This is a genomic window from Sphingomonas sp. PvP018, assembly GCF_017876865.1.
In the GTDB taxonomy this organism is placed as follows: Bacteria; Pseudomonadota; Alphaproteobacteria; order Sphingomonadales; family Sphingomonadaceae; genus Sphingomonas; species Sphingomonas aerolata.
Genome location: NZ_JAGIOU010000001.1, coordinates 3636556 through 3692414 on the forward strand (window position 1 = coordinate 3636556; position 55859 = coordinate 3692414).

Consider the following 55859-nt stretch of genomic DNA (forward strand, 5'->3'; position numbering starts at 1 on the left):
CCTTCGGCGAGTTCGTTCAGGTTCGCTGCACGTGGCTTCAGGACCGGCATGGCGCGAGTCAGAAGGTCGAGTCCGCCATCGGGCAGGGCATGGCCGAGCCGATCGGCGGCGAGCTGGGCCAGACGCGCATCATCGGCCTCGCGAATATAGTGGCCGTTCAGATTCTCGAGCTTCTTCAGGTCGAAGCGCGAGGGCGACTTGCCGACGCCCGACAGGTCGAACCACTCGACCGCCTGTTCGCGGCTGATGATCTCGTCGTCACCGTGCCCCCAGCCGAGCCGCAGCAGGTAATTGTCGAACGCCTCGGGCAGGATGCCCATCTCGTCGCGATAGGCCTCGATGCCGACCGCGCCGTGCCGCTTGGACAGCTTGGCACCATCGGGGCCGTGGATCAGCGGGATGTGCGCATAGATCGGATCGGGCCAGCCGCCCTCGATCGCGTCCATCGCGCGGTAGATCGGCAGCTGGCGGAACGCGTTGTTGAGGTGATCGTCACCGCGGATGACGTGGGTAACACCCATGTCGTGATCGTCGACGACGACCGCGAGCATATAGGTCGGCGTGCCATCGGAGCGGAGGAGGACGAGATCGTCGATTTCCTCGTTGCGGACCGTCACCGATCCCTGGACGCGATCCTCGATCGTGACCGCACCCTCCTGCGGCGCGCGCAGGCGGACGACATGGGGAAGATCGGGGGCCTCGCTCGCTGGACGATCGCGCCACGGGCTGCGAATGCGAAGCGGCTTCTTGGCCGCCTGCGCCTCGGCGCGCATCGCCGCGATCTCGTCATTGGTCATGTAGCAGCGATAGGCGTGACCGGCCTCGACCATCTGGTGCGCGACGCGGGCGTGGCGATCGGCGCCGGCGAACTGCATGACGACGTCGCCGTCCCAGTCGATCCCCAGCCAGCGCATGCCGTCGATGATCGCGTCGATCGCCGGCTGGGTCGACCGCACGCGGTCGGTATCCTCGATACGCAGCAGGAATTTGCCGCCGTTCGCCTTGGCGAACAGCCAGTTGAACAACGCAGTGCGCGCGCCGCCAAGATGCAGGAACCCCGTCGGCGACGGAGCGAAACGAGTAACCACGGGTGCGGCCGAAACGACGGCATCCGTATCAGATATTGCGCCCAACCGCGGGTGCTCCCAGACTGTAGAAACGATGGCCGGATCAGCCGTCGCCGCCTCTAGCATGCGTCCCCGGCGGCGACAAATGGGCGTGCCGCCCTGGATGGCGGAGCCGGGCCGGGCGATCGAACGCTGGCTGGAGGCGGAGCGCGACCAGCTCATAACATGGCTGCCGGTCGGGCTTGGCGGCGGCATCGCACTGTGGTTCGTGCTGCCCGATCCCGTGGCATGGGGCACCGCGATCCTTTTGCTGGCTGCCGGCGGTTTGGCCGGACTTGCGGCGGGGCGCGGCGGGCGCGCGGCGCGAATGCTCGCGATCGGCGCGATTGCGGCGGCGCTCGGCATCGGGCTGATCTGGGTGCGATCGGACCGCGTGGCGGCACCGGTGCTCGCGGGGCCGACATTCGTGCAGCTGTCGGCGCGGGTCGAGACGATCGAACCGCTCGTCGCGCGCCGGCTTGTGCGGTTGACGGTGCGGCCGGTCGGGCCGGGGCAGGACGCCGATGGCGCGCCGGTTGCGTTGCCCGGCCGCGTCCGCATCAACCTGGCAGAGGCGGATGCGCCGGCGACGCTGGGGATCGGCGCGACGATAAGGCTGCGCGCGCGACTCATGCCGCCGCCCTTGCCCGCGGTGCCCGGCGCCTATGACTTTGCGCGCGTCGCCTGGTTCGGCGCGATCGGCGCGACGGGGCGGGGCTTTTCGCCTGTGGTGGTAGCAGAGCCGGGCCGCGGTGGCGCGGGGGTCCGGGTGGCGTTGTCGCGGCACATCGTCGCGCAACTCGACGGGAGCGCGGGCGGGATCGCCGCAGCGCTGGCGACCGGCGACGTCGGCGCGATCAGCGACGCGGATGCGGAGGCGATGCGGCGCGCCGGGCTGGCGCATCTCCTGTCGGTGAGCGGCCTCCACATCACCGCCGCGGTCGCGGCGACGATGCTGATCGTGCTGCGGCTGCTCGCGCTCAGCCCGTGGCTCGCCCTCCACACGCGACTGCCGTTGATCGCCGCGCTTGCCGGTGCGGCGGCGGCGATCGGCTACACCGTGCTGACGGGCAGCCAGGTGCCGACAATCCGCTCGTGCGTCGCGGCGTTGCTGGTGCTGGTCGCGCTGGCGATGGGGCGCGAGGCGATGACGTTGCGGCTGGTCGCGACGGGGGCGATCGCGGTGATGCTCGCGCTGCCCGAATCGCTCGCCGGGCCGAGCTTCCAATTGTCGTTCGCCGCAATCACCGCGATCATCGCGTTGCACGAGCATCCCGTCGTCCGTGCCACGTTCGCGCCGCATGACGAGGGCCGCGGCAGGCGCCTCTTGCGCGGCGCCGCGTCGCTGCTGCTGACCGGGCTCGTCGTCGAGGCGGCGCTGATGCCGATCGCAGTCTATCATTTCCACAAGGCCGGGCTGTACGGCGCGGTCGCCAATATCGTCGCGATCCCGCTGACCACGTTTGTCGTGATGCCGTTCGAGGCGCTGGCGCTGCTGCTCGACACGATCGGGATTGGCGCGCCCGCCTGGTGGCTGGTCCAGCATGCGCTCGACGCGCTGCTGTGGCTCGCGCGCGGCGTGGCGCATGCACCGGGCGCGGTCCGCGCGCTGCCGGCGGTTCCCGATGGGGCGTTTGCGCTGATGGTCGGCGGCGGGGTGTGGATCGCGCTGTGGCGGACGCGGTGGCGACGGATCGGAATGCTGCCCTTGGCGATTGGCGCGATCTGGGCGCTGACGACGCCGTCACCCGATATACTGGTCACGGGCGATGGTCGCCATGTCGCGGTCCGGACCGCCGCCGGGCTCGCGCTGCTTCGCGATCGGGCGGGGGATTATGTCCGCGATACACTGGCGGAGAATGGCGGGGTCGATGGTGAGCCGCTGCTGCTCGCGGATCAGCCCGACGCGCGGTGCAGCCGCGACCTGTGCCTGACCGATGTCGTCGCCCACGGCCGGGCTTGGCGCGTGCTGGCCACGCGCAGCGTTTACCGGGTGCCGATCGCGGAGATGGTTGCCGCCTGCCGGCGCGCGGACATCGTCATCAGCGAGCGCGGGCTGCCGCGCGGTTGTACGCCGCGATGGCTGAAGCTCGACCGGTCGATGCTCGCGCGGACCGGGGGGATCGCGTTGACGTTGACCACGGGGCGGATGGTGACGGTGCTCAATCCGGGGGACCGGCACCCGTGGCGCGATCCACCGACGCTGGCGCGGCCAATGCGACGGTTCGGGGCGGCGGGCGATCAGCATGGGCTGGCCGGGGGGGCGGCGTCGGTCCGGTTTCGGGTGCCGGCTCGGGGGTGGTCAGAGCGATAGGTCGCGATTGGGTATGTCGGGTCATGATCCTGCGAAAGTGGGGCCTCCGATTGGGAGGGCCGCAATTCCGAAACGCGGACGATGGTGCCTGGGGCCGTTGGTCACGAACGCCACTGCCGGTTGCGTGGCGGTGATGACCGCCAGCGCCACCCGGCATTCGTCAGTCGTAGCGGCGCAGGATACCCGACAGCTTGCCCTGAACCCGGACCTGTGCGGGCGCATAACGCTGCGGGTCATAGGCGCGGTTGGCCGGGTCGAGCCGGACCATTGCGCCTTCGCGGCGGAAATATTTCAGCGTCGCTTCGCTGTCCTCGATCAGCGCGACCACGATTTCGCCGTCGCGGGCGATCTCGGTACGGCGGATCAGCGCATAATCGCCGTCGAGGATGCCGGCTTCGACCATCGAGTCCCCCGAAACCTCCAGCGCATAATGCTCGCCGGTGCCGAGCAATGCGGCCGGAACGGCGAGCATCGAACTGCCTTCAAAGGCTTCGATCGGGACGCCGGCGGCGATCCGGCCGTGCAGCGGGATCTCGACGACGTCGTTCGCCGCGATGCGGGCGGGCGACGCGGGCGTGGCGCTGGCCGTGTCCGGCGCAGATACGGTGCCGGCCGATGCCGCAGCCGCCTTCGGCCCCGACTTCGCCGCAGTCTGTGCGATTGCAGCCTCGGGACGCTCGGGCATCCGCAGCACTTCGAGCGCGCGCGCCCGGTTGGGCAGGCGCCGGATGAAGTTGCGCTCTTCAAGCGCGCTGATCAGACGGTGCACGCCCGATTTCGATTTCAGGTCGAGCGCGTCCTTCATCTCCTCGAACGAGGGCGACACGCCCGTCTCGGCAAGGCGGTCGTTGATGAAGCAGACAAGCTCGTGCTGCTTGCGCGTGAGCATAACGGTTCTCCGTCCGGAACAGACGAGGAACTTCTATGGAACACTTGCAGCTTCGTCAAGCGGTGACGTCACGCGATGACGAGGATTTCCGCCGAGTCGCCCGCCCTTGCCGCCGGCGCGTCGCCGTCGCGGACGATCAGGCAGGACGAGCGGGCGAGCGTCAGCAGCATCGAGCTGTCCTGGATGGTCGAGGCATAGGCGCGACCGTCGCGCAGTTCGGCGCGCATATAGTCGGTCCGCGACTGGTTGGGCGGAAGATCCTCGCCGAGCAGCGCGTGCGTCGTCTGCGGCAAGGGATCGCGCGCGCCGAGCATGTGCGCGACCACGGGGCGGACGAAGAGGATGGCGGTGACGAAGGCGGAGACCGGGTTGCCAGGTAGGCCGAGCAGCATCGTCCGCCCGAGCGCGCCCGCCATCATCGGCTTGCCCGGGCGCAGCGCGATCCGCCAGAAGTCGATTGCCCCGCCAGCCGCCTCGATCGCGGGGCGGACGAGGTCGTGATCGCCGACCGACGCGCCCCCCGTGGTCACGAGCAGATCGGCATCGACCCCGGCAAAGGCGTCACGCAGCGTGTCGAGCCGGTCGGGGAGGATTCCGAGATCGATAATGTCGACGGGCAGGTCGGCGAGCATCGCGGCGAGCATGATGCCGTTTGATTCCGGTAGCGGGACGGGGTCGCTGGTCGAGCCGGGCGGAACGAGCTCGTCCCCCGTCGCGGCGACCGCGACACGCAGCCGGCGGCCGACCGACAGCGTGCCGTGTCCGCCGGTCGCAGCGACCGCAATGCGCGCGGGCGTCAGCCGATCGCCGGCCGCGATCAGCCGCGTGCCGGTCGCGAAGTCGAGCCCCTTGCGGCGCGTGTTGCGGCCTTCAAAGGCGGGGCCTTCGCCGTCGAGTATCAGCCGGTCGCCGTCGCGTGCGGCCTCTTCCTGGACAAGGACGGTATCGGCGCCGGGCGGCATCGCCGCGCCGGTGAAGATGCGCGTCGCCTGTCCCGCGCCGACTGAACCGGTGAAGGGGCGGCCGGCCGCGCTCTCGCCGATGACCGTCCACGGCCCGGGCAGATCTGCATAGCGGATCGCATAGCCGTCCATCGCCGAGAGGTCGGTCGCGGGCTGGGTGCGGCGGGCGAGAATGTCCTCCGCCGCCCAGCGACCCATCGCCGAGCGCAGCGGCACGGTTTCGGCCGGCACGCGCGATGCCATGGCGAAGAGTCGGGACTGGGCTTCGGCGACGGGGACGAGAGGGCGCATGCGGGCTCCGTTCAGCGGGGCGATGAGGGTCTGCGCTGCTCGCACGAATGCCGGGGGGCGGAAAGCGGGCAACGCCGCGACCGGCAGGAGGCCGGTCGGTTATGTGATCAACGTACGAGGTGCGGCAGACGTTGCGGTAAGATGGGACGACATGGCCGGCGTTGCGCCGCACGCAAATCCTGTCGTCAGCGCGGGCAAAACGCGCTAGCCCTGTGGCGCAGGTCCGACGCAAGCCGGATCCGCACAGATCGCGTCGGTGCCCTTCGGGGCTTGAATGGGAATGCGGTGCGGGGTTCGCCCCAAGACCGCAGCTGTCCCTGCAACTGTAAGCGGCGAGCGACACGCACGCGCCCCCGGCGACGGGGGCAGCCACTGGGCTGATGGCCTGGGAAGGTGTGCGTCGAGCCTTGACCCGCGAGCCAGGAGACCTGCCGGCGTCTGGTCGCTCTTGTCCCGGTCCAGGGGGTGGCCGAGGCACGGTGAACGCCGTCTGAGCGACGACCATGCGGCGGGGGCCGCATCGGCGACGCATGCCGGCCGCTCAAGGCGTCCGGTCGGCGCGCGTCCCGGTCGTTCGCGGCAGGCCCCCGTCCTCGTCGGACGCCGGGGATGTGCCAATGACCAAGATCATGACCGGGCGGACTGCCGGTCGTTCGACGCGACACCGGATCGGCTGGATGTTCGCGATGCTGGTGGCGGCCAATATCGCCGCTTGGGGATGGGCGTTCGCGCTGTTCCAGGCGCAGCCGCTGATGCTGGGCACCGCGATGCTCGCCTGGGGGCTGGGGCTGCGGCATGCGGTCGACGCGGATCATATCGCGGCGATCGACAATGTGACGCGCAAGCTGATGCAGGACGGGCAACGGCCGATCGGGGTCGGCTTCTGGTTCGCGGTCGGTCATTCGGCGATCGTCCTGATCGCCGCGGTCGGAATCGCGCTGACCGCGAGCGCGCTGGCGCAGTTCGAGGCGTTCAAGCAGGCGGGCGGGGTGATCGCGACGCTGGTCTCCGCGCTGTTCCTGTTCACGATCGCGGCGATGAACCTGATCATCCTGCGATCGGTGTGGCGGACCTTCGGCCATGTCCGCGGCGGCGGGCGTTATGTCGAGGAGGATCTCGACCTGCTGCTCGGCAATCGCGGGCTGCTCGCGCGGCTGTTCCGGCCGATGTTCCGGCTGGTCACGCGCAGCTGGCACATGGCGCCGCTCGGCTTCCTGTTCGGGCTGGGGTTCGACACCGCGACCGAAGTCGCGATTCTCGGCCTGTCGGCGAGCCAGGCAGCGGACGGGCTGTCGATCGGCACGGTGCTGGTGCTGCCGGTGCTGTTCGCGACGGGCATGGCGCTGGTCGACAGTGCCGACGGGGTGGTGATGCTCGGCGCGTATGAATGGGCGTTCGTGAAGCCGATCCGCAAGCTGTATTACAACATCACGATCACGCTGATCTCGGCGATCGTCGCGATCGCGATCGGCGGGATCGAGACGCTCGCGCTGCTGGCGTCGAAGCTGGGCCTGAGCGGGGGCGTTTGGGACGTCGCCGCGACGCTGGGCGAGAATTTCAACGGGCTGGGCTTTGCGATCATCGCGCTGTTCGTGGCGTGCTGGGTGCTGAGTTTCGCGATCTACCGGTGGAAGCGGTTCGACGAGATCGAGGTGGTGCGGGGGTAACAGGCAGCGTCGTCATCCCGGGCTCGACCCGGAACCTGGAGCCAGACACCGGATCATGCACGGCCCTGGGTCCTGACTTTCGTCAGGATGACGGAGGTCAGGTGCATTGGCACAGTCCCCAAACTCCTCTAAACCCAACCCCGAGGTTTGGTTCTACCGAACCTCAACAGATCGCGCCGGTGCCCTTCGGGGCTTGAATGGGAATGCGGTGCGGGAGCTTTGCCTCCCAATGCCGCGGCTGTCCCTGCAACTGTAAGCGGTGAGCGAGACGCACAGGCCCCCGATGCGGGGGCAGCCACTGGGTCGCAGGACCTGGGAAGGCGTGCATCGAGCTTCGACCCGCGAGCCAGGAGACCTGCCAGCGTCATGGTCGCTCTTGCCTTGATCCAGGGGATGGTCGCGGCACGGTACTCCGTCTGAGCGACGAACGCGTGCGGCCGTCAGGTCGTGCGCGCGTGTGGCTGCGGGCGTCCGTCCGTCCGTGGCTGTCGTTCCGACGCCCGGAGAGTATCGCATGACCGACCCCCAGCCGACCCTGGCCAAGATTCCCGTTACCATCGTCACCGGGTTTCTCGGCGCGGGCAAGACCACGCTGATCAGCCACCTAATCCGCAACGCCGGGGGCCGGCGGCTCGCGGTGATCGTCAACGAATTCGGCACGCTCGGCATCGACGGCGATATCTTGAAGGGGTGCGCAATCCCCGATTGCCCGGCCGAAAATGTCGTCGAGCTCGCCAATGGCTGTATCTGCTGCACCGTCGCGGACGATTTCATCCCGACCGTCGAGACGTTGCTCGCGCTCGACCCGCGGCCCGACCATATCCTGATCGAGACGTCGGGGCTCGCCCTGCCCAAGCCTTTGCTCAAGGCGTTTGACTGGCCCGCGATCCGGTCGCGGATCACGGTCGACGGGGTGATCGCGCTTGCCGATGCGGAAGCGGTCGCCGCGGGACGGTTCGCGCCCGACCTCGCCGCGATCGAGGCACAGCGGCGTGCGGATCCGAGCGTCGATCACGAGACGCCGCTTGCCGAGGTGTTCGAGGACCAGCTCGCCTGTGCGGATCTGGTGCTGCTGACCAAGGCGGATCTGGCGGGCGAGGCGGGGGTGGCTGCGGCGCGCGCGGTGATCGCGGCGGAATCCGCGCGTGCGTTGCCGGTGATCGCGCTGACCGACGGGGTGATCGATCCGCGCGTCGTGCTGGGGCTGAACGCGGCGGCGGAGGACGACATCGCGGCGCGGCCGTCGCACCATGATGGCGCGGACGATCACGAGCATGACGATTTCGACAGCATGATAGTCGAACTTGGCGAGATCGCGGACCCGGCGGCGCTCGCCGCGCAGATCGAGACGTTGGCGCGCGACGCCGACATCCTGCGCGTGAAGGGCTATGCCGCGGTAACGGGCAAGCCGATGCGGCTGCTGGTGCAGGCGGTCGGTGCGCGGGTGCGGACGCAATATGACCGGCCGTGGCGTGCCGACGAGGCGCGACAGACTCGGCTGGTGGTGATCGCCGAGCATGACCGGATCGACCCCGCAAGGATCCGGGCCGCGCTTCAGGGCTGACGGCGATGCACGTCGTCTTCCGCGAAAGCCACGGGCTGGAGGAGAGTGCGGTCCCGCAGGACCTCGCGCAGAGCCCGGCGGATCTTGTCGTCCTGTCCTTTTCGGACGGGGATCTCGGCGCGTTCGCGGCCGGGTGGCGACGTGCGGCGGCGAACGGGAGGCCGCTGCCGTCGCTTCGGCTCGCCAACCTGTCCGCGCTCACCCATCCGCTGTCGGTCGATACCTATGTCGAGCGGACGCTGGCGGGGGGGGAAGGCGCGAAGGGGATCGTGATCCGGCTGATCGGCGGGCGGTCCTACTGGTCCTATGGGTTGCAGCAGGTCGAGGCGCTGGCGCGGGCGCGGGGGATCGCGCTGGCGGTGCTGCCCGCGGACGGGCGGATCGATGCGCGGCTCGATGCGGCGTCGACGGTGCCGGTGTCGACGCTGCGCCGGCTCGCCGCCCTGTGTGACGATGGCGGCGCGGTCGCGGCGCAGGCGGCGCTGGCGCAGATGGCGCTGGCGGCGGGGCTCTATGCCGGGCCGGTCGCGGGGGTGAAGACGGTCCCCGAGGTCGGTGGCTGGCAGCCGCGCGACGGGGTGACGTGCCCGGCGGCGTTCGCGATGACCGCGACGCGGCCGCGGATCCTGCTGATCTTCTATCGCTCCTACCTGACCGCTGCCGATCTCGACCCGGTCGAGGCGCTGCATGCCGGGCTGAGTGGGGCGGGGTTCGACGTCGTCGGGCTGTTCGCGCCGTCGCTGAAGGCGCCGGGCGTCGCGGGGTGGCTCAGGCGCTGGGTCGTCGCGCTCGCCCCGGCGGCGATCGTCAACGCGACCGCCTTTTCCGGCCGCGGCGCGGACGACAGCTCGCCGCTCGACGGGGCGGGGGTGCCGGTGTTCCAGGTCGCGCTGGCGACGTCGGACCGCGCCGCCTGGGGGGGGTCGACGCGCGGGTTGTCCCCCGCTGACCTGGCGATGCACGTCGTCCTGCCCGAGGTCGACGGACGGCTGTTCGCGGGCGTCGCGAGCTTCAAGGAGGACGGCGTCCGCGACGACGCTCTCGGCTATGCGCGGCGCGAGCACCGGGCCGAGCCCGCCCGGATCGCCGCGATCGTCGCGCGCGTCGCGGCCTGGGTGCTTCTGGCGGAGCGGCCGGTCGCGGAGCAGCGGCCCGCGGTCGTGCTGTCGACCTATCCGGGCAAGGATTATCAGATGGCGCATGCGGTCGGGCTTGACGCGCTGGCGTCTGCCGAGGCGATCGTCGAGGACCTGGCGGCCGCGGGTTATGCGACCGGGGAGACTGCATCCGGAGGCCTGGCCGAGGCGCTGGCGACGGGGCGGATCGGGTGGCCGGTCGCGGCGTATCGCGCGGCGCTTGGGGGCTTGCCGGCCGTGTTGCGCGATGCACTCGAGGAAAGCTGGGGGGCGCCCGAGGACGATCCGGGCTGTGTGGACGGCGCGTTCCAGTTCGCGGGAGTCGAGCGCGGGGGCGTGGTGATCGCGCTCCAGCCCGAACGTGGACGGAGCGCGGCGCGGGTCGGCGAGTATCACGACCTGTCGCGCTGTCCCCGTCACGCCTATGTCGCCTTCTATCTGTGGCTGCGCGCGCGGGGGAGCGATGCGCTGATCCATATCGGCGCGCACGGGACGCTCGAATGGCTGCCGGGCAAGGCCGTCGCGCTGTCGGGGGAATGCTGGCCCGAGGCGCTGACCGGGGCGATGCCGGTGCTCTATCCGTTCATCGTCAACGATCCGGGCGAGGCGGCGCAGGCGCGGCGGCGGATCGGCGCGGTGACGATCGGCCATGTCCCGCCGCCGGCTGCGACCGCGGGAGCAGGCGCGGGGCTGGGGCGGCTCGAATCTTTGCTCGACGAGTTTTCCACCGCCGACGGGCTCGACCCCGCGCGCCGCGACCGACTGCGGCGCGACATCGCCGACGAGGCGCGCGCGACCGGACTGGCGGCGACGCTGCGGCTCGACGAGGCGGCCAGCCAGGCGGAGGCGATCACCCGGATCGACACGTTCGTGTGCGACGTGAAGGAGAGCCAGTTCGGCGACGGGCTGCACGTTTACGGTCGTGGCGAACAGGGGGAGGCCGAGCGCGACGGGCTGCTGAGCGCGCTGCGGGGCAGGCGGATCGCGGCGGGGCCGTCGGGGTCGCCGTGGCGCGGACGCAGCGACGTCCTGCCGACCGGGCGCAACCTGTATGCGACCGACGCGCGCGCGGTGCCGTCGCGCGCCGCGCATGCGCAGGGCGTGCGGCTGGCCGACGAGCTGGTCCGCCGGCATCTGCAGGATGAGGGCGACTATCCGCGCGCGCTGGTCGTCGACCTGTGGGCGTCGGCGACGATGCGGACCGCGGGCGAGGAGTTCGCGATGGCGCTCCACCTGCTCGGCGCGGAGCCGGTCTGGGATCATGCGTCGGACCGCGTCACGGGGGTCGAGATCCTGCCGCTGGCAAGGCTCGACCGGCCGCGGATCGACGTGACGCTGCGCGTGTCGGGGCTGTTCCGCGATGCGTTTCCCGCGCTCGGCCAGATGTTCGGGCAGGCGGTGCGCGCGCTGGCGCTGCGCGACGAGCCCGGTGACTGGAACCCGTTCGTCGGCGCTGCCGTCGGTGCGCGCGTCTATGGGCCCGAGCCGGGTCGCTACGGGCTCGGGCTGGGTGATGCGGGCGAGGCCTATGGCGAGGCGGCGCGGGCGGCGGCGGGCGCCGCGTGGCTGGCGGCGTCGAGCCATGCGCTGGACGGGGCGGGCGATGACAATGCGACGCGGTTCGACCCGGCGGGGATCCGCGACCGGGTCGTCGCCGCCGACGGGTTCGTCCATGTCCAGGATTTGCCCGAGACCGACCTGTTGCTCGCCGCGGATTATGCCGCGCACGAGGCGGGGTTCGCGGCGGCGCAGGCGGTTGCCGGGGGTAAGAGCGCGGCGCTGTATCATCTCGATGCGTGCGATCCGGAACGGCCGCGCGCGCGGTCGCTGGACGAGGAGATTGCGCGTGTCGTCCATGCACGCGCGGCGAACCCGGCCTGGGTCGAGGGGATGATGCGGCACGGGTTTCGCGGCGGCGCGGAGATCGCCGCGACGCTCGACCATATGGCGATGTTCGCGCAGCTGGCGCGGGTGGTGTCGCCCGAGCTGATCGACCTCTATTATGATGCGACATTGGGGCGCGACGCGGTGCGTGCGTTTCTGGAGAGCGCAAACCCCGCGGCGCTGGCGGCGATGACCGCGCGGTTCGCGGCGCTGCACGCGGCGGGGCTGTGGCCGACGCGGCGCAATTCGATCCTCGCACAGCTCGACCTGCCGGCATGAGCGCGTTCGTCGTCAAGGGTTGGTGCCCCGATGCGTGGCGGCCGATGGCGGCGGGCGACGGGTTGCTGGTGCGGATCCGCCCGCCGCTCGGGCGGCTGACGCGCGCGCAGACACTCGCGCTGTGCGATGCGGCAATGGCGTGGGGAAATGGCGAGATCGACGTGACAAGCCGCGCGAATTTGCAGATCCGCGGTGTGACCGAGGCGGGCTGGCGGGAGCTGGTCGAGGCGTTGCTGGCGGTCGGGCTGATCGACGCCGATCCGGAGCGCGAGGCGCGCGGCGCGATGCTGGTCGCGCCCGACTGGCGGGACGGGGACGATACGCAGCATATCGCCACCGCTTTGCGCGAGCGGCTGTCCGACCTGCCGGTGCTGCCTGGCAAGGTTGGTTTTGCGATTGATGCGGGCGCTGCACCGCTGCTGACCCGCGCGCCCGCTGACTTTCGGGTCGAGCGCGCGGTGGACGGCAGGTTGCTGGTGCGCGGCGAGGGGCGTGCGGCGGGGGTGGACGTGACGCGCGACACCGCGGTCGACGCGCTGATCGCGCTGGCGCGGTGGTTCGTCGACAGCGGCGGTGCGGCGGCGGGGCGGATGGCGCGCCACGCAGCGGCCGTGCCGGAGCCCGCGACCTTGGTTCCCGCGCCCACCGCGCCACCGCCCGAAGCCGGGGCGCATCCGCTGGGCGCGGCGATCGCGCTCGGCTTCGGGCGGATCGCGGCAGTAGAGTTGCGCGACCGGATCGCCGCAGACCCGGTCACGGCGATCCGCGTGACGCCGTGGCGGATGCTGATCCTCGAAGGCGGTGTGCCGGATAGCGCGCGTGACCAGAGCAGCGTGCGCGCCGGGGTCGACGCCTGTGTCGGTGCGCCCGCCTGCCCGCAGGCGAGCGTCGAGACGCGCGACCTCGCGCGGCGGCTGGCTCCGTTGGTCGCTGGCAGCCTGCACGTGTCGGGATGCGCCAAGGGGTGTGCGCGGGCGCGGCCTGCGGACGTGACGCTGACCGGGCGCGACGGGCGGTTCGACCTTTCCCTGCACACGCGCGCGGGCGCGCCGCCGCTGCTCGGCGCGCTCGAACCCGCTCAGATTATCGCCCATTTCTCCCAGCCGTCCGGAGCCGCCTGATGCCCTATGCCTATGAGACCGACGGGGCCGCGATCTATCGCCAGTCGTTCGCGATGATCCGAGCCGAGGCGGATCTCGCGCGGTTTGACGCCGAGGAGGAGCCGGTCGCGGTGCGGATGATCCACGCTGCGGGGCTGGTCGCGCTGGCCAAGGATATCCGCTTTTCGCCGGGCTTCGCACGGACCGCGCGTGCGGCGTTGCGGGCGGGCGCGCCGATCCTGTGCGATGCGCGGATGGTGACCGAGGGGATCACGCGCGCGCGCCTGCCGGCGGACAATGCGGTGATCTGTACGCTGCACACGCCCGAGACGGTCGCGCTGGCGAGAGAAATGGCAACGACGCGCTCGGCCGCGGCGCTGGAGTTCTGGCGGCCGCATCTGGCGGGTGCGGTGGTGGCGATCGGCAATGCGCCGACCGCGCTGTTCCACCTGCTCAATATGCTGGAAGATCCCGATTGTCCGCGGCCCGCGGCGATCATCGGGTGTCCGGTGGGTTTCGTCGGTGCTGTCGAATCGAAGGATGCGCTGTGGGCGGCGCAGCCGGTGCCGTGCGTGATCGTCGAGGGGCGGCTGGGCGGCAGCGCGATCACCGTCGCGGCGATCAACGCGCTGGCGAGCGCCGCGGAATGATCAGCGTGGTGGCGCCCGTGCCGACTTTGGTGCCGCCGCCGGGGCAGGCGGTGGTGACGGGCACGATCCACGGCGTCGGGTTGGGGCCGGGCGCGTGCGACCTGATGAGCGTGCGCGCGGACCGTCTGGTGCGCGGCGCGCGGCATATCGCCTATTTCCGCAAGGCGGGGCGGCCGGGGCAGGCGCGGCGGATCGTCGAGGGGATGCTGCGCGACGACGTGATCGAATATCCGATGGAATATCCCGTCACCACCGAGATCGCGCTGACCGATCCGCGCTACAACGACCGGCTGTCGGGCTTCTACGCGGGGTGCATCGATCACCTCGCGGCGCTGGCGCTGGGCGGCGAGGACGTGGTGGTGCTGTGCGAGGGCGACCCGTTCTTCTACGGATCGTTCATGCACCTCTATACGCGGTTGCAGGGGGTCGCGCCGGTCGCGGTCGTCCCCGGCATCACCGGCATGTCGGGCGCCTGGACCGCGAGCGGCGCGCCGATCACCTGGGGCGACGACGTGCTGACGGTGGTGATGGGGACGCTGCCCGAGGCGGACCTGGTCCGGCGGATCCGCGACACCGATGCGCTGGTGGTGATGAAGATCGGTCGCCACCTCGCCAAGCTGCGCCGCGCGGTCGCCGCCGCGGGGCGCGAGGAGGCGGCGTGGCTGGTCGAATATGCGGCGATGGCGGAGCAGCGCGTCACGCGGCTGTGCGAGGCGGATGCGGTCACGCCCTATTTCGCGATCCTGCTGATCCATGGGCAGGGGCGGCGGCCATGACCCTGAGCGCAGGGATTGGCTGGCTGGCGATCGCCGGGCTGGGGCCGGGGGATGCTGCGCTGGTGACGCCCGAGGTCAGCGCGGCGCTGGCCGAGGCGACCGACGTGATCGGCTACATCCCCTATGTCGCGAGGGTTCCGGCGCGCGACGGTCTGATACTGCATGCGAGCGACAACCGGGTCGAGATCGACCGCGCGCGCCATGCGCTCGAATTGGCCGCGAAGGGCGCGCGCGTCGTGGTGGTCTCGTCGGGGGATCCGGGTGTGTTCGCGATGGCGGCCGCGGTGTTCGAGGCGCTCGAGGCGGGACCGGGGGCGTGGGGGACGGTCGACATCCGCGTGCTGCCGGGGATCACCGCGATGCTGGCGGCGAGCGCGCGCGCGGGGGCTCCGCTGGGGCATGATTTCTGCGCGATCAACCTCTCGGACAATCTGAAGCCCCAGGCGCTGATCGAGCGGCGCGTTCGGCTGGCGGCGGAGGCGGATTTCGCGATCGCCTTCTACAATCCGCGGTCGAAGGCGCGGCCCGACGGGCTGGTCCGCGCGTTCGAGATCCTTCGCGCGACGTGCGGCGACGATCGCCCGGTGCTGTTCGCGCGGGCGGTGTCGACGCCCGAGGAAGTGCTGTCGATCGTGCCGCTGGGCGAGGCGCGGGCGGAGATGGCGGACATGCGGACGATGGTGATCGTCGGATCGAGCCTGACGCGGATCATCGCGCGGGCGCAGGGGCCGATCCTCTATACGCCGCGGTCGGCGCCATGATCGAGCCAGTCGAGCACCGCGTCGACCGAATCGACCGCGTGCCGCGCGGGCAGCGGCGGGCGGTCGATCATGATCACCGGCAGGCCGAGCGTGCGCGCGGCGACGAGCTTGGCCGCCGCGCCGCTGCCGCCCGCATTCTTGCAGACGACCAGTTCGGTGGCGTGGTCGCGCATCAATCGGGTGTCGCCGGCGGCGTCGAACGGGCCACGGTTTACGACCAGGCGGTGGCGGGGCAGCGGCGGCGGATCGTCGGGCGTATCGACGAAACGCAGCAGATAGTCGTGTTGCGGCTGCCGCGCGAAAGCATCGACATGCATCCGGCCCAGCGCGAGCATCACACGCCGCGCCGGGCCGGCGAGCGCCGCAACGGCGGCGGCGATGTCGGCGACGCGGTGCCAGCGATCGCCCGCGACCGGGGTCCAGGCGGGGCGGGCGAGCGCGACATGCGCGACGCCCGCCTGTGCCGCGGCCTCGACCGCATGCCGGTGCATCTGCGCGGCGAAGGGGTGCGTCGCGTCGATCAGGTGCGTGACACGGTGCTCTTTGAGATAGGTAACGAGCCCTCCGACGCCGCCAAAGCCGCCGATGCGGACGGGCACCGGCTGCGCGCGCGGGCTGGCGACGCGGCCGGCATAGCTCAGCACGGTCGGATCGCCGCGCGCCGCGAGCCGTGCGGCGAGCGCGCTGGCTTCGGTGGTGCCGCCGAGAAGCAGGATGGTCGGAATGACTGAGGCTCCGTGGCTGACGATAGTCGGGATCGGCGAGGACGGCGTGGCCGGGCTGTCCGCCGCGGCGCGCGCGGCGCTGGCCGATGCCGAGATCGTGACGGCCGCGACCCGCCATCTGGCGCTTGCCGGCGAGCTTAGGGGGGCGCTCGAGGCTTGGCCAGTGCCGTTCGAGGACGGGATCGCGCGGCTGATCGCGCATCGCGGCCGGCGGGTGGTGATGCTGGCATCGGGGGATCCGTTCTGGTTCGGCGCGGGCACGTCGGTGACGCGGCATCTGAGCCCGGGCGAATGGACCGCGCATCCCGCACCGTCGAGCTTCGCGCTGGCGGCGGCGCGGCTCGGCTGGGGACTCGAGGACTGTTCGTGCCTGGGGTTGCATGCCGCGCCGTTTGGCCGGTTGCGGCCGCATATCGCGCGGGGGCGGCGCGCGATCGTGCTGGTGCGCGACGGGGCGGCGGTCGGTGGACTGGCGGCGTATCTGGATGCCGCGGGGTTCGGCGCGTCGGCGCTGCACGTGCTTGAGGCGCTGGGCGGGCCGCGCGAACGGATCCGCCACACGACCGCCGCGACGTTCGCGTTTGACGACATCGCGCATCCGGTCGCGGTCGGCATCGTCTTCGAGGGCGCGGGCGCGGTCATGCCGCAGGCCGGGCTGTCCGACGCCTGGTTCGCGCATGATGGGCAGATCACCAAGTCGCCGATCCGCGCGGTGACGCTGGCCGCGCTCGCACCGAAACCGGGCGAGAGCCTGTGGGATATCGGCGCGGGATCGGGATCGATCGGGATCTCGTGGCTGCTGGCACATCCGTCGACGCGCGCGACCGCGTTCGAGGCGGATCCGGTCCGCGCGCGGCGCATCGTCGACAATGCGGCAACTCTAGGCGTCGACCGGCTGATGGTGGTCGAGGGGCGGGCGCCCGACTGTCTTGGCGAGCGAGCGTGCCCGGATGCGGTGTTTGTCGGAGGCGGCCTGTCCGAGGCGCTGTTGCGCGCGCTGTGGCCGCGGGTCGAGCAGGGCGCGCGGATCGTCGCGAATGCGGTGACGCTCGAATCGGAGGCGCTGCTGACGCAGTGGCAGGCGGCGCAGGGGGGGAGCCTGATGCGGATCGAGGTGGCGCAGGCGGTGCCGATCGGGACGCGACGTGGGTGGCGCGCGCAGTTCCCGGTGGTGCAATGGGCGTATCCGGCATGATCGTCGCGGGTTTCGGCTTCAATACCGCCGCGGATGCCGCCGCGTTGCGCGCCGCGCTGGCCGCCGCGCAGCAGGGGCTGCCGCGGGTCGAGGCGCTGGCGGCGCCCGATGACAAGCAGGGGCTGCCCGGCGAGATCGCGGCGCTGCTGGGTCTGCCGCTGATCACGGTCGATCCCGCCGCGCTGATTGCGGCCAGTCCCGTCACCCGGTCCCCTGTGAGCCTTGCCGTGCGGGGGACCGGCAGCGTTGCCGAGGCCGCCGCGCTCGCCGCCGCGGGGCAAGGCGCGCGGCTGCTGACCCTTCGCCATATTTCGCCGTGCCGACGCGCGACCTGCGCCATTGCCCAAGGATTTCGACCATGACCGTGCATTTCATCGGTGCAGGGCCGGGTGCGCCCGACTTGCTGACGTTGCGGGGGCGCGACCGGATCGCGATGTCGCCGGTGTGCCTCTATGCCGGGTCGCTGATCCCTAAGGCGCTGCTCGAGCATTGTCCGCCCGGTGCGCGGATCGTCAACACCGCGCCGATGGACCTCGACCAGATCATCGCCGAGATCATCGCCGCGCACGCAGGGGGACAGGACGTCGCGCGGCTGCATTCGGGGGACCTGTCGATCTGGTCGGCGATGGGCGAGCAACTGCGGCGGCTGCGCGCCCTGGACATACCGGTGACGATCACCCCCGGCGTCCCCGCCTTTGCCGCCGCCGCCGCCGCGCTCGAGGTCGAATTGACCTTGCCCGAGCTGGCGCAATCGGTGGTGCTGACGCGGACGCCGGGACGGGCAAGCTCGATGCCGTCGGCCGAGACGCTCGCCGCGTTCGCCGCGACACAGGCGACGCTGGCGATCCACCTGTCGGTGCACAATCTGCCGCAGGTCGTCGCGGATCTGCTGCCGGCTTATGGTGGCGACTGCCCGGTCGCGGTGGTGTGGCGCGCGAGCTGGCCCGACGAGCAGATCGTCCGCGCGACGCTCTCGACGATCGAGGAGGCGGTGACGGGGCGGCCCGAGCGGACCGCGCTGATCCTGGTCGGGCGCGTGCTGGCGCCGGGCGATTTCGCGACGAGCAGCCTGTACGCACAAGGCTATGATCGGCGGTTCCGGCCGCAATCGGCGGAGTCCCGGTTCGCAGGAGACACGCCATGACGCACGGCATGACCCCGGGCCTGCTGGTCGCTGCGCCTGCGTCGGGAACGGGGAAGACGACGGTGATGCTCGGGTTGTTGCGCGCACTGCGCGATGACGGGCTCGCGGTGCAGCCGTTCAAATGCGGGCCCGACTATATCGACCCGGCGTTCCACCGCGCGGCGAGCGGGCGCGCGTCGTTCAACCTCGACAGCTGGGCGATGACGGGGCCGCGGCTCGACGGGATCGCGGCGCGCGGCGACGATGCGGACATGACGCTGGCCGAAGGGTCGATGGGGCTGTTCGACGGGGTGGCGCGTCCGGGCGCGACGGGCAATGGCGCGAGCGCGGACGTCGCGCGGCGGATGGGCTGGCCGGTCGTGCTGGTGATCGACGTGTCGGGCCAGGCGCAGTCCGCGGCGGCGACCGCCTTGGGGTTCGCGCGCTATGATCCAGGCGTAAGGGTCGCAGGCGTGATCCTCAACCGCGTGGCGAGCGAGCGGCACGAGCGGCTGGCGCGCAGCGGGATGGAAGCGGTCGGGATCCGCGTGTTCGGCGCGCTGCCGCGGCGCGGCGATCTGACGTTGCCCGAGCGACATCTGGGGCTGGTGCAGGCGATCGAGCACCCTGCGCTCGACGCGCAGATTGCGGCCTATGCGACGTTCCTGCGCGCGCATGTCGATATCGCCGCACTGCGCGAGGCGGCCGCCGCCACGCCGCGGCCGGTCGCGCAGGGGACGGTCGTGCCGACCCCGCCGGCACAGCGGATCGCGCTGGCGCAGGATGCCGCCTTTTCATTCACCTATGCGCATGTGCTCGACGGGTGGCGCAGCGCAGGGGTGGAGATCCTGCCCTTTTCGCCGCTGGCGGACGAGGCGCCGGCGAAGGACGCGGATCTGGTCTGGCTGCCGGGGGGCTATCCCGAGCTGCATGCGGGTGCGCTGGCGGCGGCGGACCGGTTCCGGGTGGCATTGGCGCTGCATGCCCGGACGCGACCGGTGCACGGTGAGTGCGGCGGGTACATGGCACTGGGCGAAGGGCTGATCGATGCGGACGGGACACGGCACCGGATGGCCGGGTTGCTCGGGCTGGTGACGAGTTACGAGAAGCGGCGGATGCATCTGGGCTATCGGCGGGCGACGCTGCACGCGCCGATCGGCGGGATCGCGGCGGGGGCGATGCTGGCGGGGCATGAATTCCATTATTCGACGATCCTCGACCAGCCCGACGCGCCGCTGGCGCAGGTGATCGACGCGAATGGGCAAGCCGTGCCCGAAACCGGCTCGCATCGCGGCGGCGTGACGGGTAGTTTCTTCCACATGATCGCCCCCCTTGGCCCACCGGCTGCATGACCGGTTTCGTTTCGTTCGTCGGTTCCGGCCCCGGCGACCCCGAATTGCTGACGCTGAAGGCGGTGACGCGGTTGCAGCGCGCCGACGTCGTGCTGTTCGACGATCTGTCGTCGGGCGCGGTGCTGGGCCATGCGCGCGTCGGTGCCGAACTGGTCGCGGTCGGCAAGCGCGCGGGGCGGCCGTCGCCGCGCCAGTCGCATGTCTCGCAGCTGCTGGTCGACCATGCGCTGACCGGCGCGCGCGTCGTCCGGCTGAAATCGGGCGATGCGGGGATGTTCGGGCGGCTCGAGGAGGAGATCGTCGCGCTGCGCGAGGCAGGCGTGACGTTCGAGATCGTCCCCGGGATCAGCGCAGCGAGCGCCGCCGCCGCCGCCGCGGCGATACCGCTGACACGCCGGCTGTCCGCGCGGCGGGTGCAATATGTCACCGGCCATGACGTGACCGGGAAACTACCCCAGCAGCGCAACATGGCCGCGCTCGCCGATCCGGAGGCGACGACGGTCGTGTTCATGCCGCAGCGGACGTTCCCGGCTCTGGTTGAGTCGCTCGTCGCACATGGTCTGTCGGGCGACACGACCGCGCTGCTCGCGGAAAATGTCGGGCATCCCGACCAGAGCCTGACCTGGTCGACGATCGCAGGACTTGCGGCGCGGCTGGCGGGGGGCGTGTCCGACAAGCCCGCGCTGATCCTCTACGGCTCGCTGATGGCACCATGAGCGGGGCCGACATCGCGATATCGCTGATCGGGATCGGCACGGGCAATCCCGATCATGTGACGCGCGCGGCGGTCACGGCGATGAACGCCGCCGACCTGATCCTGCTGCCGCGGAAAGGCGCGGGGAAATCCGACCTGGTCGATTTGCGCCGGACGATCTGCACCGCGTTGCTGACCGGGCCGGCCAGAGTGGTGGAGTTCGATCTGCCCGAGCGCGATGCGGACGCGCCGTACCGTGCCGCGGTCGATGCGTGGCATGACGAGATCGCGGCGGTGTGGGCGGCGCAGATCGCCGAGCATCTGCCGGGCGGGGGGCGGGTCGCGTTCCTCGTCTGGGGGGATCCGTCGCTCTACGACAGCAGCCTGCGGATCGCCGAACGGCTGCGTGCCGGGGGGCGGTCGATCCGGGTGAGCGTGGTGCCGGGGATCACCAGCCTGCAGGCGCTGACTGCGGCGCATGCGATCCCGCTCAACACGCTCGCTGCGCCCGTGACGATCACCACCGGTCGGCGGCTGCGCGCGGAGGGGTGGCCAGCGGGGGTCGAGACGCTGGCGGTGATGCTAGACGGGGCGTGCGCGTTCGAGACGCTCGCACCCGAGGGAATCACGATCTGGTGGGGGGCGTATTTGGGGATGGCGCAGGAGGCGCTGGTCGCCGGGCCGCTCGCCACAGTCGGGGCGGAGATCGTCACGTGCCGTGCCGGACTGCGCGCCCGGCACGGCTGGATCATGGACGTGTATCTCCTGCGCCGCACGGGCGGCTGAGCGTCACTCCGACAGGTCACTCAGCAGCTCGCGGACACGGTCGAGACGGGCGAGCGGATCCTCGATCCGCTCGCGGACCAACCAGCGGCGCTTCACCTGCTCGAACGGCGAGGGCAGGGCGGCGGTCGGGTCGCCCGGGGTAAAGGCAATCGCGCCCGGCCCGACATCGATCTGGCGAATATCGGCGGCGGCGGCGAGCGCCCGGATCCGCGCGCATTCGAGCAGGCGGACGGCATTGTCGGGAAGTGCGCCGAACCGGTCCTCGAGCTCGGCCTGGAACGCATCGAGCGCGGCGATGTCGGTCAGATGCGCGAGCTGGCCGTAGAGCGTAAGCCGCAGGTCGGTTTCGGGGATCCACTCCTCGGGAAGCATGCCGCCGACGCCGAGATTGAGCACCGGCTGGCACTGATCGACGGGCTCGCCGCGCGCGGCCTTCAGCGCGCGACCCAGCAGATGCTGGTAGAGGTCGATGCCGATCAGCTTCATGTGGCCGGCCTGATCCTCGCCGACCAGATCGCCCGCGCCACGCATGTCGAGATCACGCGCGCTGATCGCGAAGCCCGCGCCGAGCTGGTCGAACGCCTGGAGCGTGCGGAGGCGCTTCATCGTCGCCTCGGCGATCATGGCCTCACCGTCGGTCGACAGCAGGATCTGACCGCGCCGGCCGCCGCGCCCGACCCGGCCGCGCAGCTGGTGGAGCTGCGACAGGCCGAACCGGTCGGCGTGATGGACGATCATCGTGTTGGCGCGCGGCACGTCGAGCCCCGCCTCGATGATGTTGGTCGCGAGCAGCACGTCGCCGTCACCCGCGGCAAAGCCCGCCATCGCGTCGTCGAGCTCGGCCGCGTCCATCTTGCCGTGCGCGATGACGAGGCCGAGCTCGGGGACGAGCCGCGCGAGCGTTTTCGCGAGCGGGGCGATGTCCTCGATTCGCGGCACGACGACGAAGCTCTGGCCGCCGCGCGCGCGTTCGCGGCGGAGCGCCTTGCGGACCGCGGCGTCATCGAACGGCGCGACGATGGTGCGGATCGGCTGGCGACGCGCGGGTGGCGTCGCGATGACCGAGATCGCCTGGATGCCGACCATCGCCGACTGGAGCGTGCGCGGGATCGGCGTGGCGCTGAGCGTGAGGACATGGCCCGCGCCCATGTCGCGCAGCGACGCCTTGGCCTTCGCGCCGAACCGCTGTTCCTCGTCGATCACGACCAGCGCGAGATCGGCAAAGGCGACGCCCTTGCCGCCGACAGCGCTGGTGCCGACGACGACCGCGATAGACCCGTCGGCGAGCCCGGCGCAGACGCGCTTGCGCTCGGCAGGCGTCGACAGCCGAGACAACGCAGCGACCTCCAGCCCGGTGCCGACAAAGCGCGTGCGGAACGTTTCGAGATGCTGGCGGATCAGCACCGTGGTGGGCGCGACGATCGCGACCTGGCGACCAGCCAGCGCGACGAGCGCGGCGGCGCGAAGTGCGACCTCGGTCTTGCCATAGCCGACATCGCCGACGATCAGCCGGTCCATCGGCTTGCCGCTGGCGAGGTCGCTGCGGACCGCGGCGATCGCGCGCGCCTGGTCGGGGGTCTCGGCGAAGGGGAAGCCCGCAGCGAACCGTTCGTAGAGCGCGACATCGGGGACGATCGGTGGTGTCGTCCGCGCGTCGCGTTCGGCGGCGACCGCCTGAAGCGCACGTGCGCTTTCCGCGATCGCCGTGTCGATCGCGGCGCGACGCTTGGTCCAGCTTCCGCCATCGAGCGTGTCGAGCGTCACTGCGTCCGCGTCCGCGCCATACCGCCAGATGCGATCGGCCTCATGCACGGGGACGAGGCGGCGCGCGCCCTTGGCATAGTCGAGCACGATCGCGTCGGCCGCGACGCCATCGAGGTCGGGCAGCGCCTCGACCCCAAGAACGCGACCGATGCCGTGATCCTCATGCACGACGATGTCGCCGGTCTGCAGCGTCGCGCCTTCGGCGAAGGCCGCAACGCCGGCACCGGGACCGTCGTCCAGTCGTGCACGGCTGCCGAGCAGATCGGCGGCAGCGACGATGGTGAGATCGGCATGGACAAAGCCCTGGTCGAGCGGAGCGCAGAGCAGTGACACCGAACCGACGGGTGCGGCTGCCGCCTCGGCAAGGCTGTCGACGTGTTCGGCGTCGACGCCGAGCCGCGATGCGAGGAAACGAAGGTCACGCGCGGACCCGGCGATCGCGAGCCGGCCGTCGGCGATCACCGAACGGGCGAATCGACGGAACGCGCGGACCGGATCGCGCCGCTCGATGAAGCGCGGGGTGCGTTCGACCGGGGCGTCGGTGGCAAGGATCTGGCGGCCGGCGGTCGCCTTGTTCCAGGCGCGCGTGTCGACCAGCGCGGCCTTGACCTGACGCGCCGCAGTGCCGTCGGCGGCAAGCGCGAGGAAGCGCGTGCGGCGGTCGTCGACCAGAGGGTCGAAATGGAGCGAGGCGTCGGGCAAATGCTCGGTAATCGCGACGCCGTCACCCAGATCGGGCTCGCAGGCGCGACCGACGATTACCGCGTCGAGCGTTTCAAGGCTGCGCTGCGACACCGGGTCATAGCTGCGAGTTTCGGTGATGACCGAATTGTCGTCGAATTCGATCCGGGCGGGGTTCGCGCGGTCGGCCGGAAACAGGTCGACGACGCTGCCGCGGATCGCGATCTCGCCGGGTTCGTCGACGCGGTCGTCGATCGTGTAGCCGATCGTTTCGGCGAGCGCGGGCAGCGCGGCGATGTCGATCGTGTCGCCGACGCGGAACACCGGTGGCGCCTCGTCGAATGCGGCAGGGGCGGGATAGCGGACCGCGCTCGCCTCGGCTGACAGGACGAGGAGGATCGGGCCGGTCGAGGCTGTAGCGGTCGCGGCGCGCAGACGGCGCAGCGCCTCGACCCGACGGCCGACATTGGCGGCGCTGGGCGGCGCGGAGTCGCCGGGGAGCGCATCGCTCGCGACGAGATGGACGACGGTCATCGTCGGGGCGAACCCCTCCGCGAGACAAGCGATCGCCTCGGCGCGCGCCTCGTCCTCGACCACTAGAATGGCACGGTCGATCCCGGCGGTCAGCAGCTCGGCAACGACCATCGCCGCGGGCAGGGTTGCCGGTGCGGCGCGCGTGTCGCCCGGCAGGTCGATATGGTCGGTACGCTTCAGCATGGCCCCTCCGGTCGGGCCGTTGGCGCCCATTGAATGAACGGTATGCGGACCGGCTCGTTCCGTGATCCGTGCACGAAATGTTCCGACCGGCTCAGCCGAGCAGGCGGCGATACTCGGATTCGGCATGGCCATAGGTGTCGCCCGCCATCCGCATCAGCACGTCGCGGTCGCGGACCAGCACGCGGCCGCGGACCGAGCGAATCGCATGCTCCTCCTCGAGCCGGTGGAGCGCTTCGGTCACGCTGCTGCGCCGGACGCCGAGCATCAGGCGGAACTCCTCATGCGTCATGCAGATCGCGTCGTCGCGGATGCGGTCGTGATACAGCAGGATCCACCGCGCCATGCGTCGCTCGATCGAATGCGCGAGCGACGATACGATCGTGCGGCCCATCTGGGTCATGAACACCTGGACGAAACGGAGCAGCGCGAGCCGCAGCGTGTCGCTCTGCGCGGCGGCGGCGTGGAAGCGGTCGAGCGGGAGCTGCAGCGCGACGCCCTGTTCGGCGCGCATCACGACGTCATAGGGCGAGCGGTTGTCGCCGAGCAGCGCGGACCAGCCGACAAAGCCCTCCGCGCCGATCAGCCCGACCGCAAAGCGATGATCGCCCTCGAGCGCGTCGAGCACGCCGGCGATCCCCTCCTCGGGAAAGCAGAGCGTCTCGATCCGGTCGCCCGCACGCGTCAGCGACTCGCCGACCGCGAAGGAAACGCGGTCGAGATGCGGGGCGATCAATGCGAAGTCGTCGGGGCTCAGGCGCTGGAGGAGCCGGTTTCCTGTGCCGCGTGCCGACGACGCGTCGCCAGCCCCATCCCAATCGATGGTCTCCAGTCGATTGTCGCTCACCATCATGCCCCCTGAAACACTGCACGAATTCAATACGACCCGGTCTTTGTCCGGTTTCGTACAGCAACTCCCACGCCGCCGCCGGGGTTGCGCCTTTCAATATTACAGGAGGCAATTTTGACACATTCCATTCGACGGACGCTGCTCGCCGGCGTGTTTGCATCGATGCTCGTAATCATCCCGGGCGCCGCGCTCGCCCAGTCGGCGCGCAGCGACACCGCGCCCCCGCCGCCCCCGCCGCCCGCCACGAAGATGGCGCCGGCCAAGGCTGCGCCCGACATGCAGGCCGTGCTCGACGCGCTGGCCGGCCTCGGCGGCAAGCCGATCGAGACGCTGACGCCCGCCGAAGCACGCCAGCAGCCGTCCGCTGCGGATGGTGCCAAGGCGGTGATGGCACAGAAGGGGATGCCGACGACGCCCGACGCATCGGTGACGACGCAGGACATTCCTTACGGCAGCGACGCCAAGCAGTTTGCCCGCGTGTACAAGCCGGCGAGCGCCGCCAATGCCAAGGGCCTGCCGATCCTGGTCTATTATCACGGTGGCGGCTGGGTGATCGCGGACGTCGCGACCTATGACGCGGCACCGCGCGCGATGGCCAAGGCGCTGAATGCGATCGTCGTGTCGGTCGAATATCGCCATGCGCCAGAATTCAAGTTCCCCGCGCAGCATGACGACGCGGCGGCGGCCTATCGCTGGACACTGGCCAATGCCGCGGCATGGGGTGGCAACCCGGCGAAGATCGCGGTTGCAGGCGAGAGCGCCGGCGGCAATCTGGCGGTCGCGACGGCAATCTATGCCCGCGACAATCGCCTGACCGCGCCGCTGCACATCGTCTCGGTCTATCCGATCGCCAACAGCAGCAAGACGCTGCCGTCGCGCAGGGATTCCGCGAACGCCAAGCCGCTCAACGGCGCGATGCTGCCGTGGTTCGGTTATTACTACCAGACCAGCAAGGCGGATGCGCAGGATCCGCGGCTGAACCTGGTCGGGGCGAACCTGCGCGGGCTGCCGCCGACGACGATCATCAACGCGCAGATCGATCCGCTGCGGTCGGACGGCGAGACGCTGGCCGCGGCGATGCGTGCGGCGGGCGACAAGGTCGAGCAGCGCACTTTCCCGGGCGTGACGCATGAATTCTTCGGCATGGGCACGATCGTGCGCGGCGCCAAGGATGCGAACGATCTCGCGGTCGCACGGCTGAAGGCGGCGTTCGCCATGGCTCCTGCGAAGCGCTGACGCGTTGGGAGGGGGATAGTTTCCCCCTCCCGATCCTGCAGCGAGTATCGCCATGACGTCGACGACCCACGCCTCTTCGCCCCGCTATCGCGCCCGCGCGCGGGTCGCGGCCCTGCCGATGGCGGAGCGCTGAGATGCCCGTGATGACCACGCCGACGCTGGCAATCGCCTATACCGATACGGGCCCGCGTGAGGGCGATGCGGTGTTGTTGCTGCACGGCTGGCCGGATGATTCCTCGACCTGGGACGACGTCCTGCCCGCGCTTCATGCCGCGGGGCTGCGGACGATCGTGCCGAGCCTGCGCGGGTTCGGCGAAACGCGGTTCCTCGAAGGCGATACGTCGCGCACCGGCAACAGCGCGGTCCTGGCGATGGACGCGATTGCGCTGATGGACGGGCTGGGGATCGCGCGTTTCATGGTCGCGGGGCATGACTGGGGCTCGAACATCGCCGAGGCGCTGGCGGTCGGTTGGCCCGAGCGGGTGCAGCGGATCGCGATGCTCGCGACGCCGCCGCGACTGGGTGGCATGCCGACGCCGCCGTTCGAACAGACGCAGCGGCAATGGTATCACTGGTTCATGGCCACCGCGCGCGGCGCGCAGGCGGTGCGCGACGATCCCCGGGGGTTCGCGCATGTCCACTGGACCAACTGGTCGCCGCCGGGCTGGTTCGACGAGGCGACCTTTGCGCGAGTGGCGCGCGCGTTCGGGAATCCGGACTGGGTCGACGTCACGCTGCACAGCTACCGCGCACGCTGGGACGAGGCGGCGCCCGATCCTGCCAGCGTCTGGCTCGAGGATGCGGTGAAGGCGAGCGAGACGCTGTCGCTGCCCGCGCTGTACATTCAGGGTGCGGAGGACGGGGTGAACCCGCCGAGCGCGACCACCGCGGTACCGGAGAAATTCTCGGGACCCTTCGCCTTCGTCACCTTGCCGGGCGTCGGCCATTTTCCACAGCGTGAGCGCCCCGAGGCGGTCGCCGACTTGCTCGTCACGCTCTTCACCGGCGATCCCGCCACCTTGTCCGACACGATTTACCGGAGCCAAGACATGTCCACGTTCAAACCCCTTCTCGCAGGCGCCGCGCTGTTCGCACTCGCCGCCGCCGCAACCGCGGCCGGCGTCGCACAGGCCAAGACCGCGGCGAGCCCGCTGACTCAGGTGGCGACGTTCGACCACCAGGTGACCGGCGTCGCGGTGACCGCAGACGGACGACGGTTCGTCAACTTTCCGCGCTGGACCGACGATGCGCCGATCTCGGTCGCCGAGGTGCTGCCGGACGGCAAGCTCAAGGCCTATCCCGACGACACGTGGAACAGCTGGCGCAACGCCCGCGCCAGCGAATTGCCGGTCGGCGACTATTTCGTCTGCGTCCAGTCGATCGTGCCCGACGGGCACGGCAATCTGTGGGTGCTCGATCCCGGCGCGCCCGGTAACGAGAAGCCGCTCGAGGGTGCGCCGAAGCTGGTCAGGATCGACCTGGCGACGAACCGCGTGACCAAGGTGATCAAGGTCGCGCCCGATGTCGCGTTGCAGGGTACGTACCTCAACGACATCCGCTTCTCGCCCGACGGCAAGACCGGCTACATCACCGATTCGGGCACGCGCGGCGCGATCATCGTGATCGACCTGGAGAGCGGCAAGGGTATGCGCGCGCTCAACGGGCATGGCTCGACGCAGATCGACAAGAGCGTGACGGTCATGACCGACGGCAAGCCGCTGGTCCGCCCCGATGGCCGTCAGCCGGCCTTCTCCGCGGACGGGATCGCGATCTCGAACGACGGCAAGACGCTGTATTATCAGGCGCTGACCGGCAAGACGCTCTACGCGATCGATACCGGGCTGCTCCGCGAGGGCGTGAGCGCGGCGCAGCAGGCGGCGGGGGTGAAGACCATCGCCGAGACGCATGTCGCGGATGGGCTGTGGATGAGCAAGGCGGGGGTGCTGTACATCACGTCGCCGACCAACGACAGCATCACGCGGCTGGTCGGCGATCATGTCGAGCCGGTGCTGACTGACAAGCGGCTGCGCTGGCCCGATACGTTTTCGGAAGGGCCCGATGGCCGGATCTATGTGACAGCGAGCCATATCCAAGACACCAGCTGGTTCAAGCCGGGTGCGCCGGCATCGCTGCCGACCGCTTTGTTCGCATTCGACCCCGCGCGGTGACATGAACGGGCGCCCCGGGCATGCAGACATGCCGGGGCGGCTCTGCCCGGCAGCGGCAGAAAACGTCAGATTGCAACAGGGTTAACATAGCGCAACGCGATAACCGCGCACCCCGGGATCGAATGTCGTGGCGTGTCGTTTCGCCATACTAACGATACGGGGTCGCCTTGTTCATTCTCCATTTGGCCCTCGGGGGCTGCCTGAAAGCGCCGCCCATCGACTTCGGCATTACGGCCGACTCCGGGGGGCATCTTGCGTATGTGGTCGACGCAGCGCTGGTTCAGGCAAAGCTTCCCGGCGTGGACCGGGTCTCGATCGTTACCCGGTTGTTCCGGTCTGCGGATCTTCCATCCGTGCATGGCCTGCGATCGGAGTACGTCACCGACAGGTTGACGATCGACCGGGTCGATAGTGGCGAAGACCGCTATCTCGAGAAGGAGGCGCTCGCCGCCGACCTGCCCGCATTCACCGAGGCGTTTTGCCGTCACATTGCCGGACTGGCGGTCATGCCCAACGTCATCCATGCGCATTTCGCCGATGCCGCAGCGGTCGCGATCGAGGCACGCCGCCGGTTCGGCATTCCGTTCGTGTACACGCCGCATGCGCTGGCGATCGACAAACGCCGTCAGGGCCTTGGCGGAGCCGAACTCGGCACGCGGATTGCGGCGGAAACCACCGCGATCGCTGCGGCAGACGCGCTGATCGTATCGACGCGGGACGAGGCCGAACGGCAGGTCCCGGCCTATGGCGTCGGGGTCGCGGGCCGGATCCACTGCGTGCCACCCGGCGTACCCCGCCGTCCCGACGCCGGAAACACGGTGACGCTTGTCGATCGCCTGGGGGACTGGCTCGATCGGCCTGATCTCCCGATCCTGCTGGCGATCGCGCGACCGGTGGCGAAGAAGAACCTCGCGGCCCTCGTACGTGCGTTCGCGGCGGATCCGGTTCTGCACGAGCGTGCGAATCTGGTGATCCTCGCCGGGCAACATGGGGGCCAGTCGTCGAGTGAGGAACGGGCGGTGCTGGGCGAACTGCAGGCGCTTGCCGCTAGTCCTGCACTGCGCGGGCGATTCGCCTTGCCGCCGCGGCACGATGCTTCGGACGTCACTGCGCTGTACCGGCGAGCGGCGGCAGGCGGCGTGTTCGTCAACCCGGCGCTGCACGAGCCGTTCGGGCTGACCCTGATCGAGGCGGCGGCAGCCGGCGTGCCGGTCGTCGCCACCCGCAACGGAGGGCCGGCGGAGATCGTCGCGCAGATCGGTCACGGGCTGCTGGTCGATCCGCGCGACGAGCGCGGGATCACCGCAGCGTGTCGTGCGGTGATCGAGGACGCGGGCCTTCACGCACGGTTGAGTCGGGCGGCACGTGTCGGAAGCGCGGCATATGACTGGCGACGTTATGCCGGGGCGGCTGTCGGGATCTATGCGGCATTACGGCGCCAACCCGCTCTGCTGGCCTGCGACATCGACAACACGCTGACCGGGTCGGTCGATGGCGCGGCGGCCTTCGCACGCTGGCGGCATGGCAGCAGCCTGCCGTTCGTGGTCGCGACGGGGCGCAGCTTCGCCGAGGCGCGCGCGGTGCTGGCGCAGTGGCATTTGCCCGAGCCGGATGCATTCATCGTCGACGTCGGGACGCGGATCCTCCGTCCGGCTGCGCATGGCGGGTGGCAGTCCTGCGCCGGGTTCACTGCCGCGCTCGATAAGGACTGGGACCGGGCGGCGGTACGCGCGGCGCTTGCCCCGCTCGGCATCTGCGCCCAGCCGGTCGTTACCGAGGGCGCGCACAAGCTCAGCTTCTTTGGCGACGCCGCCGACGCCGCAGCGATCCGCGCGGCTCTGGCGCAGGCGGGGCTTGCAGCGCGGGTCGTGTTCTCGCACGGCCGGCTGATCGACGTGCTGTCCCCCGGCGGCGGCAAGGCGGCGGCGATCGCGGCCTATGCGGCCGGGTTGGGGCTGACGCTGGACGACTGCATTGCAGCGGGCGACAGCGGCAATGACCTCGACATGCTCGACGCGTGCGGGTTCGCGATTGTTGTTGCCAATGCGAGTGATGAACTGGCGACACTTGCCGCGCGTCCCGGGCTGCATCGCGCCACGCGCAACCATGCCGCCGGGGTGATCGAGGGGCTGGCGCGGCTCGGATTGACCACGCCGGCCGTGCAAGTCGCGGCATGACGCGTCCGTTCGGCTATTTCGTCCACCATCAGGGTCGCGGGCATGCGGAACGCTGTGCCGCGATCCTGCAGGCGCTGCCGCCGTCGCGTCCCGTGACGATCTTCTGCGCGCGCGACGACATCTTCCCCGCGCTGCCGGCGCAGGCGCGGATCGTGATGATCCCGTCGCTGTTCGAGCCGACCGGGGCGGAGGTGGCGATGGACTGGGTCGCGACGCCCGCGACGCTGCACTGCGCGCCGCTCGGCTGGCCGGGGATCCGAAGCGCGATGGCGACGATCGCCGACTGGTTCGCGCAAGCGGACCCCGCGCTGATGATCTGCGACGTGTCGGCGGAGATCGCACAGCTGGCGCGGATCTGCAGCGTGCCGCACGTGAAGGTGCTGCAGCATGGCGACCGCGGCGATGCGGGGCACCGCGCGGCCTATGACGGCGCCGCCGGGCTGCTCGCCGCGTTCCACCGCGATCTCGCCCAGCCCGACTGGGACGCGGCGATGGTCGAAAAGACCTGTTTCGCGGGCGGGCTGGGGGTCGATACGCAGGGCCCCGACCGGAGCGCGGCGCGGGAGCGGCTGGGGATCGGCGAGCGCGAGGAGATGATCCTCGTCATGGCCGGCGGCGGCGGCAGCGGGTTCGGGCAGGCGCCGCTGGGCGTCGGCGCGCGCAGCCGGCCTGCCGCGCGCTGGATCACGATCGGGCCGGTCGTGCGCGACTGGCATGCGACCGAGCCCGCCAATATCGAACATCGCGGCTGGGTGGAGAATGCGGCGGGCTATGTCGCGGCGGCGGATCTGGTGATCGCGTCGACGGGCAACACGACCTGCCAGCAGATCCTGGCGGCGGCGCGGCCGTGGATCGCGGTACCCGAGTGGCGCTATTTCGACGAGCAGCACCGCAAGGCCGACGCGCTTGGCGCAGCGGGGGTGGCGTGCATCCGCCCGCATCTGCCGTCGTCGGCGGACGCGTGGACGCAGGCGATCGACGCCGCCTATGCGCAGCACCGCCCCGAGCGGCAGCGCGCGATGATCGCCGAGGCCCCCGCCGACGATGCCGCGCGCTGGCTCGAGGCGCTGGCGGCGCGGCTCTGGGGCACGGCACCGCACCCGGCCTGATCCGTTCTCCACCCGTCGTTCACCGTATTCTGCCTTGTCCCCCGATTCCATTGGAGCCCTGCCCATGTCCGCTATCTCGATCGTCACGCTGGCCAAGGGGCGGGCGGAGCATCTCTACAATCTGGTTTTGGGGCTCACGCGACAGACGACCCAGCCGAGGGAGCTGATCGTCGCGGTGATGCAGGACGAGCCCTATGTCCTGCCCGAGACGGACTTTCCGGTCCGCCAGCTGATGATCGCGGGCGAGGCGTTGCCGCTGGCCGCTGCGCGCAACCTGGCGGCGCGGACCGCGACGGGGGAGGGGCTGATCTTCCTCGACATGGACTGCATCCCGGCGCCGGACCTGGTGGCGGACTATGCCGGGCACCTTGCAACCTATGACGGGTTGCTGATGGGCGAGGTGATGTACCTGCCGGGCGGCGCGACGAAGGGGGACTGGCGCAGCGAAGATTTTGCGGACGTCGCGGTGCGGCATTCGGACCGGCGCGGACCACCCGCCGAGGGGATCGAGGCGTGCAACGACTATCGCTGTTTCTGGTCGCTCAACTTCGCGATGCGGCGCGCGACCTTCCTCGCGGTCGGCGGGTTCCACGAGGGCTATAACGGCTATGGCGGCGAGGATACCGATTTCGGCAAGGTGCTCGACACCGCAGGCGTGCCGATCGCGTGGATCAAGGGCGGGTTGGCGCATCATCAATATCACCCGCACCACATGCCGCCGGTCCATCATCTCGACAGTGTGATCCGCAATGCCGAGCTGTTCGAGGCGCGCTGGGGCTATCGGACAATGGGGCACTGGCTGCACGCATTCCGGCTGATGGGGCTGATCGACGACCGGCCCGGCCAGCCGATCCGCGTGCTCCGCCGCCCCGATGACGCGGATTTCGCATTGACCGGGCAGCAGAGCCACCAGCCCTATGCCAATACCGCAAGCGTCATCCGCCTGCTGGAAGAACGTGTCGCTGCGAGTGCTGCGGCGGCGTGAGGATCGCTTTGCTCTCGCACGTCCGCCAGCGGATCGCGCAGCCGTTCATGGGCGGGATGGAATCGCACAGCTGGTATCTGGCGGAAGGGCTGCAGGCACGCGGTCATGACGTCGTGCTGTTCGCGAGCGGCGACAGCGATCCCCGTTTCGCAATCGATCCGGTGCTGCCCCAGCATTACGAGCGCGTGTTTCCCTGGGCCGAGCATCGCGGGTCGGCGCCGCTGATCGCGCACGTCGACCAGGGCTATATCGCGGCGTGCGAGAGGATCGCGGCGGGCCGGTTCGACGTGGTGCACAACAACAGCCTGAGCCGCTTCCCCATCGAGCCGCAGCGGACCGCGATCGTGCCGACCGTCACCTCGCTCCACGTGCCGCCCTATGACGCGCTGCACTGGTTCGTGAAGGCGAGCCCGTCGCCGACGCACCGGCTGACGGTGACGTCGCAGTCGCAGCTGAGCGCCTGGTGGCCGGACGGCGCGCCTGCCGAGGCGTCGGTGCTGCACAACGGCATCGACCCCGCAGCGTGGCGGTTCTCGCCCGCAGGGGACGGCAGCGCGATCTGGTCGGGACGGATGACGCCGAACAAGGGGCCGCATCTGGCGGTACAGGCGGCACGGCGCGCGGGTGTGGCGATCACGCTGTACGGGCAGATCGAGGATCCGGACTATTGGGCGGCCGAGGTCGCGCCGCATCTGGGACCCGACGTTCGGTATGGCGGACATCTGGACGGCGCGGCCCTGGCGTCGGCGCTCGGGCAGGCGTCGGTGTTCCTGTTCACGCCGTGCTGGGACGAGCCGTTCGGGCTGGTCGCGGCGGAGGCGATGGCGTGCGGCCTGCCGGTTGCCGCGTTCGACATGGGCGCGGCGCGCGAGGTTGTGGGCGAGGCAGGATGTCTCGCTGGGCCGGGCGACGTCGAGGGGCTGGCGGCGGCGATCCCTGCGGCGATGGCGATTCCGCGCGATGTGCCGCGCGCTCGGGTCGAACGGCTGTTCACCCGCGACCGCTGGCTCGACCGGTGCGAGGCGCTGTATGCGGAGGTATGCGCGGCCAAGGCGGAGATGGTCGCGTGACGGTATCTGCACGGATACGGGGCGACGACGTCATCGCGGCGCAGCAGGAGGCGCTGGCGGCGCTGTACCGGCAGCATGTCGGGTCCGGCGACCGCTATGCGCTGCTCGACTTTCCCGATCACGCCAATGTCGGCGACAGCGCGATCTGGCTGGGCGAGATCGCGATGCTCCGCGCGATCACCGGGCGGGATCCCGATCATGTCTGTACCTGGGACGCGTTCGACGCGGACGCGTTTCGCCGCGACAGCCCGGCGGGGGTCGTGTTCCTGCACGGCGGCGGCAATCTGGGCGATATCTGGCCGCATCATCAGCGGTTTCGCGAGGCAATGCTGGCGGAGTTTCGCGACCGGACGATCGTCCAGCTGCCCCAGTCGATCCATTTCCGCGCTCGCGAGGGGCTCGACCGCTTCGCCGCCTGCGTCGCGGGGCATCCCGATTTCCACCTTTATGTTCGCGATGCGCAGAGCCTCGACCTTGCGCGGCCTCTGTCCTGCCCGGTCGCGCTGGCGCCCGATTCTGCGTTCGCGCTGGGGGCGCAGTCGCGTGGGCCGGCGGATTGCGACCTGCTGATGCTGATGCGGACCGATGACGAGCGCGTGGCGGGGGATCGCGGGCCGGTGCCGGAGGGGGCGGTGGTGCTCGACTGGCTCGAGGATGGCGTGCTGCCGGCTTGGGAGGCGGGGGTGCCGCGTGCTGCGCATTATGAGCGACTGGCCCGTGCGCGGGTCGCGCGCGGGCTGACGCTCCTGTCGCGCGGGCGGCAGGTCGTCACCGACCGGCTGCACGCGCATATTCTCGCGCTGCTGCTGGGCATCCCGCACGTCGCGCTCGACAATGATTATGGCAAGCTGTCCGCCTATATGGCCGCCTGGACCGCGCCGTCGCCGCTGCTGCTGCGCGAATGATCGACGTCAGTGTGCTGATCTGCACGCGCGACCGGGGGGCGTCGCTGTCGCGCACGCTCGACTCGGTGACGCGCGCGGTCGGCGTTGCGGGGGACGTGGCGGTCGAGATGGTCGTCGTCGACAACGGGTCGCGCGACGATACCGCGGCGCGTCTGGCGGCCTGGAAGGAAGAGCAGGCGTTTCCCGTGATGCTGCTGGCCGAGCCGCGCGCGGGGCTGGCGCGGGCGCGCAATCTGGGGCTGGCGCATGTCCGGGGGCGGATCGTCGCGATGACCGACGACGATTGCGTGCTCAAGCCGGACTATCTGCTCGCGCTGGTCCGCCGGTTTGCCGGGGTCGCGATGCCGACGATCGTCGGCGGGCGGATCCTGCCGGGCGATGCCGCCGACCTGCCGGTGACGCTGAAGCTTGAGGATCATCCGATGGAGCCGGTGCCGGGCGCGTTTCCCGGCGGGTTCGTGATGGGCGCGAACCTTGCCTTCACGCACGACGTCATCGCGCGGACGGGGCCGTTCGATACGCGGTTCGGCGCGGGCGCGCGGTTCGTGGCGGCGGAGGATACGGATTTCCTGTTCCGCGCGATCGCGGCCGGGGTGGTCGTCGCCTATGACCCGTATTTCGTCGTCGAGCATCATCACGGGCGCTGCCGGCCCGATCAGGTGATCGCGCTGCTCGCGGGCTATGGCTATGGCGACGGCGCGCTCTACGCCAAGCATATCCTGACCGACCGGCGGATCCTGGAGGCGATCCGCCGCGACCTTGGCGACGCGTTCGGCGAGATCCGCGCGGGGACGCGGCCGTTTCCGTATATCCGGCGGTTTCACAGGTTCCGCCTGCGCCACATGCTGCGCGGCTTTCTCGCTTATGCGGGCGCTGAACTTACAGCGCGGGTACGGCTTTCACCCACACACGAAAAGGCCTGATGCCGCGGCGTCGCAGCATCAGGCCCCTCATTATTCGTATCGACTGAGCCCGCAGGCTCAGGCAGTAATTACTTCGAGCGTTCGACCTGCTCGAACTCGAGCTCGACCGGGGTGGCGCGACCGAAGATCGACACCGACACCTTGACGCGGCTGCGATCGAAATCGAGTTCCTCGACAAGGCCGTTGAAGCTCGCGAACGGACCGTCGAGCACCTTGACCTGATCGCCGATCTCGTAGTCGACCTTGACCTTCTGCTTGGGAGCGGCCGCGGCCTCTTCCTTGCTGTTGAGCATCCGCGTGGCTTCCGCCTCGCTGATCGCCTGCGGCTTGCCCATGCTGCCGAGGAAGCCGGTCACCTTGGGGGTGTTCTTGACGAGGTGATAGACGTCGTCGTTCATGTTCAGCTTGGCGAGAACATAGCCCGGCATGAACTTGCGCTCGACCGCGATCTTCTTGCCGCGGCGGGCCTCGGTGATCGTCTCGGTGGGGACTTCGATCTGCTCGACGAGCTGTTCGAGACCCATGCGGGTCGCCTCTGCCATGATCGAGTCGCGGACCTTGCCCTCGAAGCCCGAATAGGCGTGAATGATGTACCAGCGCGCCATGTGCGGACCTTATTGAGCGAGTTTCAGAAGGGCGGTGACGATCGCCTGAAGGATCGAGTCGACGCCGAAGAAGAAGAGCGCGAGGATCGTCGTCATGATGACGACCATCACCCCGGTCATGATCGTCTCGCGACGCGTCGGCCACGTAACCTTGGAGGTTTCGGTGCGGACCTGCCGGATGAATTCGAGTGGGGACGTTTTAGCCACGGTGCTGTTCGAACCCGCCTGATGGAGACATGAAAAGAAGCGAGGCATAGACCCATAACCCGCTCCCTGTGAAGGGTCGCCCCGTCAATAGGGCCCCGTCAAAGGGGTCGGGCATGCGTCCGTCTCGCTGTCGGATGGCGGCGCAAATAGCTTCCGCGCCGACGGAACGCAAGGGGTGGGGCGGCAGCGCCCGCCGGGCGGCCCCGTTATGACCCGACTCGGCAGCGCATGAGGCGCGCTGCACCAGCCTTTCGCGCATGATTGAAAGCATAAGGGGATGCGTGGGAGGCGGGACCGAAAGGCGCGGGGGCGGGCGTTTGCGCCCTCTCCCCCGCCGGCCGTCAACCGGTGCCGGTCTTGCCGGCGGCGCCTCTCCTGCGTTTCTGTTATGTTTGCCGGCGTGACGGACCGTCATCGGTATATCAGCGCGCAGACCAAAAAAAAGGCCGGTCAAAGACCGGCCGTAAAAGTTTTAGGAGAGGATGCCTGAAAGGCACAGTCTTTGTGCATCGCAGCAGCGAATTCCACAACTGCACAAATTGCATTATGAAATGCGTTTTGTGCAATCGCAACGGACGCGGCTTTGCTGATCACTGACCCGGTGGTCAGAGATGCATATCGACGGCGATGTGAGAAGATATGGCAGGAGTGCTCGGATTCGAACCGAGGGCCTTCGGTTTTGGAGACCGACGCTCTAACCAACTGAGCTACACTCCTGTGCGGTGGCGGGCTCTAGCGCCATGTCCGCGGCAGGGCAAGCACCTGTTCATGCCCGATGCACGATTGTCGAACGTGCAACCAATCTGGCGTCGGCCTCAGGGCAGGGGGGGTGATCCCCGTGTTGACCGCGGCTGACTCCTGACCTATAGGCGCGCCCTGTTCTTCGGGAGTCTTTCCCGCCGGGCATGCTTGAACATTGCTGGATGCATTCCAGGGCCTGAGGAGCGTTTTGCGCTTCCTAGGGTCCTTTTTGTATTCTCAGGCGCCTCAATGGCTCCAGCAAAGTAACCATTTGAAAGGTGAAGGCTTCAATGCCGACGATCAACCAGCTGGTCCGCAAGGGCCGCGATCCGCAGAAGGCCAAGTCGAAGGTCCCTGCGATGGAAGCCAACCCGCAGAAGCGCGGCGTTTGCACCCGCGTCTACACGACGACCCCGAAGAAGCCGAACTCGGCTCTGCGCAAGGTGGCCAAGGTTCGCCTGACCAACCAGCGCGAAGTCATCAGCTACATCCCGGGCGAGGGGCACAATCTTCAGGAGCATTCGGTTGTCCTGATCCGTGGCGGTCGTGTCCGCGATCTTCCCGGTGTTCGCTATCACGTCCTGCGCGGCGTGCTCGATACACAGGGTGTGAAGGACCGGCGTCAGTCGCGTTCCAAGTACGGCGCCAAGCGTCCGAAGTAAGCCGATCAATGCCAACCGACGCAAGTCGGCACTGGTATGTTTGATCACTAAGGCTGAAGTTTAGAAGGAATATAAAATGGCACGTCGTCGTCGTCCCGAAAAGCGGGTCATCCTGCCTGATCCCAAGTTCGGGGATGAGGTTCTGTCGAAGTTCATGAACAGCGTCATGCTGGACGGCAAGAAGTCCGTCGCAGAGCTGATCGTGTACGGTGCATTCGAAACCGTCGAGAGCCGCGCCAAGCGCGACCCGATCGGCGTGTTTCATGATGCGCTGAACAACGTGAAGCCGGGCATCGAAGTCCGTTCGCGTCGCGTCGGTGGTGCAACCTACCAGGTTCCCGTCGAAGTGCGTCCCGAGCGTGCACAGGCGCTGGCGATCCGCTGGCTGATCGGTGCGGCACGTTCGCGCAGCGAGAACACGATGGCCGCACGGCTGTCGGGCGAGCTGATGGACGCCGCGAATAACCGCGGCAACGCGGTCAAGAAGCGCGAAGACACGCACCGGATGGCAGAAGCCAACCGTGCATTCTCGCACTACCGCTGGTAACAGCGGGCTTCGAAGCCTAGCATTGGTAACCGTGTCACGGGCGGTCTTTCGCCCGTAACGCAAACACCTATATATTGGGGAGCCGGCACGTTCGGCTCCCCATATCCTTAAGGAAGCACGATCATGGCCCGCAGCCATCCGCTCGACCGTTACCGCAACATCGGCATCATGGCGCACATCGACGCCGGCAAGACGACGACGACCGAGCGCATCCTCTATTACACCGGCAAGTCCTACAAGATCGGCGAAGTGCATGAAGGCACCGCGACGATGGACTGGATGGAGCAGGAGCAGGAGCGCGGGATCACGATCACGTCGGCTGCAACCACCTGCAAGTGGCGCGCCGAAGAAGGTAAGGGTGAAGAGCACCTTATCAACATCATCGACACCCCGGGCCACGTCGATTTTACGATCGAAGTCGAGCGTTCGCTGCGCGTCCTTGACGGCGCGGTCGCGTGCTTCGACGGCGTTGCCGGCGTTGAGCCGCAGTCCGAGACCGTGTGGCGCCAGGCCGACAAGTACGGCGTGCCGCGCATGTGCTTCGTCAACAAGCTCGACCGCACCGGTGCCGACTTCTATTTCTGCGTCGACTCGATCATCGAGCGTCTCGGCGCGCGCCCGGCGGTCCTGTACCTGCCGATCGGCATGGAAGGCGGCTTCAAGGGCCTGGTCGACCTCGTCGAGAACCGCGCGATCATCTGGCTCGAAGAGAGCCTGGGTGCGAAGTTCGAATATCAGGACATCCCGGCTGACATGGCCGACAAGGCCGCCAAGTATCGCAGCGATCTGATCGAGATGGCCGTCGAGCAGGACGATGCTCTGATGGAAGCCTATCTTGAGGGTAACGAGCCGAGCGTCGCCGATCTTAAGAAGCTGATCCGCAAGGGTACGCTCAGCATGGCGTTCGTGCCGGTGGTCTGCGGTTCGGCGTTCAAGAACAAGGGCGTCCAGCCCCTGCTCGACGCCGTGGTGGACTATCTGCCTTCGCCGCTCGACGTTCCCGCGATTCAGGGTCTGAAGCTCGACGGCGTGACGCCGGACGAGCGTCCTTCGTCGGACGAGGTTCCCTTCTCGGCGCTGGCGTTCAAGATCATGAACGATCCGTTCGTCGGCACGCTCACCTTCGCCCGCATCTATTCGGGCAAGCTGGAGACCGCGTCGCAGGTCACCAACTCGGTCAAGGACAAGAAGGAAAAGGTCGGCCGCATGCTGCTCATGCATGCGAACAGCCGTGAGGACATCCAGGAAGCGTTCGCGGGCGACATCGTCGCTCTCGCAGGCCTCAAGGACACCACGACGGGCGACACGCTCTGCGCGATGAACGCACCGATCATCCTCGAGCGGATGGAATTCCCCGAGCCCGTGATCGAGCTGTCGGTGGAGCCGAAGACCAAGGCCGACCAGGAGAAGATGGGCGTCGCGCTCAATCGTCTCGCACGCGAGGATCCGTCGTTCCGCGTGTCGTCGGACCCCGAGTCGGGCCAGACCATCATCAAGGGCATGGGCGAGCTCCATCTCGAGATCCTGGTCGACCGCATGAAGCGTGAGTTCAAGGTCGAGGCCAATGTCGGCGCTCCTCAGGTCGCCTATCGCGAATATCTGAAGAAGCCGGTCGACGTCGACTACACGCACAAGAAGCAGTCGGGCGGCACCGGTCAGTTCGGTCGCGTGAAGGTCAAGGTCACGCCGGGCGAGCGTGGTTCGGGCATCACGTTCAAGGACGAGATCAAGGGCGGCAACATTCCGAAGGAATATCTGCCTGCGATCGAGAAGGGCTTCCGCGAGACCGCCGCTTCGGGTTCGCTGGTCGGCTTCCCGATCATCGATTTCGAGATCGTGCTGTATGACGGCGCGTATCACGACGTCGACTCGTCGGCTCTGGCGTTCGAAATCTGTGCCCGTGGCGCAATGCGCGAAGTGGCGCAGAAGTCGGGCATCACGCTGCTCGAGCCGGTCATGAAGGTTGAGGTGGTTACCCCGGAGGACTATCTGGGCGACGTCATCGGCGACATGAACAGCCGTCGCGGCCAGATCCAGGGCACCGACAGCCGCGGCAACGCGCAGACGGTCGAGGCGATGGTGCCGCTGGCCAACATGTTCGGCTATGTGAACTCGCTCCGCTCGTTCACGCAGGGTCGCGCGCAATACTCGATGCAGTTCTCGCATTATGATGAAGTGCCGCAGAACGTCGCTGACGAGGTGAAGGCGAAACTGGCCTAACCCTTTAAGGGGGTAGGGCTAGCGTCAGGCTTTAACAGCCGCTATGGGGCCGCGTTCGCGCGGTTCCCGGTGTGGCACCGGAATACGAATCAGAAGGTAGGAAACAATGGCCAAGGCAAAATTTGAGCGGAACAAGCCGCATCTTAACATCGGCACCATCGGTCACGTCGATCATGGCAAGACGTCGCTCACCGCTGCGATCACGAAGGTTCTGGCAGAGACGACCGGCGGTACCGCTGTCGACTTCGCAAACATCGACAAGGCTCCTGAGGAGCGCGAGCGCGGCATCACGATCTCGACCGCACACGTCGAGTACGAGACGGCCAACCGTCACTACGCACACGTCGATTGCCCGGGCCACGCCGATTATGTGAAGAACATGATCACCGGCGCAGCCCAGATGGACGGCGCGATCCTCGTGGTTTCGGCGACTGATGGCCCGATGCCGCAGACCCGTGAGCACATCCTGCTCGCACGCCAGGTCGGCGTGCCTGCCATGGTCGTGTTCATGAACAAGGTCGATCTGGTCGACGACGAGGAAATCCTCGAGCTGGTCGAAATGGAAATCCGCGAGCTGCTCAGCTCGTACGACTTCCCGGGCGACGACATCCCCGTCATCAAGGGTTCGGCAACTTGCGCGCTGTCGGGTTCGAACCAGAAGCTCGGCGCCGACGCCGTCACCGAGCTGATGCAGGCTGTCGACGACTACATCCCGCAGCCTGAGCGTCCGCTCGACAAGCCGTTCATGATGCCGATCGAGGACGTGTTCTCGATCTCGGGTCGTGGTACGGTCGTCACCGGCCGCGTCGAGACCGGCATCGTCAAGGTTGGCGAGGAAGTCGAGATCGTCGGTATCCACCCGACCGTTCGCAAGACCACGGTCACGGGCGTCGAGATGTTCCGCAAGCTGCTCGACCAGGGCCAGGCTGGCGATAACGTCGGCGCGCTGATCCGCGGCGTTGCACGCGACGAAGTCGAGCGTGGCCAGGTGCTCTGCAAGCCAGGCACGATCAAGCCGCACACCGACTTCAACTCGGAAGTCTACGTGCTGTCGAAGGAAGAGGGTGGCCGTCACACGCCGTTCTTCGCCAACTACCGCCCGCAGTTCTACTTCCGTACGACGGACGTGACCGGCACCGTCGAGCTGCCTGAGGGCACCGAGATGGTGATGCCAGGCGACAACGTGTCGCTCGGCATCAAGCTGATCGCACCGATCGCCATGGACGTGGGCCAGCGCTTCACGATCCGCGAAGGCGGCCGTACCGTCGGTGCAGGCGTCGTCAGCCAGATCGACAAGTAAGCATCCTCTCCTTCGGGAGATGATCGAAGAGCCCGGCCTTTCGCGAGAGAGGCCGGGCTTTTTCGTGTTCGGGGGCGGCCACAGCGTCGCCAGAGCGTTGGGCGGCAAGCATGCAATTGCCAGGGTCCGGCGATCGGCTGGATTAGGCACGTCACAGGGGGGCGGGGCTCATGCGTGCGCAATGTCAGTGCGGCCAACTCACGGTCGAGCTTCCGGGGCCATCGCCTGCCGTGGTGGCATGTCACTGCATCGCCTGTCAGCGCCGAAGCGGATCGCCCTTTGGTGTTCTCGCCTATTATCCCGAGGACCTGCTCACTGTCGCCGGTGAGGGCAAACGGTTTGAGCGGGCGACGGACGAAGGCAATCGCTTCGAGACGGTCTTCTGCCCAGAGTGCGGATCAACGGTCTATGCGAGGACCGCCAAGCACCCGTCGATGATCGGGGTCGCCGTGGGCGCGATTGCCGATCCTGCTTTCCCAGCTCCCGTTCGCTCTGTCTGGGAGGAATCGATGCATCACTGGGTGACCTTGCCAGGTGAAGTACAGCATTTCGCCAAAGGACGCGTGTAGGCGTCGGTTATCCGGCTGATCGGGCGCCCGCCCTAGGCCGAGGTAGCGTCAAAGGGGTTGGGTGAGGGTAGTCATGGAGCCTATCGCCGCCGCGAGGGGGCGGCCTAAAATCGTCGTCGCGCTAGTTGCCTTTTCGGCGACTCTCCCGTAATGGCCCGCCTTCGGTTTAAACATCAACCAGCAAGAGCCCGGAAACGGGCCCGCTCTTTCGCATCGGTAGGGACTATGGACAGCAATATCCGCATTCGTCTGAAGGCGTTCGATCACCGTGTGCTCGATCAGGCCACTGGCGACATCGCCGACACCGCACGCCGCACCGGCGCGCTCATCCGCGGTCCGATTCCCCTTCCGACGCGCATCGAAAAATTCACCGTGAACCGCGGCCCGCACATCGACAAGAAGTCGCGCGAGCAGTTCGAGGTGCGCACGTACAAGCGTATGCTGGATATCGTCCAGCCGACGCCGCAGACGGTCGATGCGCTGATGAAGCTGGACCTCGCCGCTGGCGTTGACGTCGAGATCAAGCTCGCCTAAGGGCGAGCGCGGCGCGGTCGACCGGTAACGGTCCCGCGCCGTTCGACATTGGGATACCGCCGTCGGTGCAAACCGACGGGGCAGCGTCCCCCGTCACGTTCCTGCGTTCGCAGGAACACCAGCCCGGGACGGGGCGCGTTTCGTATTTACCGGGTTGATCCGACTCCATTCAGGGCTTTTGCCGGGGATGGGGTCAGGTGGATGCATCATGGAGCTTGCTCCGGACATGGTCCGCAAGCCCCCGAGGAATAGTCCGACGGGGCCTCTGTCTAGGAAGGGACAAGATCATGCGTACTGGCGTGATCGCGAAGAAGATGGGGATGACCCGCCTGTTCCAGGAAGATGGTCGGCATGTGCCGGTCACCGTTCTGGCACTTGAAGGCAATCAGGTCATTTCCGTTCGCGAAATGGATCGTGACGGCTACACCGCCGTCCAGCTTGGTGCAGGCGTTGCCAAGTCGAAGAATGTCGCAAAGCCGCAGCGCGGCCATTTCGGCAAGGCCGAAGTGGAGCCCAAGGCTGTCGTCCATGAGTTCCGTGTGAACGCAGACGGCCTGCTCGACGTTGGCGCCGAGATCTCGGCCGACCATTATGTCGCAGGCCAGATCGTCGATATCCAGGGCAAGACCCAGGGTAAGGGCTTCCAGGGCGGCATGAAGCGTTGGGGCTTCGGCGGTCTGCGGGCAACCCACGGCGTGTCGGTCTCGCACCGTTCGCTCGGTTCGACCGGTCAGCGCCAGGATCCGGGCAAGGTCTTCAAGAACAAGAAGATGGCCGGCCACATGGGCGACAAGTATCGCACCCAGCAGAACCTCGAGATCGTATCGACGGACGTCGAGCGTGGTCTCCTGTTCGTCAAGGGTTCGGTTCCTGGCTCCAAGGGCGGCTGGCTCTTCGTCAAGGACTCGGTCAAGGTCGCGCGCCACGCCGACGCACCGTTCCCCGCCGGTCTCAAGACCGTCAACAGCAACACCGCAGCAGACACGCCGGCCGAAACGACCGACGCACCTGCAGCCGACGGCCAGGAGGGCTGAGCGTGAAGATCAAGCTTTCATCTTTCGCCGGCACCGAGGGCGCGGACATCGAGCTCAACGACGAGATCTTCGGTCTCGATCCGCGCGCCGACATCCTGCACCGTGTGGTCACCTGGCAGCTCGAGAAGCGTCGCGAGACGGCTCGTGGCACCCGTGAGCGCGCAGACGTCGCTCGCACCGGCAAGAAGTTCGGTCGCCAGAAGGGCGGCGGTACGGCACGTCACGGCGATCGCCGCGCGCCCGTGTTCATCGGTGGTGGTAAGGCTCACGGCGCTCGCGTCCGTGACTTCAACCCGTCGCTGAACAAGAAGGTTCGCGCGCTCGGCCTGCGCATGGCGCTCAGCAGCCACGCCAAGGCGGGTTCGCTGGTCATCATGGACAGCCTGGCTGTCGAGGGTGGCAAGACCAAGACGTTGCAGGGCGATCTCGCCAAGCTCGGCTTCGGCAAGCGTGCGCTCGTCATCGACGGCGACATGGTCGACACCAGCTTCGCATTCGCTGCGGGCAACCTGTACGAAGTGAACGTGATGCCGGCAGCCGGCGCCAACGTTTACGACATCCTGAAGCATGACACGCTGGTGCTGACGCGCGCCGCTGTCGAAAAGCTGGAGGCGCGCTTCCATGGCTAAGAAGCAGAAGGCGGGCATCGATAATCGTCATTACGACGTTATCCTCGCCCCGCACATCACCGAGAAGACGACGACCCTGTCGGAGCACAACGCGGTGGTGTTCAAGGTGTCCAACGACGCCACGAAGCCCGAGATCAAGGCGGCCGTAGAGGCGCTGTTCGACGTGAACGTCGTCGGCGTGAACACGCTCGTCCAGAAGGGCAAGACCAAGAAGTGGAAGGGCACGAACTACTCGCGCTCGGACATGAAAAAGGCAATCGTGACGTTGAAGGACGGTCAGTCCATCGACGTGACGACGGGGATCTGAGGCCATGGCACTCAAGCATTATAATCCGACATCGCCGGCACGCCGCGGTCTCATCCTGGTCGACAAGTCGTCGCTCTGGAAGGGCAAGCCCGTCAAGGCGCTGACCGAAGGCAAGCACAAGACCGGCGGTCGTAACAACAAGGGCCATGTGACCTCGCGCGGCATCGCCGGTGGTCACAAGCAGAAGTACCGCTACATCGACTTCAAGCGTCGCAAGTGGGACGTCGAAGGCACTGTCGAGCGGATCGAGTATGATCCCAACCGCACCGCGTTCATCGCCCTGGTCAAGTACCCGGACGAAGAGCTCGCCTACATCCTGGCGCCGCAGCGTCTGGCCGTTGGCGACAAGGTTCTCGCGGCCAAGAAGACCGACGTGAAGCCAGGCAATGCCATGGAACTCGGTCAGATGCCGGTCGGCACCATCGTCCACAATGTGGAGATGAAGCCGATGAAGGGTGGCCAGATCGCCCGTTCGGCCGGCACGTATGTGCAGGTCGTCGGTCGCGACAAGGGCATGGTGATGGTCCGCCTGAACTCGGGCGAGCAGCGCTACATCCGCAGTGATTGCATGGCGACGGTTGGCGCGGTTTCGAACCCCGACAACCAGAACCAGAACCTGGGCAAGGCAGGGCGTTCGCGCTGGCTTGGTATTCGTCCGCTGACGCGCGGCGTCGCCAAGAACCCGGTCGACCATCCGCACGGCGGTGGTGAAGGCCGCACCTCGGGTGGCCGTCATCCGGTCACGCCGTGGGGCAAGCCGACGAAGGGTGCGCGCACGCGTCACAACAAATCGACCGACAAGATGATCATCCGGTCGCGTCATTCGACGAAGAGGAAGGGCTAACATGGCTCGTTCAGTCTGGAAGGGTCCGTTCGTGGACCTTCATCTGCTCAAGAAGGCAGAAACCGCCCAGGACACCAACGCGCGTTCGCCGATCAAGACCTGGTCGCGTCGCTCGACGATCCTGCCGTCGTTCGTGGGCCTCACGTTCAACGTCTATAACGGCCGCAAGTTCGTGCCGGTCTCGGTCAACGAGGACATGGTCGGGATGAAGCTGGGCGAGTTCGCGCCCACGCGCTACTTCCCCGGCCACTCCGCCGACAAGAAGGGCAAGCGCTGATGTCTAAGCAAGTCAGCCCGCGCAAGGTCGCGGACAACGAGGCGCTTTCGGTCGGTACGCAGATCCGCGGTTCCGCGCAGAAGCTCGGCCTCGTCGCTGCGCTCATCCGTGGCAAGAAGGTCGGCGATGCGATGAACATCCTCGCCTTCTCGACCAAGGGCATGGCGATCGAAGCCCGCAAGGTGTTGGCCTCGGCCATCGCCAATGCGGAGAACAACCACAACCTCGACGTCGACTCGCTGGTCGTCGCCGAGGCATCGGTTGGCAAGTCGATCACGATGAAGCGCTTCGCGACCCGCGGCCGCGGCAAGTCGACCCGCATCCTCAAGCCATTCAGCCGTCTGCGCATCGTCGTGCGCGAGCAGGAAGAAGCATAATGGGTCAGAAGAGCAACCCCATCGGTCTGCGTCTGCAGATCAACCGTACCTGGGATAGCCGCTGGTACGCCGAAGGCGCCGACTATGGTCGGCTCCTGCTCGAGGATCTCAAGATCCGCGCATATATCATGAAGACGCTGCCGCAGGCCGCGATCTCCAAGGTTGTGATCGAGCGTCCGGCCAAGCTGGCCCGCATCTCCATCTTTGCTGCACGCCCCGGCGTGATCATCGGCAAGAAGGGTGCGGACATCGAGAAGCTGCGTTCGACGATCGGCAAGATGACGTCGTCGACCGTGTCGCTGAACATCGTCGAGATCCGTAAGCCGGAAGTCGATGCACGTCTCGTTGCACAGGGCATCGCCGATCAGCTCGAGCGTCGTATCGCTTTCCGTCGCGCCATGAAGCGTGCGGTTCAGTCGGCGATGCGTCTCGGGGCCGAGGGCATCCGCGTGAACTGCGGCGGCCGTCTTGGCGGCGCCGAGATCGCACGGTCGGAGAGCTATCGTGAGGGTCGGGTTCCGTTGCACACGCTGCGCGCGAACATCGATTATGCCGAGGCTACGGCGCACACGTCTTACGGCGTTTGCGGCGTGAAGGTCTGGGTCTTCAAGGGCGAGATTCTCGGCAACGATCCGACGTCGTACGACCGCATCATGATGGAGGCTCAGACCTCCGGCGTGCGGCCGCAGCGCGACGATCGTCGCTAAGGGGCAGGAACAGACATGCTGCAACCAAAAAAGACCAAGTTCCGGAAGGCCTTCAAGGGCAAGATTTCGGGCGACGCCAAGAGTGGCTTCTCGCTCAATTTCGGTTCCTACGGCCTGAAGGCCATGGAGCCCGACCGGATCACCGCACGCCAGATCGAGGCGGCACGCCGCGCGATCACGCGTCACATGAAGCGCCAGGGGCGTTTGTGGATCCGCATTTTCCCAGACCTTCCGGTCTCGGGAAAGCCAGCCGAAGTCCGCATGGGTAAGGGCAAGGGCGCGCCGGAATATTGGGCCGCTCGAGTCAAGCCGGGTCGGATCCTGTTCGAGCTCGACGGCGTCGACGGCAAGATCGCCGCCGAGGCATTCGAGCGGGCGGCCATGAAGCTGCCGATCAAGGTAAAGGTCGTTGCCCGCCTGGGCGACACCTCGCATCTGGGAGGCGAGTAAGATCATGGCTCGTATCGACGACATGAAGGCCAAGAGCGACGACCAGCTGTCGGAGTCGCTTGGCGAACTGAAGCGCGAGCAATTCAACCTGCGCTTCCAGGCCGCCACGAACCAGCTCGAAAAGCCGAGCCGCGTTCGTGAGGTCCGCCGCGACATCGCTCGCATCAAGACCCTGCAGGCTCAGCGCACCAGCGCTGACGCCGCGAAGTAAGGAACACATCATGCCGAAGCGCGTGCTGACCGGTCTGGTCGTGTCCGACAAGGGCGACAAGACGGTGGTCGTGAACGTCGAGCGTAAGGTGAAGCACCCGCTCTACGGGAAGATCATCCGTCGCTCGAAGAAGTATCATGCTCATGACGAGAGCAACGAATTCAAGCAGGGCGAGACCGTGCGGATCGAAGAGACCGCACCGATCTCCAAGCTGAAGACCTGGAAGGTGATCGAGCGGGTCAACACCCACGCGACGCCGGAGCGGGCTTCGGCCGAGGGCTGAATCAAACATGAGGGCAGGGGGGCAACTCCCTGCGCTCTTGTTTTCGTAAACGGGAACGGCTAAGCGGCCGCTCCTCCCCGTTGCGGATTCGTCCGCGGCGGGGTGATTTTTTAGGCGGGGTTCGGTCGGTATCGACCCCAGAGACAGAGAAGGGATACGGATCCATGATCCAGATGCAGTCCAATCTCGACGTCGCTGACAACAGCGGCGCGAAGCGGGTGCAGTGCATCAAGGTGCTTGGGGGTTCCAAGCGTCGTGTTGCAGGCGTTGGCGACATCATCGTCGTCAGCATCAAGGAAGCGCAGCCACGGGGCCGCGTGAAGAAGGGCGACGTTCACCGCGCGGTGATCGTTCGTACCGCCAAGGATATCCGCCGTGCAGACGGTACGGTCATCCGCTTCGACGGCAACGCCGCGGTGCTGGTCAACAAGAACGAGGAGCCGATCGGCACCCGTATCTTTGGCCCAGTCGTTCGCGAGCTGCGTGGCAAGAAGCACATGAAGATCATCAGCCTTGCGCCGGAGGTGCTGTAATGGCGAGCCAGCGTATCAAGAAGGGTGACAAGGTCATAATCCTGTCGGGCAAGGACAAGGGCAAGACCGGCGAAGTCACGATGTCGATGCCGAAGACCGACAAGGTCGTCGTCTCGGGCGTGAACATCGCCGTGCGCCACACCAAGCCGACCCAGGGTGACCCTCAGGGTGGCCTGGTTCGCAAGGAAGCACCGATGCACGTCTCGAAGGTCGCTCACGTGACCGCCGACGGCAAGCCGACCCGCGTCCGCTTCGAGGAGCAGGACGGCAAGAAGGTCCGCGTGGCCGTCAAGACCGGGGAGAAGATCAATGGTTGATCAGAACACCGCCGCTGGCACCGAGGCTGCCTACACGCCGCGCATGCGGAAGATGTATGATGAGACGATCATCAAGGCGATGACCGAGAAGTTCGGCTACAAGAACGTCATGGAGATCCCCCGGATCGACAAGATCGTGCTGAACATGGGTGTCGGCGAAGCGACGCAGGACAAGAAGAAGGTCGACCAGGCAGCCCAGGAAATGGAGCTGATCGCCGGCCAGAAGCCCGTCGTGACCAAGGCCAAGAAGTCGATCGCGCAGTTCAAGCTGCGTGAGGGCATGCCGATCGGCGTGAAGGTTACCCTTCGCCGCGAGCGCATGTACGAGTTTCTCGACCGTTTCATCACGATCGCTCTTCCTCGCGTCCGCGATTTCCGCGGTCTCAACCCGAAGAGCTTCGATGGCCGTGGCAACTATGCCTGCGGTATCAAGGAGCAGATCGTGTTCCCAGAAATCAGCTATGACCGGGTCGACAAGGTCCGCGGCATGGATGTGATCGTGACGACGACCGCCAAGACCGACGACGAGGCTCGCGAGCTTCTCCGTCTCTTCGGCTTCCCGTTCCCGATCGAAGACGACGCTGCCGACGAGAAGAAGGCAGCTTAACTACCAACCGCCGCCCCTGACCTCGTGTCACGGGCGGCGCTTCAGGAAAGAAAGAACTTAAGTCGATGGCGAAACTGAGTTCAGTCAACAAGAACGAGCGCCGCAAGCGCATGGTCAAGCAGTATGCCCCGAAGTACGCGGCACTGAAGGCAATCGCAGCGGACAAGACGCTCGACGATGGTGAGCGTCTGATCGCTCGCCTCAAGATGGCGGCAATCCCGCGCAACGCGAACCCGACCCGTATCCGTAACCGGTGCGAGCTGACCGGTCGCCCGCGCGCCTATTACCGCAAGTTCCGGCTCTGCCGTATTCAGCTGCGCGATCTGGCCAACAAGGGCCTGATCCCCGGCGTCACGAAGTCGAGCTGGTAAGGACTACATCATGGCAGTGACCGATCCCCTGGGTGATTTGCTCACCCGTATCCGTAATGGCCAGCGCGCGAAGAAGGACTCCGTCCTGACTCCGGCGTCGAAGCTGCGCGTCCGCGTGCTCGACGTTCTGCAGCGTGAAGGTTATATCCGTGGCTATAGCGAAGAGCAGATGGGCCCTGCGGCCGGCCTTCGCATCGAGCTGAAGTATTTCGAGGGCCAGCCTGCGATCAAGCATGTCGCGCGCGTCTCGAAGCCCGGCCGTCGCGTCTATTCCGGCTCGCAGGAACTTCCCCGCGTCCGTAACGGCCTCGGCATCACCATCGTCTCGACGCCCCGCGGCGTGCTTTCGGATTCCGAAGCACGTGAGCAGAACGTCGGCGGCGAAGTCCTCGCGGAGGTGTTCTGATGAGCCGTATTGGTAAGAAGCCGGTCACCGTACCGGCGGGCATCACGCCGACGATCGAGGGTAAGCAGCTGACGATGAAGGGCCCCAAGGGGACCCTGAAGATGCCGCTGCGCGACGAGATCAGCTACACGATCGAAGACGGCGGCATTTCGGTGCAGCCGGCCAACGACACCAAGCGCGCCCGCGCGTTCTGGGGCATGCAGCGGACCATGGTGCAGAACCTGGTCACCGGCGTGTCGGAAGGCTTCACCAAGAAGCTGCTGATCAGCGGCGTCGGCTATCGTGCCGCAGCCCAGGGTCGCAACCTCAAGCTGCAGCTCGGCTACAGCCATGACGTCAACATCGACGTGCCCGAGGGCATCGAGGTGAAGACGCCGGACAACACGACGATCGAGATCTCGGGTTCGGACAAGCAGATGGTTGGCCAGCTGGCCGCGGAGATTCGTCAGTGGCGCAAGCCCGAGCCGTACAAGGGCAAGGGCATCAAGTACGACGGCGAGTTCATCTTCCGCAAGGAAGGGAAGAAGAAGTAATGACCAAGGGACTTTCTCTTTTCGCCAAGCGGCGTCGCCGCAACCGTACCGCGCTGCGCGCACGCGCCGGCACCCGTCCGCGCCTGTCCGTGCATCGCTCGGGCAAGCACATCTATGCCCAGGTGATCGACGATGCCGCCGGCACGACGGTCGCTTCGGCCTCGACGCTGGAGAAGGACGTGCGCGGCACGTCCGGCGCCAACATCGACGCGGCGACTTCGGTCGGCAAGCGCGTCGCCGAGGCTGCCAAGGCAGCGGGCGTGACCCAGGTCGTGTTCGATCGCGGCGGCTTCCTCTACCACGGTCGCGTGAAGGCTCTTGCCGATGCCGCGCGCGAAGCCGGATTGGAGTTCTAAGACATGGCTGACGAAAACAACACGCCAGCGGTAATCGCACCCGAGACGACCGCACAGGACGTCACGGCTCAGAACGTGCCCCAGAGCACCGGGTACCAGGGCAACAGCGGCGGTGGCCGTGGTCGTCCCGGTGGCGGCGGCGGTGGCGGTCGTGGTGGCCCCGGCGGCAATCGCGGCGGTGGCCCCGGTGGCAACCGTGGTGGTCGCGATGGCGGTCGTGGCGGTCGTGACAATCGTGGCGGTCGTCCGGGTTCGGACGATGGCGGCGAAGAGCTGATCGAGAAGCTGGTGCACATCAACCGCGTCTCGAAGACGGTCAAGGGCGGCAAGCGCTTCGGCTTTGCAGCACTCGTCGTCGTCGGCGACGGCAAGGGCCGTGCAGGCTTCGGCCATGGCAAGGCACGCGAAGTGCCGGAAGCCATCTCGAAGGCGACGGCAGCTGCCAAGAAGAAGATGGTTCGCGTTCCGCTCAAGGACGGTCGCACGCTGCATCATGACGGCAACGGTCACTTCGGTGCCGGCAAGGTCACGCTGCGGTCGGCGCCTCAGGGTACGGGCATCATCGCCGGTGGCCCGATGCGCGCCGTCTTCGAGTCGCTGGGCGTTGCAGACGTCGTGACCAAGTCGGTCGGCACGTCGAACCCCTACAACATGATCCGCGCAACGTTCGAAGCCCTTGGCGAGCAGACCTCGCCCAAGGCCGTCGCACAGCGTCGCGGCAAGAAGATCGCCGACCTGCTCGGCCATGGTGGTTCGAAGACCGCCGAGGCCGATGCAGCTGCGATCACGGAGTAAGCGATCATGGCTACCATCAAGATCACGCAGACCGGTTCGCCGATCCGCCGCGAGAAGGATCAGCGCGCAACGCTGGTCGGTCTCGGCCTGAACAAGATGCACAAGACCCGCGAGCTGGAAGACAGCCCAGAGGTCCGCGGCATGATCCGCAAGGTGCAGCACATGGTGTCGGTCGAAGGCTGAGCCTTCACGACCCACGTGACAAGTACGGGAAAGGGGGCTAACGGCCCCCTTTCTTATTCCAGAATCCAACCCGGTTTTTCAACCAGCGCGTAACAAGCGAAAGCGAGTGCATTACCATGAAGCTCAACGAACTCCGCGATAACGAAGGTGCCCGTAAGTCCAAGATGCGCGTCGGACGCGGCATCGGCTCGGGCAAGGGCAAGACCGGCGGCCGCGGCCAGAAGGGCCAGAAGAGCCGTGAGGGCGTGTCCATCGCCGGCTTCGAAGGCGGCCAGATGCCGCTCCACATGCGTCTGCCGAAGCGCGGCTTCAACAACATCTTCCGCAAGGACTTCGCAGAGGTCAACCTCGGCGCGATCCAGCTCGCGGTCGATGCCGGCAAGATCGAGGCGAACGCCACGCTCGACCACAACGCGCTCAAGGCCGCTGGCCTGGCACGCGGCGGCAAGGACGGCGTCCGCCTCCTCGCCAAGGGCGAGCTGACCACGGTCCTTTCGTTCACCGTCGACGGCGCGTCGAAGGGCGCGATCGAAGCGGTCGAGAAGATCGGCGGCAAGGTCGAGGTGATCCACTTCGTCCCCGCAGCCGAGAAGGCTGCCGCCAAGAAGGGCGTGAAGTACAAGGAGCGTGCGGCGCACAAGGCGTCGTTCAAGGCCTGAGCCGAACGAGAAAGGGGGCGGGTGCGAGAGCGCCGGCCCCTTTTTTTATTTGCCTGACCTGGCGGCTTCCTGTCGCCCGCTTCCGACCCGCCCGTTTTTCGGGACCACCCTTCCTCCGTTCGCCCTGAGCGTAGTCGAAGGGTACGTCACCTGGGGCAACGTCCTTCGACTTCGCTCAGGACGAACGGGGCAGGGGGCGACCGAGCGCCCCTCGGGCTCGCATAACGCACCTAGGCATTAGACAAGCGCGCTCCTGCGCCTATATGAGCGGCGGGGGCGGTCACAACGCTTCCCGCCTTCTTTGTTTCCAGGACGATCACACGTATGGCATCCGCAGCCGACCAGATGGCGCAAAGCGTCAGCCTGTCCAAATTCGCCAAGGCGACCGATCTCAAGAAGCGGTTGTGGTTCACGATCGGCGCCCTGATCGTCTTCCGCCTGCTCAGCTATGTCCCGTTGCCGGGTGTCGACCCGACCGCGCTGGGGCTGTTGTCGCAGCAGACGCAGGGCGGCGTGCTCGACTTCTTCAATACCTTCTCGGGTGGTTCGCTTAGCCGCATGTCGCTGATCGCGCTCGGCGTGATGCCCTACATCACTGCCTCGATCGTGGTGCAGCTCGCGACCTCGCTGAGCCCCACGCTCGCCGCGATCAAGAAGGACGGCGAATCGGGCCGCAAGCGCCTGAACCAGTATACCCGCTACGGCACGGTCGGCCTGACCGCGGTGCAGGGCTATTTCATCGCCGTCGGACTCGAGACGCTCGGCGCGAACCAGGGCATCGCCGCGGTGATCGAGCCGGGCATGACCTTCCGCATCGCGGCGGTCATCTCGCTGATCGGCGGGACGATGTTCCTGATGTGGCTGGGTGAGCAGATCACCAGCCGCGGCATCGGCAACGGCGTCTCGCTGATCATCATGGCGGGCATCGTCGCGCATCTGCCGACGACGCTGGTCAACCTGCTCGAGGGCGGCCGTTCGGGCAGCCTCGACCCGATCAAGCTGATCGGCATCATCGTCGCGGTCGTCCTGCTCGTCCTGTTCATCTGCTTCATGGAGCGCGCCCAGCGCCGCATCCTGATCCAGTATCCCAAGCGCCAGACGCAGCGCGGGATGCAGGCCGATCGCAGCCATCTGCCGCTGAAGATCAACACCGCGGGTGTCATCCCGCCGATCTTCGCCTCGTCGCTGCTGCTGATGCCGCTGACGATCTCGCAGTTCGCGGGCCAGCGCGTTGCGGGTGAGTCGCAGTGGGGCGATTTCATCATCACCCTGAACCAGTATCTGCAACACGGCAGCCCCGTGTACATGCTGCTCTACGGTGCCGGCATCATCTTCTTCTCGTTCTTCTACACCGCGATCGTCTTCAATCCCGAAGAGACCGCGGACAATCTGAAGCGGCATGGCGGGTTCATCCCCGGCATCCGTCCGGGCAAGAACACCGAGAATTACTTCGATTATGTTCTGACGCGCATCACCGTCATCGGTGCCGCCTATCTGACGATCATCTGCCTGCTGCCCGAATATCTGGTCACGGCGCTGTCGATCCCCTTCTATCTCGGCGGGACCAGCCTGCTGATCGTCGTCAACGTGACGATGGATACGGTGACACAGATCCAGAGCCATCTGCTCGCGCATCAATATGGCGACCTGATCAAGAAGGCGAAGCTGAAGGGCGGTCGACTTCGCTAAGTTGCGGGGTTACCGGTTTATAATCCTGCACGAACGAGGGGAGTGCGTTTCGTGAATATCATCCTTCTTGGCCCGCCAGGCGCGGGCAAGGGCACGCAGGCCGCGACGCTCGTGGCCGAACGCGGCATGGTCCAGCTGTCCACCGGTGACATGCTGCGTGCTGCGGTCGCAGCGGAATCGCCCGTCGGCCTTCAGGCGAAAGCCGTGATGGCCGCCGGGGGCCTGGTCAGCGACGACATCGTGTCGGGCATCATCGGTGAGCGGCTCGACCAGCCCGATACCGCAAACGGCGTGATCTTCGACGGCTATCCGCGCACCGCGGCCCAGGCCGAGGCGCTCGACGGGCTGCTTGCGGCTCGCGGTCGCACGCTCGACTACGTGATCGAGCTTGGCGTTGACGAAGCCGCGCTGATCGACCGTGTGGTTGGGCGGTACACCTGCGCGAACTGCGGCGCCGGTTATCACGATCGGTTCAAGCAGCCGGCGGTTGCCGGGGTCTGCGACGTGTGTGGCTCGACCGAGTTCAAGCGCCGTCCCGACGACAATGCCGAAACCGTCAAGACGCGGATGGCCGAATATCGCGCCAAGACCGCGCCGATCCTGCCGATCTACGATGCGCGCGGGCTTGTACGCCGCGTCGACGGGATGGCGGACATCGGCCATGTCGGTGTCGCGATCGCGGCGATCCTCGACGACCGCTGATTAGACGTTCACCGACCCGAACATGACAGGTTTGTCATGTTCGGGTCATCCCCCTGTCGAGTGCCCGATCCTAAGAGACGCGTGTCGCCCGAAAGAGCGGCACGAGTTTCCAGAGATCGGTGCCCGTCACTCCCGGGGGTACCGTGGGGGCCGGCGGGAAGTGATTTCCGCCGGCCTTTCCGTTATGGGACAGGGGAAAGCGATGACGCCGTGAACCGCAAGATCCTGATTGTCGAAGATGATGTCTCGACCGCGAGCTATCTTGCCAAGGGGCTGACCGAAGCGGGTTATGCCGTCGAGACCTGTGGCGATGGGCGTGACGGACTGTTCCTCGCGAGCGAGGGGATCTTCGACCTGATCATCGCCGA

Annotated in this window: 59 protein-coding genes, 1 tRNA gene and 2 riboswitches (2 of these 62 only partly in view); of the genes, 51 read left to right on the top strand and 9 right to left on the bottom strand. The window is 67.7% G+C overall.

Annotated elements, in window-relative coordinates:
* Positions 1-1193: the 5' portion of a glutamate--tRNA ligase gene (gene gltX / locus J3A66_RS16290; RefSeq protein ID WP_081877730.1), read on the bottom strand. Its footprint begins 313 nt before the window's first position; only the first 1193 of its 1506 coding nucleotides appear in the window; its start codon is at positions 1191-1193; its stop codon lies off the left edge, out of view.
* Between the two features lie 19 nt (positions 1194-1212).
* Between gltX and J3A66_RS16295 the strand changes: the two genes are divergently transcribed.
* The gene (locus J3A66_RS16295; RefSeq protein WP_245336847.1) at positions 1213-3420 is read left to right on the top strand and encodes a ComEC/Rec2 family competence protein; all 2208 of its coding nucleotides are present in this window, start codon (positions 1213-1215) and stop codon (positions 3418-3420) included.
* A gap of 160 nt (positions 3421-3580) precedes the next feature.
* On the opposite strand, the gene lexA is transcribed toward J3A66_RS16295, so the two are convergent.
* On the bottom strand, positions 3581-4309 hold the full coding sequence (lexA, locus tag J3A66_RS16300) for a transcriptional repressor LexA (RefSeq protein WP_166746005.1): 729 nt from the start codon (positions 4307-4309) through the stop codon (positions 3581-3583).
* Positions 4310-4377: 68 nt separating this feature from the next.
* Positions 4378-5562 carry a gephyrin-like molybdotransferase Glp gene (gene glp, locus J3A66_RS16305; RefSeq protein WP_209570005.1) on the bottom strand — a complete coding sequence of 395 codons (1185 nt, stop codon included), beginning with the start codon at positions 5560-5562 and terminating at the stop codon, positions 4378-4380.
* A 237-nt stretch (positions 5563-5799) separates the two neighbouring features.
* Positions 5800-6013: riboswitch (cobalamin riboswitch) on the top strand.
* 226 nt (positions 6014-6239) lie between these two features.
* Between glp and J3A66_RS16310 the strand changes: the two genes are divergently transcribed.
* The 7 genes from J3A66_RS16310 (at position 6240) to cobJ (ending at position 15379) form a co-directional block, all read left to right on the top strand.
* Positions 6240-7229, top strand: a complete 990-nt coding sequence (locus J3A66_RS16310; RefSeq protein ID WP_209570549.1) for a HoxN/HupN/NixA family nickel/cobalt transporter — start codon at positions 6240-6242, stop codon at positions 7227-7229.
* A gap of 160 nt (positions 7230-7389) precedes the next feature.
* Positions 7390-7607: riboswitch (cobalamin riboswitch) on the top strand.
* Positions 7608-7743: 136 nt separating this feature from the next.
* Positions 7744-8793 carry a cobalamin biosynthesis protein CobW gene (gene cobW / locus J3A66_RS16315; protein ID WP_209570007.1) on the top strand — a complete coding sequence of 350 codons (1050 nt, stop codon included), beginning with the start codon at positions 7744-7746 and terminating at the stop codon, positions 8791-8793.
* Positions 8794-8798: 5 nt separating this feature from the next.
* A complete protein-coding gene (gene cobN / locus J3A66_RS16320) occupies positions 8799-12092 on the top strand; it encodes a cobaltochelatase subunit CobN (RefSeq protein ID WP_209570009.1) in 3294 nt (1097 codons plus the stop codon).
* The gene (locus J3A66_RS16325; protein WP_209570011.1) at positions 12089-13213 is read left to right on the top strand and encodes a cobalamin biosynthesis protein CobG; all 1125 of its coding nucleotides are present in this window, start codon (positions 12089-12091) and stop codon (positions 13211-13213) included. The genes cobN and J3A66_RS16325 overlap by 4 nt, the downstream gene beginning before the upstream one ends.
* Entirely contained in the window at positions 13213-13842 is a 630-nt protein-coding gene (locus J3A66_RS16330; RefSeq protein WP_209570013.1) for a precorrin-8X methylmutase, read from the top strand. The genes J3A66_RS16325 and J3A66_RS16330 overlap by 1 nt, the downstream gene beginning before the upstream one ends.
* The gene (gene cobI / locus J3A66_RS16335) at positions 13839-14618 is read left to right on the top strand and encodes a precorrin-2 C(20)-methyltransferase (protein ID WP_281064191.1); all 780 of its coding nucleotides are present in this window, start codon (positions 13839-13841) and stop codon (positions 14616-14618) included. Before J3A66_RS16330 ends, cobI begins: the two co-directional genes overlap by 4 nt.
* A complete protein-coding gene (gene cobJ, locus J3A66_RS16340) occupies positions 14615-15379 on the top strand; it encodes a precorrin-3B C(17)-methyltransferase (RefSeq protein ID WP_209570015.1) in 765 nt (254 codons plus the stop codon). The genes cobI and cobJ overlap by 4 nt, the downstream gene beginning before the upstream one ends.
* Here cobJ and J3A66_RS16345 read toward each other — a convergent pair.
* Positions 15355-16104: a cobalt-precorrin-6A reductase gene (locus J3A66_RS16345; RefSeq protein WP_209570551.1), complete on the bottom strand. Its 750-nt coding sequence runs from the start codon at positions 16102-16104 to the stop codon at positions 15355-15357. The genes cobJ and J3A66_RS16345 overlap by 25 nt on opposite strands.
* Between J3A66_RS16345 and cbiE the strand changes: the two genes are divergently transcribed.
* The 6 genes from cbiE to cobF are packed head-to-tail and all read left to right on the top strand — an operon-like array spanning position 16103 to position 21254.
* Positions 16103-17299: a precorrin-6y C5,15-methyltransferase (decarboxylating) subunit CbiE gene (gene cbiE, locus J3A66_RS16350; protein ID WP_209570017.1), complete on the top strand. Its 1197-nt coding sequence runs from the start codon at positions 16103-16105 to the stop codon at positions 17297-17299. The genes J3A66_RS16345 and cbiE overlap by 2 nt on opposite strands.
* The gene (locus tag J3A66_RS16355; RefSeq protein WP_209570019.1) at positions 17296-17661 is read left to right on the top strand and encodes a cobalamin biosynthesis protein; all 366 of its coding nucleotides are present in this window, start codon (positions 17296-17298) and stop codon (positions 17659-17661) included. Before cbiE ends, J3A66_RS16355 begins: the two co-directional genes overlap by 4 nt.
* The gene (cobM, locus tag J3A66_RS16360) at positions 17658-18443 is read left to right on the top strand and encodes a precorrin-4 C(11)-methyltransferase (RefSeq protein ID WP_209570021.1); all 786 of its coding nucleotides are present in this window, start codon (positions 17658-17660) and stop codon (positions 18441-18443) included. The genes J3A66_RS16355 and cobM overlap by 4 nt, the downstream gene beginning before the upstream one ends.
* Before the next feature lie 8 nt (positions 18444-18451).
* Positions 18452-19774, top strand: a complete 1323-nt coding sequence (locus J3A66_RS16365; protein WP_209570552.1) for a cobyrinate a,c-diamide synthase — start codon at positions 18452-18454, stop codon at positions 19772-19774.
* Positions 19771-20490, top strand: coding sequence for a uroporphyrinogen-III C-methyltransferase (cobA, locus tag J3A66_RS16370; RefSeq protein ID WP_107045390.1), 720 nt, complete (start codon positions 19771-19773; stop codon positions 20488-20490). Before J3A66_RS16365 ends, cobA begins: the two co-directional genes overlap by 4 nt.
* The gene (cobF, locus tag J3A66_RS16375) at positions 20487-21254 is read left to right on the top strand and encodes a precorrin-6A synthase (deacetylating) (protein ID WP_209570023.1); all 768 of its coding nucleotides are present in this window, start codon (positions 20487-20489) and stop codon (positions 21252-21254) included. The genes cobA and cobF overlap by 4 nt, the downstream gene beginning before the upstream one ends.
* Before the next feature lie 3 nt (positions 21255-21257).
* On the opposite strand, the gene J3A66_RS16380 is transcribed toward cobF, so the two are convergent.
* Together J3A66_RS16380 and J3A66_RS16385 are read right to left on the bottom strand one after the other, a co-directional pair.
* Positions 21258-24416 carry a helicase-related protein gene (locus tag J3A66_RS16380; protein WP_245336848.1) on the bottom strand — a complete coding sequence of 1053 codons (3159 nt, stop codon included), beginning with the start codon at positions 24414-24416 and terminating at the stop codon, positions 21258-21260.
* Positions 24417-24507: 91 nt separating this feature from the next.
* Positions 24508-25260, bottom strand: coding sequence for a Crp/Fnr family transcriptional regulator (locus J3A66_RS16385; RefSeq protein WP_209570025.1), 753 nt, complete (start codon positions 25258-25260; stop codon positions 24508-24510).
* A gap of 117 nt (positions 25261-25377) precedes the next feature.
* Here J3A66_RS16385 and J3A66_RS16390 point away from each other — a divergent pair, with 117 nt between their 5' ends.
* From J3A66_RS16390 to J3A66_RS16425, 8 genes are all read left to right on the top strand, one after another.
* Positions 25378-26499, top strand: coding sequence for an alpha/beta hydrolase (locus tag J3A66_RS16390; protein WP_245336850.1), 1122 nt, complete (start codon positions 25378-25380; stop codon positions 26497-26499).
* Between the two features lie 134 nt (positions 26500-26633).
* Positions 26634-28667, top strand: coding sequence for an alpha/beta fold hydrolase (locus J3A66_RS16395; protein WP_209570028.1), 2034 nt, complete (start codon positions 26634-26636; stop codon positions 28665-28667).
* A 182-nt stretch (positions 28668-28849) separates the two neighbouring features.
* Positions 28850-30844, top strand: a complete 1995-nt coding sequence (locus J3A66_RS16400; RefSeq protein WP_281064244.1) for an HAD family hydrolase — start codon at positions 28850-28852, stop codon at positions 30842-30844.
* Positions 30841-31953, top strand: coding sequence for a glycosyltransferase (locus tag J3A66_RS16405; RefSeq protein ID WP_209570033.1), 1113 nt, complete (start codon positions 30841-30843; stop codon positions 31951-31953). Before J3A66_RS16400 ends, J3A66_RS16405 begins: the two co-directional genes overlap by 4 nt.
* Positions 31954-32017: 64 nt before the next feature.
* On the top strand, positions 32018-32938 hold the full coding sequence (locus J3A66_RS16410; RefSeq protein ID WP_209570035.1) for a galactosyltransferase-related protein: 921 nt from the start codon (positions 32018-32020) through the stop codon (positions 32936-32938).
* Entirely contained in the window at positions 32935-34008 is a 1074-nt protein-coding gene (locus tag J3A66_RS16415; protein WP_209570037.1) for a glycosyltransferase, read from the top strand. Before J3A66_RS16410 ends, J3A66_RS16415 begins: the two co-directional genes overlap by 4 nt.
* Positions 34005-34913: a polysaccharide pyruvyl transferase family protein gene (locus J3A66_RS16420; protein WP_348634069.1), complete on the top strand. Its 909-nt coding sequence runs from the start codon at positions 34005-34007 to the stop codon at positions 34911-34913. Before J3A66_RS16415 ends, J3A66_RS16420 begins: the two co-directional genes overlap by 4 nt.
* Positions 34910-35836: a glycosyltransferase family A protein gene (locus J3A66_RS16425; RefSeq protein WP_209570040.1), complete on the top strand. Its 927-nt coding sequence runs from the start codon at positions 34910-34912 to the stop codon at positions 35834-35836. Before J3A66_RS16420 ends, J3A66_RS16425 begins: the two co-directional genes overlap by 4 nt.
* A 68-nt stretch (positions 35837-35904) precedes the next feature.
* Here J3A66_RS16425 and nusG read toward each other — a convergent pair whose 3' ends face one another.
* The 3 genes from nusG to J3A66_RS16440 form a co-directional block, all read right to left on the bottom strand.
* Positions 35905-36441, bottom strand: a complete 537-nt coding sequence (gene nusG, locus J3A66_RS16430; RefSeq protein WP_031393771.1) for a transcription termination/antitermination protein NusG — start codon at positions 36439-36441, stop codon at positions 35905-35907.
* Positions 36442-36450: 9 nt separating this feature from the next.
* Positions 36451-36648: a preprotein translocase subunit SecE gene (secE, locus tag J3A66_RS16435; RefSeq protein ID WP_031393770.1), complete on the bottom strand. Its 198-nt coding sequence runs from the start codon at positions 36646-36648 to the stop codon at positions 36451-36453.
* 640 nt (positions 36649-37288) lie between these two features.
* Positions 37289-37365: transfer RNA gene (locus tag J3A66_RS16440), tRNA-Trp, on the bottom strand.
* Positions 37366-37679: 314 nt separating this feature from the next.
* Here J3A66_RS16440 and rpsL point away from each other — a divergent pair.
* From rpsL to J3A66_RS16585, 29 genes are all read left to right on the top strand, one after another.
* Positions 37680-38051 (top strand): 30S ribosomal protein S12, encoded by a 372-nt coding sequence (gene rpsL, locus J3A66_RS16445; protein ID WP_010164594.1) that lies wholly within the window; start codon positions 37680-37682, stop codon positions 38049-38051.
* Between the two features lie 76 nt (positions 38052-38127).
* Complete coding sequence (gene rpsG, locus J3A66_RS16450) at positions 38128-38598, top strand: 30S ribosomal protein S7 (RefSeq protein ID WP_031393769.1); 471 nt, start codon at positions 38128-38130, stop codon at positions 38596-38598.
* Between the two features lie 123 nt (positions 38599-38721).
* Complete coding sequence (fusA, locus tag J3A66_RS16455) at positions 38722-40818, top strand: elongation factor G (RefSeq protein ID WP_031393768.1); 2097 nt, start codon at positions 38722-38724, stop codon at positions 40816-40818.
* Positions 40819-40924: 106 nt separating this feature from the next.
* Positions 40925-42118, top strand: a complete 1194-nt coding sequence (gene tuf, locus J3A66_RS16460) for an elongation factor Tu (protein ID WP_031393767.1) — start codon at positions 40925-40927, stop codon at positions 42116-42118.
* Positions 42119-42288: 170 nt separating this feature from the next.
* Entirely contained in the window at positions 42289-42687 is a 399-nt protein-coding gene (locus tag J3A66_RS16465) for a GFA family protein (protein ID WP_209570042.1), read from the top strand.
* A gap of 225 nt (positions 42688-42912) precedes the next feature.
* Positions 42913-43221, top strand: a complete 309-nt coding sequence (gene rpsJ, locus J3A66_RS16470; RefSeq protein ID WP_007406109.1) for a 30S ribosomal protein S10 — start codon at positions 42913-42915, stop codon at positions 43219-43221.
* Between the two features lie 287 nt (positions 43222-43508).
* Positions 43509-44255: a 50S ribosomal protein L3 gene (gene rplC / locus J3A66_RS16475; protein WP_031393765.1), complete on the top strand. Its 747-nt coding sequence runs from the start codon at positions 43509-43511 to the stop codon at positions 44253-44255.
* Positions 44256-44257: 2 nt separating this feature from the next.
* A complete protein-coding gene (gene rplD / locus J3A66_RS16480) occupies positions 44258-44884 on the top strand; it encodes a 50S ribosomal protein L4 (RefSeq protein ID WP_031393764.1) in 627 nt (208 codons plus the stop codon).
* Positions 44877-45191 carry a 50S ribosomal protein L23 gene (locus J3A66_RS16485; protein WP_031393763.1) on the top strand — a complete coding sequence of 105 codons (315 nt, stop codon included), beginning with the start codon at positions 44877-44879 and terminating at the stop codon, positions 45189-45191. The genes rplD and J3A66_RS16485 overlap by 8 nt, the downstream gene beginning before the upstream one ends.
* Before the next feature lie 4 nt (positions 45192-45195).
* The gene (gene rplB, locus J3A66_RS16490) at positions 45196-46035 is read left to right on the top strand and encodes a 50S ribosomal protein L2 (protein WP_031393762.1); all 840 of its coding nucleotides are present in this window, start codon (positions 45196-45198) and stop codon (positions 46033-46035) included.
* A gap of 1 nt (position 46036) precedes the next feature.
* Positions 46037-46312: a 30S ribosomal protein S19 gene (rpsS, locus tag J3A66_RS16495; protein ID WP_031393761.1), complete on the top strand. Its 276-nt coding sequence runs from the start codon at positions 46037-46039 to the stop codon at positions 46310-46312.
* Entirely contained in the window at positions 46312-46689 is a 378-nt protein-coding gene (gene rplV / locus J3A66_RS16500; RefSeq protein WP_037529220.1) for a 50S ribosomal protein L22, read from the top strand. The genes rpsS and rplV overlap by 1 nt, the downstream gene beginning before the upstream one ends.
* Positions 46689-47396 (top strand): 30S ribosomal protein S3, encoded by a 708-nt coding sequence (gene rpsC, locus J3A66_RS16505; RefSeq protein ID WP_031393759.1) that lies wholly within the window; start codon positions 46689-46691, stop codon positions 47394-47396. Before rplV ends, rpsC begins: the two co-directional genes overlap by 1 nt.
* A 15-nt stretch (positions 47397-47411) precedes the next feature.
* Positions 47412-47846, top strand: a complete 435-nt coding sequence (rplP, locus tag J3A66_RS16510; protein WP_031393758.1) for a 50S ribosomal protein L16 — start codon at positions 47412-47414, stop codon at positions 47844-47846.
* Positions 47847-47850: 4 nt separating this feature from the next.
* Positions 47851-48057 carry a 50S ribosomal protein L29 gene (rpmC, locus tag J3A66_RS16515; RefSeq protein ID WP_031393757.1) on the top strand — a complete coding sequence of 69 codons (207 nt, stop codon included), beginning with the start codon at positions 47851-47853 and terminating at the stop codon, positions 48055-48057.
* Positions 48058-48067: 10 nt separating this feature from the next.
* The gene (rpsQ, locus tag J3A66_RS16520) at positions 48068-48340 is read left to right on the top strand and encodes a 30S ribosomal protein S17 (RefSeq protein ID WP_031393756.1); all 273 of its coding nucleotides are present in this window, start codon (positions 48068-48070) and stop codon (positions 48338-48340) included.
* A 164-nt stretch (positions 48341-48504) separates the two neighbouring features.
* Positions 48505-48873, top strand: coding sequence for a 50S ribosomal protein L14 (gene rplN / locus J3A66_RS16525; RefSeq protein WP_031393755.1), 369 nt, complete (start codon positions 48505-48507; stop codon positions 48871-48873).
* Entirely contained in the window at positions 48873-49190 is a 318-nt protein-coding gene (gene rplX, locus J3A66_RS16530) for a 50S ribosomal protein L24 (RefSeq protein WP_031393754.1), read from the top strand. The genes rplN and rplX overlap by 1 nt, the downstream gene beginning before the upstream one ends.
* Positions 49183-49797, top strand: coding sequence for a 50S ribosomal protein L5 (gene rplE, locus J3A66_RS16535; RefSeq protein WP_042466294.1), 615 nt, complete (start codon positions 49183-49185; stop codon positions 49795-49797). Before rplX ends, rplE begins: the two co-directional genes overlap by 8 nt.
* 65 nt (positions 49798-49862) lie before the next feature.
* Positions 49863-50168, top strand: coding sequence for a 30S ribosomal protein S14 (gene rpsN, locus J3A66_RS16540; protein ID WP_031393752.1), 306 nt, complete (start codon positions 49863-49865; stop codon positions 50166-50168).
* A 10-nt stretch (positions 50169-50178) separates the two neighbouring features.
* Positions 50179-50574 carry a 30S ribosomal protein S8 gene (gene rpsH, locus J3A66_RS16545; protein ID WP_031393751.1) on the top strand — a complete coding sequence of 132 codons (396 nt, stop codon included), beginning with the start codon at positions 50179-50181 and terminating at the stop codon, positions 50572-50574.
* Positions 50574-51107, top strand: coding sequence for a 50S ribosomal protein L6 (gene rplF, locus J3A66_RS16550; protein WP_031393750.1), 534 nt, complete (start codon positions 50574-50576; stop codon positions 51105-51107). Before rpsH ends, rplF begins: the two co-directional genes overlap by 1 nt.
* Complete coding sequence (rplR, locus tag J3A66_RS16555; protein ID WP_031393749.1) at positions 51107-51463, top strand: 50S ribosomal protein L18; 357 nt, start codon at positions 51107-51109, stop codon at positions 51461-51463. The genes rplF and rplR overlap by 1 nt, the downstream gene beginning before the upstream one ends.
* A gap of 3 nt (positions 51464-51466) precedes the next feature.
* Positions 51467-52258: a 30S ribosomal protein S5 gene (gene rpsE, locus J3A66_RS16560; protein ID WP_043156692.1), complete on the top strand. Its 792-nt coding sequence runs from the start codon at positions 51467-51469 to the stop codon at positions 52256-52258.
* Positions 52259-52264: 6 nt separating this feature from the next.
* A complete protein-coding gene (rpmD, locus tag J3A66_RS16565) occupies positions 52265-52441 on the top strand; it encodes a 50S ribosomal protein L30 (protein WP_031393747.1) in 177 nt (58 codons plus the stop codon).
* 116 nt (positions 52442-52557) lie between these two features.
* Complete coding sequence (gene rplO, locus J3A66_RS16570; RefSeq protein WP_031393746.1) at positions 52558-53100, top strand: 50S ribosomal protein L15; 543 nt, start codon at positions 52558-52560, stop codon at positions 53098-53100.
* A gap of 324 nt (positions 53101-53424) precedes the next feature.
* Positions 53425-54789: a preprotein translocase subunit SecY gene (secY, locus tag J3A66_RS16575; RefSeq protein ID WP_031393745.1), complete on the top strand. Its 1365-nt coding sequence runs from the start codon at positions 53425-53427 to the stop codon at positions 54787-54789.
* 51 nt (positions 54790-54840) lie between these two features.
* The gene (locus J3A66_RS16580; protein WP_037529375.1) at positions 54841-55491 is read left to right on the top strand and encodes an adenylate kinase; all 651 of its coding nucleotides are present in this window, start codon (positions 54841-54843) and stop codon (positions 55489-55491) included.
* Between the two features lie 210 nt (positions 55492-55701).
* Positions 55702-55859 carry the start of a response regulator transcription factor gene (locus J3A66_RS16585; RefSeq protein WP_031395241.1) on the top strand. 535 nt of this gene lie beyond the right edge of the window, so 158 of the gene's 693 nt are visible here — the first part of the coding sequence; it begins with the start codon at positions 55702-55704; the stop codon falls past the right edge of the window.

Bases quoted from the DNA above. Each gene is read 5' to 3' on its own strand.
- rpsH (WP_031393751.1), top strand. From the start codon at position 50,179: ATGGCAGTGACCGATCCCCTGGGTGATTTGCTCACCCGTATCCGTAAT.
- J3A66_RS16325 (WP_209570011.1), top strand. From the start codon at position 12,089: ATGAGCGCGTTCGTCGTCAAGGGTTGGTGCCCCGATGCGTGGCGGCCG.
- secY (WP_031393745.1), top strand. From the start codon at position 53,425: ATGGCATCCGCAGCCGACCAGATGGCGCAAAGCGTCAGCCTGTCCAAA.
- J3A66_RS16365 (WP_209570552.1), top strand. From the start codon at position 18,452: ATGACCCCGGGCCTGCTGGTCGCTGCGCCTGCGTCGGGAACGGGGAAG.
- rpsC (WP_031393759.1), top strand. From the start codon at position 46,689: ATGGGTCAGAAGAGCAACCCCATCGGTCTGCGTCTGCAGATCAACCGT.
- rpsE (WP_043156692.1), top strand. From the start codon at position 51,467: ATGGCTGACGAAAACAACACGCCAGCGGTAATCGCACCCGAGACGACC.
- rplP (WP_031393758.1), top strand. From the start codon at position 47,412: ATGCTGCAACCAAAAAAGACCAAGTTCCGGAAGGCCTTCAAGGGCAAG.
- rplN (WP_031393755.1), top strand. From the start codon at position 48,505: ATGATCCAGATGCAGTCCAATCTCGACGTCGCTGACAACAGCGGCGCG.
- J3A66_RS16425 (WP_209570040.1), top strand. From the start codon at position 34,910: ATGATCGACGTCAGTGTGCTGATCTGCACGCGCGACCGGGGGGCGTCG.
- cobF (WP_209570023.1), top strand. From the start codon at position 20,487: ATGAGCGGGGCCGACATCGCGATATCGCTGATCGGGATCGGCACGGGC.
- rpsQ (WP_031393756.1), top strand. From the start codon at position 48,068: ATGCCGAAGCGCGTGCTGACCGGTCTGGTCGTGTCCGACAAGGGCGAC.
- tuf (WP_031393767.1), top strand. From the start codon at position 40,925: ATGGCCAAGGCAAAATTTGAGCGGAACAAGCCGCATCTTAACATCGGC.
- rpsN (WP_031393752.1), top strand. From the start codon at position 49,863: ATGGCGAAACTGAGTTCAGTCAACAAGAACGAGCGCCGCAAGCGCATG.
- rplF (WP_031393750.1), top strand. From the start codon at position 50,574: ATGAGCCGTATTGGTAAGAAGCCGGTCACCGTACCGGCGGGCATCACG.
- rplB (WP_031393762.1), top strand. From the start codon at position 45,196: ATGGCACTCAAGCATTATAATCCGACATCGCCGGCACGCCGCGGTCTC.
- lexA (WP_166746005.1), bottom strand. From the start codon at position 4,309: ATGCTCACGCGCAAGCAGCACGAGCTTGTCTGCTTCATCAACGACCGC.
- cobJ (WP_209570015.1), top strand. From the start codon at position 14,615: ATGACCCTGAGCGCAGGGATTGGCTGGCTGGCGATCGCCGGGCTGGGG.
- cobM (WP_209570021.1), top strand. From the start codon at position 17,658: ATGACCGTGCATTTCATCGGTGCAGGGCCGGGTGCGCCCGACTTGCTG.
- cobW (WP_209570007.1), top strand. From the start codon at position 7,744: ATGACCGACCCCCAGCCGACCCTGGCCAAGATTCCCGTTACCATCGTC.
- rpsG (WP_031393769.1), top strand. From the start codon at position 38,128: ATGGCACGTCGTCGTCGTCCCGAAAAGCGGGTCATCCTGCCTGATCCC.
- cbiE (WP_209570017.1), top strand. From the start codon at position 16,103: ATGACTGAGGCTCCGTGGCTGACGATAGTCGGGATCGGCGAGGACGGC.
- J3A66_RS16405 (WP_209570033.1), top strand. From the start codon at position 30,841: ATGACGCGTCCGTTCGGCTATTTCGTCCACCATCAGGGTCGCGGGCAT.
- rplR (WP_031393749.1), top strand. From the start codon at position 51,107: ATGACCAAGGGACTTTCTCTTTTCGCCAAGCGGCGTCGCCGCAACCGT.
- J3A66_RS16410 (WP_209570035.1), top strand. From the start codon at position 32,018: ATGTCCGCTATCTCGATCGTCACGCTGGCCAAGGGGCGGGCGGAGCAT.
- rplV (WP_037529220.1), top strand. From the start codon at position 46,312: ATGTCTAAGCAAGTCAGCCCGCGCAAGGTCGCGGACAACGAGGCGCTT.
- cobI (WP_281064191.1), top strand. From the start codon at position 13,839: ATGATCAGCGTGGTGGCGCCCGTGCCGACTTTGGTGCCGCCGCCGGGG.
- J3A66_RS16465 (WP_209570042.1), top strand. From the start codon at position 42,289: ATGCGTGCGCAATGTCAGTGCGGCCAACTCACGGTCGAGCTTCCGGGG.
- J3A66_RS16355 (WP_209570019.1), top strand. From the start codon at position 17,296: ATGATCGTCGCGGGTTTCGGCTTCAATACCGCCGCGGATGCCGCCGCG.
- rplO (WP_031393746.1), top strand. From the start codon at position 52,558: ATGAAGCTCAACGAACTCCGCGATAACGAAGGTGCCCGTAAGTCCAAG.
- rplC (WP_031393765.1), top strand. From the start codon at position 43,509: ATGCGTACTGGCGTGATCGCGAAGAAGATGGGGATGACCCGCCTGTTC.
- rplE (WP_042466294.1), top strand. From the start codon at position 49,183: ATGGTTGATCAGAACACCGCCGCTGGCACCGAGGCTGCCTACACGCCG.
- rplX (WP_031393754.1), top strand. From the start codon at position 48,873: ATGGCGAGCCAGCGTATCAAGAAGGGTGACAAGGTCATAATCCTGTCG.
- J3A66_RS16380 (WP_245336848.1), bottom strand. From the start codon at position 24,416: ATGCTGAAGCGTACCGACCATATCGACCTGCCGGGCGACACGCGCGCC.
- J3A66_RS16395 (WP_209570028.1), top strand. From the start codon at position 26,634: ATGCCCGTGATGACCACGCCGACGCTGGCAATCGCCTATACCGATACG.
- J3A66_RS16485 (WP_031393763.1), top strand. From the start codon at position 44,877: ATGGCTAAGAAGCAGAAGGCGGGCATCGATAATCGTCATTACGACGTT.
- J3A66_RS16330 (WP_209570013.1), top strand. From the start codon at position 13,213: ATGCCCTATGCCTATGAGACCGACGGGGCCGCGATCTATCGCCAGTCG.
- cobA (WP_107045390.1), top strand. From the start codon at position 19,771: ATGACCGGTTTCGTTTCGTTCGTCGGTTCCGGCCCCGGCGACCCCGAA.
- J3A66_RS16295 (WP_245336847.1), top strand. From the start codon at position 1,213: ATGGGCGTGCCGCCCTGGATGGCGGAGCCGGGCCGGGCGATCGAACGC.
- rpmD (WP_031393747.1), top strand. From the start codon at position 52,265: ATGGCTACCATCAAGATCACGCAGACCGGTTCGCCGATCCGCCGCGAG.
- nusG (WP_031393771.1), bottom strand. From the start codon at position 36,441: ATGGCGCGCTGGTACATCATTCACGCCTATTCGGGCTTCGAGGGCAAG.
- cobN (WP_209570009.1), top strand. From the start codon at position 8,799: ATGCACGTCGTCTTCCGCGAAAGCCACGGGCTGGAGGAGAGTGCGGTC.
- rpsS (WP_031393761.1), top strand. From the start codon at position 46,037: ATGGCTCGTTCAGTCTGGAAGGGTCCGTTCGTGGACCTTCATCTGCTC.
- glp (WP_209570005.1), bottom strand. From the start codon at position 5,562: ATGCGCCCTCTCGTCCCCGTCGCCGAAGCCCAGTCCCGACTCTTCGCC.
- rpsL (WP_010164594.1), top strand. From the start codon at position 37,680: ATGCCGACGATCAACCAGCTGGTCCGCAAGGGCCGCGATCCGCAGAAG.
- rpmC (WP_031393757.1), top strand. From the start codon at position 47,851: ATGGCTCGTATCGACGACATGAAGGCCAAGAGCGACGACCAGCTGTCG.
- fusA (WP_031393768.1), top strand. From the start codon at position 38,722: ATGGCCCGCAGCCATCCGCTCGACCGTTACCGCAACATCGGCATCATG.
- J3A66_RS16310 (WP_209570549.1), top strand. From the start codon at position 6,240: ATGTTCGCGATGCTGGTGGCGGCCAATATCGCCGCTTGGGGATGGGCG.
- rpsJ (WP_007406109.1), top strand. From the start codon at position 42,913: ATGGACAGCAATATCCGCATTCGTCTGAAGGCGTTCGATCACCGTGTG.